Raw genomic sequence first — 56,157 nt, 5'->3', positions numbered from 1 at the left:
GAGGCCCTCGCCGCCGACCGCGCCGGCCAGCGCCGAGTAGCTGATCAGCGTGATCACGGTGGTGGTGAGCGCGGCGATCAGGGACGGCAGGGCCTGCGGGAGGAGCACCTTGCCCACGATCGTCGGGATGCCGCCGCCCATGGACTGCACGGCCTCGACGAGTCCGTGGTCCACCTCGCGGACCGCGGTCTCGACCAGGCGCGCGAAGAACGGGATGGCGCCGATCGAGAGCGGCACGATCATCGCCGTCGGCCCGATGAAGGTGCCGACCACGAAGGTGGTGACGGGGATCAGGGCGACCAGCAGGATGATGAAGGGCAGCGAGCGGCCGACGTTGACGATCGCGCCGATGACCTTGTTGACCGGCCGGTTCTGGAGGAGTCCGCCCTTGTCGGTGAGGACGAGGAGGACGCCCAGCGGCAGGCCGCCGACGACGGTGACGACGGTGGACCACAGCACCATGTAGAGCGTGTCGATGGTGCCCTGCTCCAGCAGGGGCCGCATCTCTTCCCAGGTCACTTCGCGACCTCCTTGACCGGGCCGCCCTGCGCGGGCCGCTGCGTTTCCTCGGGGGTGGCCGCGGCGCCGGTCGCCCCGGCGCCGACGACCTCGACCTGCAGGCCCTGCTCGCGCAGGAAGCCGACGGGGACGACGTTCTCCTCGTACCGGCCGGGCAGCTCGATGCGCATGCGGCCGATCTGCCGTCCGCCGACGGTGTCCATGGCGGCGCCGAGGATCGAGATGTCGATGTTGTACGTGCGGGAGAGCTGGGAGATCACCGGCTGGGTGGCGGCCTCGCCGTGGAAGGTGACGTCGACGACCGTGCGGTCGTCGGCGGAGGCGTCGCCGGTCACCGGGAACAGCTCGTGGGCGAGTTCGGAGCCCGGGGTGGCGAGCAGTTCGGCGACGGTGCCGGACTCGATGACGCGCCCCTTGCGCATCAGGGCGGCCGAGTCGCAGATCTGCTTGACGACGTCCATCTCGTGCGTAATGAGCAGGACGGTCAGGCCGAGCTGCCGGTTGAGGTCGCGCAGGAGCTGGAGGATGGAGCGGGTGGTCTCCGGGTCGAGCGCGCTGGTGGCCTCGTCGGAGAGCAGCACCTTCGGGTTGCCGGCGAGCGCCCGGGCGATGCCGACGCGCTGCTTCTGGCCGCCGGAGAGCTGGCCGGGGTACGCCTTGGCCTTGTCGGCGAGGCCGACCAGGTCGAGGAGTTCCAGGGCGCGGCGGGAGCGTTCGGCGCCGGAGACGCCGAGGATCTCCAGGGGCAGCTCGATGTTGTCCTGGACGGTCCGCGAGGACAGCAGGTTGAAGTGCTGGAAGACCATCCCGATGCGGCTGCGCGCCCGGCGGAGGTCCTTCCCGGCGCGGCGGCCCCGTCCGGCGAGCGCGGTGAGGTCGGTGCCGTCGACCGTCACGGTGCCGGAGGTGGGGCGTTCCAGGAGGTTGACGCAGCGGATGAGCGAGGACTTGCCGGCGCCGCTCTGTCCGATGACGCCGAAGACCTCGCCCTCGCGGACGTGCAGGTCGACGCCGTCCAGAGCGGTGACCTGGCGGCCTCGCGACTCGTAGACCTTGGTCAGGCCCGTAGTGGTGATCACAGGGTTTCCGTCACTGTCGAGTGCGCGGCGCGGTGTCCGCCGGGCACGGGGCATTGATCGTTCCGACGTGCGGCACGGCGTTCGGCGGGTGGCCGGGGGCGGCGCGTGCGCGGGGCGGCCCGTTCCGTCCGGTCTCGTCCGGAACAGGGCATGGCTGTCGGGTCTCGCTTCGGGGCGCGAGGCTCAGGCGGGGGCCCTCAGAAGGCGCACATTCGACACATACAACGAGCACCGGGCGTCATCATCGCCTCGGTCGCAAGGGTGCGGCTGCTCGTCGTGGTCATGCGGGCCAGTAAAGCAGACCTCCCGAGTGCGCCCGGACGGCTGTCCGAATAGCGGACGTCATACGTACGCCATCCGGACGGGCCCGGGTGGTGCGCCCAGGGCCGCCGACTGCGCGCGCACCCCTTGTGGCCTGCGCGGACGCGGACGGTGGGCGGTGGCCGGGACGGGTGGGGGGAGGGGCGGCCGGGGCGGCCGCCATGGCGGGTGCTGTGGTCAAGACCACCATCGTCGCCGCGGGTGCCCGGCGCCGCCGGGGGCGGTCGCGCCGGGCCTTTTGGCCCGTAATAGTCTCGGGCGCATGCTTGTCGCCCTGACGGTCGCGGTCTCCGTGGCCGCGCTCGCCCTCGCCGCCTGGTGCGGCTTCGCCGCGTACCGGGACCAGCCGACGAAGGACTGGCACTTCATCGGCATGGCCGTGGTGACGGTACTGGCCCTGGCACAGCTGGTGGTCGGCATCGTGCAGCTGACCCGGGGCCAGGAGGCGGACGAGGGCACGGCGATCTTCCTGGCGTATCTGATCGGTGCGCTGTGCGCGGTCCCGGCCGCGGGCTTCATGTCGCTGGTGGAGCGCAGCCGGTGGGGCTCGGCGACCGTCGCCGCCGGCGCGGTGGTGCTGGCGGTGCTGGAGGTGCGCCTTCATGACATCTGGACGGCCTGACATGGCGGCGGAACGGTCCGGCGCGGCGGCGGGACGGCAGGGCGGCCCCTCGCGGGGGCGCGGCCTGGCCAAGGGTCCCGGGATGCTGCTGGTGTGGCTGTACGGGGTGATGTCGGTGGGCGCGGTGTCGCGGTCGGTGCTGCAGATCGCCACCGAGTTCGACCGGGCGCCGCTGGCGTACAGCCTCTCGGCGGCGGCGGCCCTGGTGTACGTGTTCATCACCTACACGCTGGTCAGGGGCGGCGAGACGGCCCGCAGGGCGGCGCTGGTGTGCTGCGCCGCCGAGCTGGTGGGCGTGCTGACCGTGGGGACGTGGACGCTGGCCGATCCGGGGGCGTTCCCCGACGCCACGGTCTGGTCCGACTACGGGTACGGCTACGTCTTCATCCCGGTGCTGCTGCCGGTGACCGGGATCTGGTGGCTGCGCAAGGCCCGGCGGCCCGCCCCGCAGGACGCCGCCGGGCAGCCGGGTTAGGCGGCCTTCTCCAGCGTGACGACCGTGAGCCGGGGGCCGATCTCGCTGGTGGCGACGGCTTCGTACCCCTTCTTGCGGTAGAGGCGCAGGCCGCTCTCGCTGCGGTGCCCGCTCAGCAGCTGGAAGCGCTTGGCGGCGGGCGTGCCGCCGGTGGCGAAGTGCCCCTCGATGGCGTCGAGGAGCCGCCCGCCCAGGCCGTGGCGGCGCAGACGCGGGTGGACGATGAGCTTGCCGATGGTGACGGTGCCGGAGTCGTCCAGCTCGCCCCGTACGGACGCGATGACCTCGTCGCCGAGCCGGGCCACCAGGGCGTGGCCCCGGTCCAGTTCGGCCCTGAGGTCGTCGAGCGTCTGGGTGAGGGGCTCGATGGCGTAGTCGCCGTACAGCTCGGCCTCGCTCTGGTAGCACAGGTACTGGAGCTTGAGGATCTGCTCGGCGTCCTGTGCTCCTGCCGCTGAGATGGTCACGCTCATGCCCATGAATGCATGCCTCCGGCTCGCCTGGTCCGCCCTGTGGGGTCTACCGCTCCCTTCCCCGATGGGCCGGAACGGCAACCTCTGCCGGGAGCATTCTGCGCAGGCATCCCAGGCAACGGGAACGCATCGGCCCCAAACTGCCTTGTGAGATACCCAACTCTCCTGCGATTTCCCGGTAGGTGGGGTCGCTCGGCGACAACATCGCAGTCAGCAGCCGGCGGCAGTGGACGGGGGTGCGGGCGACGGCGTTACGCAGGGCCCGGCGCCGCTCGGCGGCCAGCGCGGCGTGCTCGGGGCCGGTGTCGGACGCCGGGTCGTGGGCGTAGGGCCGTTCCCGTACGACGGCCCGGCGGGCGCGGCGGGCCTCGGCCCGGACGGCGCGGCGCAGCCAGTCGGCGGGGTGGCGGGGGACGCCGGGCCCGCCGTCGAGGCGCTCCAGGAGGCGGAGCCACACGGCCTGTTCGAGGTCGCCGGGGTCCAGGCCGGCGGCCGCGGCCTCCGCCTGCGACTCGGCGGCGAGCAGCGGGGTGAGGTCACCGAGCAGCTCGGACAGCCCACGGGCGGCGGGCGGGTGACCGGTGCCGGCGCGACCGGCGGGGGCATGGCCTGCGGGCTCGTGCGGGGCGGGCGGCTCGTCGGGCGTCGGAGCATCGTGCCTCGGGGCGTCGGGGATCGGCGTCGCGGGAGTCGCTTCCGGGGGTGTCATGCCGGTCTCGACACGGCGCCACCGGAGGGCGGTTGCCCGGCCTCCCCCAAACCCCCCGTCCGGGTGATCGCCGCAGCACAGAGTTGACGGCAGCGACGGCGGCGACCACCCGGCGGAGGCACGGCACAGGTCAGCGGGCCCGGAACTCCGCGGCGGCGAGCAGCCCGGTGTCCGGCTGGTCGGTGAAGATGCCGTCGATGCCGGTGGCGAAGTAGGCGGCGTAGGCGCCGAAGACGTCCCCGTACGCCGCCGGGTCGGTGCCGCGCCGGAAGTCGGCGGGCAGGAAGCTGTTCTCGTTGCGCAGCGTGTACGGGTGGACGACCAGGCCCTTGGCGTGGGCGTCGCGCACCAGGGTGGTCGGCTTGCCGAGGGTGCCGTCCTTGTCCTTCGGGATGACGAGGTCGAGGAGGGGGCCGATGCCCTGGGCGTAGGAGGCGATCCACGCCAGGCCCTTCGGGGTGATCAGGTCGGCGACCGTGCGGGGGTCGCCGGACTCGCGGAAGTCCCAGGGGCGGTCGTCCGGCGTCCACAGGAGGACGACCCGGGGCGTCGCGACGAGCTTGGCCATGCGCCGCATGCTGGTCGGCTCGAAGGACTGGAGGAAGGTGGGCGAGTCGGCGCGGTGGCGCCCGTACCGCCGCAGCAGCGCGGCGAGCGGCTCCTCCAGCGGAAGGCCGAGCTTCCGGAAGTAGGTGGGGTGCTTGGTCTCGACGTACAGCCGGACGGGGCGGCCCCGGCGGCGGCCCTCCTTCTCGGCCCAGCGCAGCACCTCCTCGAAGGTGGGCACGGCCCAGCGGCCGTCGTAGAGCGTGTTCTCCTGGCGCAGCGCCGGGATGCGCTCCTTGGCGCGCAGGGTCTTCAGCTCGGCAAGAGTGAAGTCCTCGGTGAACCAGCCGGTCAGCGAGGTGCCGTCGACGACCTTGGTGGTCCTGCGGGAGGCGAACTCGGGGTGGTCGGCGACGTCCGTGGTGCCGGTGATGTCGTTCTCGTGACGGCAGACCAGGTGGCCGTCCTTCGTCGGCACCAGGTCCTGCTCGATGACGTCGGCGCCCATGTCGAGGGCGAGCTGGTACGAGCCCAGGGTGTGTTCGGGGCGGTAGCCGCTGGCGCCCCGGTGCGCGATGACCGCCGGGACGGGCAGCCGGGGGCGGCCGTGCGCCCGGGCCGGGGCGGCCGCGCCGGCGGAGAGGGCGGCGGCGGTGGAGAGGGCCGCGGCCGCTCCGAGTACGGTCCGGCGGCCGGGACTCCTGTGCGCACCCTGGGACATGGGGACTCCTTCGTGAACCGTGCACGCCGATGCGGACGGGTGTACGGGGCTGGCTCGGGCGAGGCCCGATGGTAGGCAGCGGGGGGTTCCGTACGACAGACCCCGGGCGAACGCGGGGAGAACACACGTCAACACCGTGTATCGACTCGGTCAACCCGGTGTGCGCGGGGGGTTGACCCACGAGTATCGTCCTCACCTGCACATACTGGTCACGCACCTACTGGTCACGTACGTGGTCGGCTGATTCGACGGAGGACTCGTTGTCCCGCTTCGCGCTCATCAAGGCAGTGCTGGGCCCGGTCATGCGCCTGATGTTCCGCCCCCGGGTGGAGGGCGCCGAGAACATCCCCGGTGACGGGCCGGTCATCCTGGCGGGCAACCATCTGACGTTCATCGACTCCATCGTGCTGCCGATCGTCTGCGACCGTCAGGTCTGCTTCATCGGCAAGGACGAGTACGTCACGGGCAAGGGCCTCAAGGGCCGCCTGATGGCGTGGTTCTTCACCGGGGTCGGCATGATCCCGGTCGACCGGGACGGCGCCAACGGCGGCGTCGCCGCGCTGATGACGGGCCGCCGCATCCTGGAGGAGGGCCGGGTCTTCGGCATCTACCCGGAGGGCACCCGCTCCCCCGACGGCCGCCTGTACCGGGGCCGCACCGGTATCGCGCGGCTGACGCTGATGACCGGCGCGCCGGTGGTGCCGTTCGCGATGATCGGCACGGACAAGCTCCAGCCGGGCGGCGCGGGCCTGCCCCGGCCGGGCCGGGTGACGGTGCGCTTCGGCGAGCCCATGGAGTTCTCGCGGTACGAGGGCATGGACCGCGACCGCTATGTGCTGCGGGCGGTGACGGACTCGGTGATGGCCGAGGTGATGCGCCTGTCGGGGCAGGAGTACGTGGACGTGTACGCCACGAAGGCGAAGGCGGCGTAAGCCCCCGGCCCCGGGGCCGACGCACCGGCGCCCCCGTACGGCATCACTGCCGTACGGGGGCGCCGGTGCGTCCGGGTGCGGAAGCCGGGCCAGGAGCGCCGGTGCGTCCGGGGCGCGCGTGACCTGCGTCCGGGCCGCGGATGGCCGTACCGCCTCGGGCTACGGGTGCTCCACGCCCTCCTCCAGCTTCTGGCCGCGCAGCAGGAACCAGGCCGCGACCGCCGTCGCCAGCAGGACCGCCGCGCCGACCCCGGCCGCGATCCGCAGGCCCTCGGTGAAGGCGTCCTGCGCGGCCGTCACCAGCGCCCCGGCCGTCGCGTCCGGCAGGCCGGCGGTCGCCTCCACCGCGCCGCCCAGCGACTCGTGCGCCGCGGCGGAGGTGGCGGCGGGCACGCCCGGCGGGGTGACGAAGTCGCGGTAGAAGCCGGTCACGATGGAGCCGAGGAGCGCGATGCCGAGCGCCGCGCCGAGTTCGTACGCCGTCTCGGAGACCGCGGAGGCGGAGCCCGCCTGCTCACGCGGGACGCTCGACAGGATCACGTCCGCGGTGACCGTGAACGCGAAGCCCGCGCCCACGCCCACGACGAGCAGCGAGGCACCGAGCAGCGGGTAGCCGCTGGACCGGTCGAGCAGCGTCAGCACCGCGAGCGCGAGGCCCACGGCGGCGAGGCCGCCCGCGACGACGGACCGCACCGAGAACCGCCGGGCGACCTTGCCGGCGACCAGACCCGCGGCGACCGCGCCGACCGCGGCGGGCAACTCGGCGAGACCCGCCTCCAGCGGCGCGCGCCCCTGGACGAGCTGGAGGAACTGGGACAGGAAGAAGACCAGCCCCGACAGCCCCAGAATGGTCAGCAGGTCGGCGAGGACCGCCCCGGAGAAGCCCCGGTGGTGGAACAGCCGCATGTCGAGCAGTGGTGCCTCCAGCCGCAGCTGGCGCCGGACGAACCAGGTCAGGGCGCCGATGCCGATGACGGTGGCGACCGCCATGTCGAGGTGCAGCCCGTGCGCGGCGACCTCCTTGATCCCGTACACCACGCCGATCATGCCGATGAGCGACAGGGCGACGCTGAGCAGGTCCCAGGGGCCGGGCGCCGGGTTCTTGGACTCGGGGATGTACTTGGCGCCGACGAGGACGAGGACCGCCATCACCGGCAGGTTGATCAGGAAGACCGAGCCCCACCAGAAGTGCTCCAGCAGGAAACCGCCGACGACAGGGCCCACGGCCGCGCCGGCCGAGGCCATGGCGCCCCAGATGCCGATGGCGAGGCTCCGCTCGCGCGGGTCGTGGAAGAGGTTGCGGATGAGCGCCAGCGTGGAGGGCATCAGGGTCGCGCCGGCGACGCCGAGCAGCGCACGGGCGACGATCATCATCTCGGGGCTGGTGGCGTACGCGTTGAGCACGGAGACGGCGCCGAACGCGGTGGCTCCGGTGAGCAGCAGCTTCTTGCGGCCGATGCGGTCGCCGAGGCTGCCCATCGAGACGAGCAGGCCGGCGATGACGAAGGAGTAGACGTCGCCGATCCACAGCAGCTGGGTGCCGGTGGGCTGGAGGTCCTCGCTGAGGAAGGGGGTGGCGAGGCCGAGCACGGTGGCGTCGACCGCCACCAGGAGCACGGCGAGGACCAGTACGGAGAGCGCCAGCCACCGGCCCGGGCGGTGCGTCACCTCGGTCCGGCCGGTGTGCTGATCTGTACGGGTCATCTTTCCACGCTCCTGCGCGCTCCACCGAGCAGCAACTCGGCGATCATGTACTGAAAGTCCTTGGCGGCCACCCGCCCGTCCTGCACGGCCCAGGCACAGGTGCCGATCAGGCCGTAGAACGCCTCGGTGAGCCAGGCGGGCGACAGGTCGATCCGGAACTCGCCCTGCTCCTGGCCGCGCCGGAAGAGCGCGGCGACGCGGGCGTCGAGGCGGGCCCAGCCCTCGTTCACCGTGTCGCCCTCGAAGAGCTGGTTCTCGGTGACGAGGAACGCGAGCAGTCCGGCGACGGGCTCCACGCCGGCGACGAGCCGGCGCAGCGCTTCCTCGGCGGTGCCGTCGTCGAGCCGGGCGGCCTCGATGGCCCCCTCGAACTCCTGGATCCCGAGCGCCTCCAGCGCCCTGACCAGCGCGTCCCGCCCGGCGAAGTGCCGGTGCAGGGTGGCGCGGCCGATGCCGGCGGCGCGGGCGACCTCGTCCATGGTGGCGGTCGCACGGCGGGAGAGGAGAGCCGCGGCGCTGCGCAGCACCTGCTCACGGTCGACTGTCATGAGACAACCATACCCCACGTGAGACACAGATGTCTCATTCGAAAAGCGCTCGACTCACCGGCGGAAGATCATTGATGCTGAGCGGCATGAGCATGAGACCGCTGCTGCTGATCGACGTCGACGGGCCGCTCAACCCCTACGCCGCCCAGCCCGAGCGCAGGCCGGAGGGCTACCTCACCCACCGGACGCGGCCCACGGGATGGCTGGAGGGCAAGCCGCTGCGGGTGTGGCTGAACCCGGGGCACGGCGCCGAGCTGCTGGCGCTCGCCCGCTGGTACGACCTGGTCTGGGCGACGACGTGGAAGGGCGAGGCGAACGCGTGGATAGGGCCCCGGCTCGGCCTGCCGGAGCTGCCGTACATCGACTGGCCCCAGATGCACGGAAGGGCCCCTGGCGGGACCTTCTGGAAGACGCAGTACATCCTGCGGTACGCGGAGGGGCGGCCGTTCGCCTGGGTGGACGACGACATCGCGGCGCCCGACCGGGAGATGGTGGAGCGGGAGCACCGCGCCGCCGCCCTGCTGGTGCACGTCGACGAGCGCGTCGGCCTGACCCGGCCGGACTTCGACGCGCTCGCGGACTGGGCGGCGGCGCTGTGAGCGGTGCCCCTACCGCTTGGCGGTGGCCCAGGCGTGCTGGATGACCAGGTCCGCCTTGACCTCGGCCAGCTGGGTGGCGACCGCCGAGGGGGCGGTGCCGCCCCGGCCGCTGCGGGAGGCGAGGGCGCCGGGGACGTCGAGGACGGTGCGGACCTCGGGGGTGAGGTGCTCGGAGATCTTGGCGAACTGCTCGTCGGTGAGCTGGTCCAGCTCGATCCCGTGCGCCTCGCACTCCTTGACGCACTCCCCCGCGACCTCGTGCGCCACCCGGAACGGCACGCCCTGCTTGACCAGCCACTCGGCGATGTCCGTGGCGAGCGAGAACCCGGCCGGGGCCAGCTCCTCCATCCGCTCCCGGTTCACCGTGAGCGTGGCCATCATCCCGGTGAACGCCGGGAGCAGCACCTCCAGCTGGTCGCAGGAGTCGAAGACCGGCTCCTTGTCCTCCTGGAGGTCGCGGTTGTAGGCGAGCGGCAGGGCCTTGAGCGTGGCCAGCAGGCCGGTCAGGTTGCCGATGAGCCGGCCCGACTTGCCGCGTGCCAGCTCGGCGATGTCCGGGTTCTTCTTCTGCGGCATGATCGACGAGCCGGTGGAGAAGGCGTCGTGCAGGGTCACGAAGGAGAACTCCTTCGTGTTCCAGATGATGACCTCCTCGGCGATCCGGGAGAGGTTCACCCCGATCATCGCGGTGATGAAGGCGAACTCGGCGGCGAAGTCCCGCGAGGCCGTGCCGTCGATCGAGTTGCCGGAGCTGCCGTTCTCGAAGCCCAGATCCTTGGCGACCGCCTGCGGGTCGAGGCCGAGCGACGAGCCGGCCAGGGCGCCCGAGCCGTACGGGGAGACCGCCGTCCGCTTGTCCCACTGGCGCAGCCGCTCGGCGTCCCGGGAGAGCGCCTGCACATGGGCGAGCACATGGTGGGCGAAGAGCACCGGCTGGGCGTGCTGGAGGTGGGTGCGCCCGGGCATGGCGACGTCCGGGTGGGCGTCGGCGAGCCCGACCAGGGCGTCCTGGAGGTCGGCGAGCAGGCCGCCGATGATCCGGGCGTGGTCGCGCAGGTACATCCGGAACAGCGTGGCGACCTGGTCGTTGCGCGACCGGCCGGCCCGCAGCTTGCCGCCGAGGTCGGGGCCGAGCCGCTCCAGCAGGCCCCGCTCCAGCGCGGTGTGCACGTCCTCGTCGGCGATGGTGCCGGTGAAGGAGCCGTCCGCGACGTCCGCCTCCAGCCGGTCGAGGCCCTCCAGCATGCGGGTCAGCTCGTCGGCGGTGAGCAGCCCCGCGGTGTGCAGCACGCGCGCGTGGGCGCGGGATCCGGCGATGTCGTACGGCGCGAGCCGCCAGTCGAAGTGCACGGACGCCGACAGCTTGGCCAGCGCCTCCGCGGGGCCGTCGGCGAAACGGCCGCCCCAGAGCCGGACGTCACCGTTGTTGCTGCTCACTGCGGTTGCTCCTCACGGGGGTGGATGTGCGGCCGCCTCCCCACCACTCGGGAAGGGGAGGCGGCTGGTGGAACGAGCCGGGGACGGTCCGGGTCACGCCGGTCCGGCCCGGAGCGCGGGGGTCAGGCCAGGTCGCGCTTGGCGGCGATCTTCGACGAGAGGGCGAAGATGTCGATGAAGCCCTGGGCCTTGGACTGGTCGAAGGTGTCGCCCGAGTCGTAGGTCGCCAGGTTGAAGTCGTAGAGCGACTCGTCGGACTTCCGGCCGGTGACGACGGCCCGGCCGCCGTGCAGCGTCATCCGGATGTCGCCGGAGACGTGCTGGTTGGCCTCGTTGATGAAGCCGTCCAGGGCGCGCTTGAGCGGGGAGAACCACAGGCCGTCGTAGACCAGCTCGCCCCAGCGCTGCTCGACCTGCCGCTTGTAGCGGGCCAGCTCGCGCTCGACGGTGACGTTCTCCAGCTCCTGGTGGGCGGTGATCAGGGCGATGGCGCCGGGGGCCTCGTAGACCTCGCGGGACTTGATGCCGACGAGCCGGTCCTCGACCATGTCGATCCGGCCGATGCCCTGGGCGCCCGCGCGCTCGTTGAGCTGCTGGATCGCCTGGAGGACGGTGACGGGCTTGCCGTCGAGGGCGACCGGGACGCCCTCCTTGAAGGTGATGACCACCTCGTCGGCCTCGCGCGGCACGGCCGGGTTGGAGGTGTACTCGTAGATGTCCTCGATCGGCGCGTTCCAGATGTCCTCGAGGAAGCCGGTCTCGACGGCGCGGCCGAAGACGTTCTGGTCGATGGAGTACGGGGACTTCTTGGTGGTCGCGATCGGCAGCTCCGCCTTCTCGGCGAAGGCGATGGCCTTGTCCCGGGTCATCGCGTAGTCCCGGACGGGGGCGATGCACTTCAGGCCGGGGCCGAGGGCCTGGATGCCGGCCTCGAAGCGGACCTGGTCGTTGCCCTTGCCGGTGCAGCCGTGGGCGACGATCGAGGCGTTGTGCTTCTGGGCGGCGGCGACCAGGTGCTTGACGATCGCGGGCCGGGAGAGCGCCGAGACCAGCGGGTAGCGGTCCATGTAGAGGGCGTTGGCCTTGATCGCCGGGAGGCAGTACTCGTCGGCGAACTCGTCCTTGGCGTCCGCGACCTCCGCCTCGACCGCACCGCAGGCGAGCGCGCGCTTGCGGATGACGTCCAGGTCCTCGCCGCCCTGGCCGACGTCCACGGCGACGGCGATGACCTCGGCACCCGTCTCCTCGGCGATCCAGCCGATGGCGACGGAGGTGTCCAGTCCGCCCGAGTAGGCGAGTACGACGCGCTCGGTCACGGGTTTCTCCTTACGGTGCATTCACTGACAGGTATAACTATGCAGTCCCCCGTATGCTTTGTCAACGCGCCCCCAGCGCGGCTGCCCGGGGGCCGTCCGGAGCCGACCAGGGGCCCCGTTCGGCGGCGCCCGGCGGGCGGCCCGGCCGTGGGCCGCGTACGGTCCGGGCATGCGTCTGCGTCTGGGTCTCGGTCTCGGTCTCGCTGCCGCTCTCACGTCCGTGCTCGCGTCCGCGCTCCCGCCGGGGGCGGTGGCCGCGCCGTCGGGGGGCGACGGTGGCGGTGGGCCGCTGCCGGCGCGGATGGCGGACACCGGCGGCGGTACGCAGCTGATCACGGCCCGCGCGCCGCACGCCGGGTCCACCACGGGGACGGTCACCTGGTGGGACAAGCGCGGCGGCCGGTGGGTGCGGGTGGGGTCGGCGGAGGCGCGGTTCGGGGCGAAGGGCCTGGTGGAGGGGGAGCGGCGGCGCCAGGGCACGTCGACCACCCCGACGGGGCTGTACGCGCTGCCGTACGCCTTCGGGAACGACCGCGCGCCGCGGGGCACGTCCGTGCGGTACCGGCGGGTGACGCGCGACTCCTGGTGGTGCCAGGACAACCGGTCGCGCGCGTACAACCGCTGGGTGGAGGGGCTGCCGGCCGACTGCCGGGCCGCGGAGGCCGAGCATCTCGTGACGTACGGGCGGCTCTACGCGCACGCGCTGGTGATCGGCTTCAACTACGACCGCCCGGTGCGCGGGCGCGGCGCCGGGATCTTCCTGCACGTCAGGGGCCGTGGCCCGACGGCCGGTTGCGTCGCGGTGCCCGAGCGGGCGATGGAACGGATCCTGGCGTGGGCGGACCCCGCGCGCCGGCCGCACATCGCGATCGGTACGGCGACGGGGCCGACCGCCCTCACCAGGTACTGAACCGGCTGCTCGCCGGGAGGGTCAGCGCTCCTTCTGCGCCAGCCGCAGCAGGTGGTCGGCGAGGGCCTGGCCGCCGGCCGGGTCGCGGGAGATGAGCAGCAGGGTGTCGTCGCCCGCGATGGTGCCGAGGATGGCGTGCAGTTCGGCCTGGTCGATGGCCGACGCCAGGAACTGGGCGGCGCCCGGCGGGGTGCGCAGGACCACCAGGTTGGCGGACGCCTCGGCGGAGATGAGCAGCTCCCCCGAGAGGCGCCGCATCCGCTCCTCCTTGGCGGACTCGCCGAGCGGCGCCTGCGGGGTGCGGAAGCCGCCCTCGCTGGGCACCGCGTAGATCAGCTCACCACCGGTGTTGCGGATCTTGACCGCGCCCAGCTCGTCGAGGTCCCGGGAGAGCGTCGCCTGGGTGACGCTCAGCCCGTCGTCGGCGAGGAGCTTCGCCAGCTGGCTCTGGGAGCGGACGGGCTGCCGGTTGAGGATGTCCACGATCCGGCGGTGGCGTGCGGTGCGGGTCTGCGGAACGGACGGCCCGCCGTACTCGAGGTCCTGCGCGTCGGTCATCGTCGTCTCATTCTCCGGATCGTCCTTCCCCGTGCACGCTGCCGAGGACGCCGGGCAGGGCCCGGAGGAAGGCGTCCGCCTCGTCGTCGCCGATGATCAGCGGCGGCATGAGCCGTACGACATCGGGAGCGGGCGCGTTCACCAGGAGGCCGGCGTCCTGAGCCGCCTGCTGCACCTGGGGCGCGAGGGGCTCGGTGAGCACGATACCCAGCAGCAGGCCCGCGCCACGGACGTGGGAAACCAGCGGGTGGTCCAGCGCCTCGATTCCCTCCCGCAGCCGCTCGCCCAGCCGCTTGACCTCGTCGAGGGCCGAGCCGGCCGCGAGGGTGTCGAGTACGGCGAGGCCGGCGGCGCACGCGACGGGGTTGCCCCCGAAGGTCGTGCCGTGGTGGCCCGGCTTCAGCAGCTCGGCCGCCTCGCCGAAGGCGACGGTCGCCCCGATGGGCAGGCCGCCGCCGAGGCCCTTGGCGAGGGTGACCAGGTCCGGTTCGATGCCGTGCGCCTGGTGCGCGAACCAGTGGCCGCACCGGCCGATGCCGGTCTGGACCTCGTCGAGGACGAGCAGGGTGCCGGTGGCGCGGGTGATCTCGCGGGCGGCCTTCAGGTACCCGGGCGGCGGGACGACGACGCCGTTCTCGCCCTGGATGGGCTCGATGACGACGAGCGCGGTGTCCTCGGTGACGGCCGCGCGGAGCGCGTCGGCGTCCCCGTACGGGACATGGGTGACGTCGCCGGGCAGCGGCAGGAACGGTTCCTGCTTGCCGGGCTGGCCGGTGAGCGCGAGGGCGCCCATGGTGCGGCCGTGGAAGCCGCCGGTGGTGGCGACCATGTGCGTCCGCCCGGTGAGCCGGCCGATCTTGAAGGCGGCCTCGTTGGCCTCGGCGCCCGAGTTGCAGAAGAACACCCGGCCGGGGCGGCCGAGCAGCTGGAGGAGCCGTTCGGCGAGGGCGACCGGGGGTTCGGCGACGAACAGGTTGGAGACATGGCCGAGGGAGGCGACCTGGCGGGACACCGCCTCGACGACGGCGGGGTGGGCGTGGCCGAGGGCGTTGACGGCGATGCCGCCGACGAAGTCGAGGTACGCGGTGCCCTCGGCGTCCCAGACCCTGGCGCCCTCGCCGCGGACGAGAGGGAGGCGGGGCGTGCCGTAGTTGTCCATCAGCGCGCCCTGCCACCGCCGGGTCAGCTGCCCGTTCCCGGTCTCGCTCCCGGTCTCGTTCCCGGTCATGCGTCCCCCTGTCCGTCCGGCACGACCATGGTGCCGATGCCTTCGTCGGTGAAGATCTCCAGCAGAATGGAGTGCTGGACGCGCCCGTCGATGACGCGGGCGGTGGTGACGCCGTTGCGTACGGCGTGCAGGCAGCCCTGCATCTTGGGCACCATGCCGCTGGACAGCTCGGGCAGCAGTTTCTCCAGCTCGGTGGCGGTGAGTCGGCTGATGACCTCGTCACTGTGGGGCCAGTCCTCGTAGAGGCCCTCGACGTCGGTGAGGACCATCAGCGTCTCGGCATCCAGCGCCGCAGCGAGTGCCGCAGCCGCCGTATCAGCATTGACGTTGTAGACATGTCCGTCGTCCTCGGAGCGGGCGATCGAGGAGACGACCGGGATGCGGCCGTCGGCGAGCAGGGCCTCGATGGCGCCGGTGTCGATGGCGGTGATCTCGCCGACCCGGCCGATGTCCACGAGCTCGCCCTCGATGCGCGGCTGGTGCTTGGTGGCGGTGATGGTGCGGGCGTCCTCGCCGGTGAGCCCGACGGCGAGCGGCCCGTGCTCGTTGAGCAGTCCGACGAGTTCGCGCTGGACCTGCCCGGCCAGGACCATCCGTACGACGTCCATCGCCTCTTCGGTGGTCACCCGCAGGCCGGCCTTGAACTCGCTGACGATGCCGTGCCGGTCGAGGGCGGCGCTGATCTGGGGGCCGCCGCCGTGCACGACGACCGGCTTGAGGCCGGCGTGGCGCAGGAAGACGACGTCCTGGGCGAAGGCGGCCTTCAGCTCCTCGTCGACCATGGCGTTGCCGCCGAACTTGATGACGACGGTCTTGCCGTGGTGGCGCGTCAGCCAGGGCAGGGCCTCGACGAGGATCTGGGCCTTGGGCAGGGCGGTGTGCTTGCGGGTGCTCATGAGGAATAGGCGCTGTTCTCGTGGACGTAGTCGGCGGTGAGGTCGTTGGTCCAGATGACGGCGGACTCGGTACCGGCCGCGAGGTCGGCGGTGACGGTCACTTCGCGGTAGCGCATGTCGACGAGGTCGCGGTCCTCGCCGACCGCGCCGTTCTTGCACACCCAGACGCCGTTGATGGCCACGTTGAGCCGGTCGGGCTCGAAGGCGGCTCCGGTGGTGCCGATGGCGGACAGGACCCGGCCCCAGTTGGGGTCCTCGCCGTGGATGGCGCACTTGAGGAGGTTGTTGCGGGCGATGGAGCGGCCCACCTCCACGGCGTCGGCCTCGCTCGCGGCGTTGACCACCTCGACCCGGATGTCCTTGGAGGCGCCCTCGGCGTCACCGATGAGCTGGCGCCCGAGGTCGTCGCAGACCCGGGTGACGGCCGCGGCGAAGTCCTCGTACGCGGGGGTGGTGCCGGAGGCGCCGGAGGCGAGCAGCAGCACGGTGTCGTTGGTGGACATGCAGCCGTCGGAGTCGACCCGGTCGAAGGTGACCCGGGTGGCGTCGCGCAGGGCCTTGTCGAGCGTCGCGGCGTCCACGTCGGCGTCGGTGGTGAGGACGACGAGCATGGTGGCGAGGCCGGGGGCGAGCATGCCCGCGCCCTTGGCCATGCCGCCGACGGTCCAGCCGTCCCGGGTGACCACGGAGGTCTTGTGGACGGTGTCGGTGGTCTTGATGGCGATGGCGGCCTTCTCGCCGCCGTGCTCGGACAGCTCCCCGGCGGCCTTCTCGACGCCCGGCAGGAGCTTGTCCATGGGCAGGAGTACGCCGATGAGGCCGGTCGACGCGACGGCGACCTCGCCGGCGCCGATGTCCAGCACCTCGGCGACCTTCTCGGCGGTGGCGTGGGTGTCCTGGAAACCCTTCGGCCCGGTGCAGGCGTTGGCGCCGCCGGAGTTGAGGACGACGGCCCGCAGCTCACCGGTCTTGAGGACCTGCTCGGACCACAGGACGGGCGCCGCCTTGACGCGGTTGGCGGTGAAGACGCCCGCGGCGGCGCGGCGGGGCCCGGTGTTGACCACGAGGGCCAGGTCCGGGTTGCCGTTGGCCTTGATGCCGGCGGCGATGCCCGCGGCGGTGAATCCCTGTGCTGCGGTGACGCTCACGGTGCGACTCCGATCGTGGAAAGTCCCATGGCCTCGGGGAGTCCGAGGGCGATGTTCATGCTCTGCACCGCGCCGCCGGCGGTGCCCTTGGTGAGGTTGTCGATGGCGCTGATCGCGATGATCCGGCCGGCCGCCGGGTCGAGGGCGACCTGCAGCTGGACGGCGTTGGAGCCGTACACCGAGGCCGTCGCGGGCCACTGCCCCTCGGGCAGGAGGTGGACGAAGGGCTCGTCGGCGTACGCCTTGGAGTACGCGGCCCGGACGTCCTCCGCCGTGGTGCCCGGCTTCGCCGCGGCGCTGCACGTGGCGAGGATGCCGCGGGCCATGGGCGCGAGGGTCGGGGTGAAGGAGACGGTGACCGGCTCGCCGGCGGCCGCGCCGAGGTTCTGCGCCATCTCGGGCGTGTGGCGGTGGCCGCCGCCGACGCCGTAGGGGCTCATGGAGCCCATGACCTCGGAGCCGAGCAGGTGCGGCTTGAGCGCCTTGCCCGCGCCGGAGGTGCCGGTGGCGGCGACGACAACCGCCTCCGGCTCGGCGAGCCCGGCGGCGTACGCGGGGAAGAGCGCGAGCGACACGGCGGTGGGGTAGCAGCCGGGCACCGCGACGCGCCTGGACCCCTCCAGCGCGGCGCGGGCGCCCGGCAGCTCGGGGAGGCCGTAGGGCCAGGTGCCGGCGTGCGGGGAGCCGTAGAAGGCCTCCCACGCGGCGGCGTCCCTCAGCCGGAAGTCGGCGCCCATGTCGATCACGAGGACCTCGTCGCCGAGCTGCTCGGCGACGGCGGCGGACTGGCCGTGCGGCAGGGCGAGGAACACCACGTCGTGCCCGGCGAGGGCCTCGGCGGTGGTAGGTTCCAGCACCCGCCCGGCGAGCGGCGTCAGATGCGGCTGGAGCGCGCCGAGGGTCTGGCCGGCGTTGGAGTGCCCGGTCAGGGTGCCGATCTCGACGTGCGGGTGGCCGAGGAGCAGACGGAGCACCTCTCCGCCCGCGTATCCGCTCGCGCCCGCCACTGCTGCTCGTACTGCCATCGAACCCTCCTCATCGATGGCATGACTATACGCAAGCATGCACTTTTATGCAATGCGCCTCGACCGTGCCGGCCCCGCTGCGACGGAGATTTTTAGTTGGCACATGGAGAACGCTGGTTGGCAAATCTTGGTCCCGTCACGCTGTGTTGCGGGCAGTACCAGCGAAACGCCCCCGTCGCCGGTCGAGTGGTCCTTCTCTGGATGAGTGGGCGAGGCAGTGAGAGCGAAGATCCCGTCGGATTCAAGTCAGCTGGACCACCTTGTCACGGCGTACGACGGGGACGCCGGACTGCGGGATCGGCTGCGGCTCGGGGACGACTGGCCGCGTCGGTGGAGTTCGACGTGGCAGGTGGGCACCGACGAGGTCTGCTGGCCGGTCCAGGACATGGCTCACATACCGGTGATGTCGTCCCGGCCGATGCGGGGGTTCACGTGGCGGGCGAAGCAGCGGCACCGCCCCGGCCTGGAGGCGATGGCGTCAGCGGGCGGGAAGCATGGCTTCGAGTCGCTGAAGGAAGTGAGCCTGCTGGTCGCGCTGGACTTCTTGAGGGCATCGGAAGTGCTGTCGCAGCCGTTCCGGCTTGATTTCGAGCATGCGGGCGGGCGCGCCTGGCACATCCCGGACTTCCTGGCCGTGATCGGCGGTGGGATGTGGTTGCTGGACGTCCGCCCGATGGAGCTGATCAAGGAAGAGGACGCGCTGAAGTTCGCGGCGGCCAGGGAAGTGGCGGCTGCCTGCGGCTGGCGCTACTCGGTGGTCGCGGGCTGGCGACCGCATGTCTGGAGCGTCTTTGACCACCTGTCCTCGCGCCGGCGGCCGGCGAGGGACCTTCTCGGCATGCGCGAGCAGCTGCTCACCGCTATCAGCGGGCAGAAGGGGCAGGCGATGACGTTCTCCGACCTGGCGGAGGCGACCAGCGTGCCTTCCGTTGGCCGGGCGAACATCGTCCGGCTGCTCTGGCACCGTGAGCTCGGCGTTGACCTGGGCAGATGATTCGCTAACGAAGAGTCTCGGTCACATAATTGAGACCGGCCAGAATTTCGCGCGGGTCCCGGGACCGAGTACCGCAGGGTCCAGATCCGTCAGCGAACATCCGCGTACCAATCTGTATTTCGTTGCAGGTAGCGATATCCCACCCATTCCTGAGCGAGTCGTTTGCCTTCCATGAGAAGTCCCACGGTGTCCGCGCGGTGGCGTGCGGGAAGCCAGCTCGCCAGTTGTGTGGCCTCCGCCGCATTGGCCGGAGCCTCCTTGGCGTTACGGGGCCGCCCCAGGTCCAATAGCACTTCGTACAGCTTTTCGGTTGGCTGCACGGCGGGCAGACCGAGCTGCGATGCCGTGTGGGAGGCCTTCAGCGGGATGCGTACACCGCTGAGGTCCAGGTCGCCGAAGTAGCGGATCTCCGAGATGCGGTGCTCCGCGGTGATGGCCCGGACTGAGGCTCGGAAGGTGCCGCCCAGTCCCCACGCGACATATCCAAGGCGGTGCTGTTCGGGAAGGCACTTGACGAGGGACCACCAAGTGGTCGAGTTCTCGACAACGAGCAGGACGTCACCGGTGCCGACCCGCCAGTACCGGCCATCCGTTTCCTCCAGGGGGAAGGTTTCCGTGAGCAGCGGTGGGGGCGGCCGGAAGGTTCGGATGACCTCGTCGAGCCGGTCCGGATCGGAGAAAAGGGGCCCGGACTTCAGCTCGTCGAAGGTCTTCTCGGGCATGGGGAAGTCTGCCTCGGAACCGAAGGTGCCGAAGATCTCCAGGGCGCGCTCGCGGATCGGTACGGCGAACAGGTCCGGGTCACTCTTGCGCCACAGGTTGAGGGCTGTGTAGGCGGTCCGCTGCTTGGGAGTGGCTCGCTGCCATTCTCGGGCGAGCCAGCTCAGTTCGTGATGCCAGCGTGGCATCGGTTCTTCGGTACGGACGGGACGGTCCTCGGGCAGGAGCCAAATACTGACCGGCAGGGATACCGTCTCGGGAGTCCTGTTCTGGAAAGCCTTGATCAGACCATTCTGTTCGAGGACTTTCAGACAGCCGTCGAGCACCGCCGGCTCGAACTCTCCTTCGGGATTGCGGTTGCGGATGGCCCGGAAGGCCTTCAGTACGGCGTCCAGCGGTATCTGCGTCTTGGTGTCGGCTCTGCGCTTGTTGTCCTTGGCCCACTGTCGCAGGAGCGCGAGGAGTTCACGTTCCCGTCGGCGCAGTGCGGTCGCGTTAGTCGGTGTCTCCCGCGTCATTCTCCGGCACCTTCCGCGTCGCGGGTGAAGACCCTGGCGGCGGACAGACGTCCGGTGCCGTCCGTGGGAGGGAGACGGTCGAGGTGGTTGCGGATTAGTTCGTCCACGACCAGATACTTGCGCGCGGCCCTCAGGTCGGCGTCGTTCCGCAGCCGGATGATCAGGGGGAACCGTCCCAGTGCGTTCTCGTCGAAGAGTCCTGTGGTGTAAACGAGTTGGACTCCGAGCGCCTCCGCCACCGATCGTTGCAGGTCGAGCAGGTAGTCGGCGTTGGCCCGTCCGATGGGGTTGTCGAGGAAGAGGACGCCTGCGTGGCGGTCGCGTCTGCGGCCCTTGGTGTTGGCTCGCAAGGCCGCCATCGTGCAGTACAGGAGGATGGCGGCAGTGAGTTCCTGGCCGCCGGAGAAGATCTCCTTGACCTTGGACACCCGTACGCGCTCCCTTCGCAGGACCTTGTCGGGCTTGAGTATGTACACCCGGAATCCCTTGGGGACGGCTGTGTGCACGCCACGCAGCAGCAGGGAGAGACCGTCGCGCCGCGTCTTGCGTCCGTCGCTGGTGACGCCGGCGGCAGCCTCGTCGACCACCTGTCCCAAGTGGGCCGTGAGTAGTTCGTCGCTGAGCCTGTCGAAGTTGAACTGGATGAATTCCTGCCCGGCCCATTCAGCGAGGGAGCGCGGTAGCGCGGACAGGCGCTGTGCCGACCGCAGGACGGCCAAGGCCTTGTCGACCTCGCCCTTGAGGTGATCGATGATCACTTGCCGGTGTCTGCTGATCTGGTTCAGGTCGTCGGTGAGGCTCCGCAGCCGCGAGGTGAGGGGGATGTTCCAGCCGCGTGCCTGGGCGGTCAGTTCCTCGGGCGGGAGGATCAGGATCTGGCGACGGACGGGGATGTTCAGGGAGTCGTACTTGTCGGCGCCCGCGTGCTTCTTCAGCCTCTCGATTGCCTTGCGCAGATTCCGCTCATGTCTGGCCAGATCGTCCCGGGCTGTGTTCCTGGCATGGTCGAATCGGCGGTGCTCGTGGCGTGCCGCAGCGGCGTCATCCGTGAACGGCTCGTCGGCGGCTTCCTCGGGAGTGAGAGCCGCGAGGGTTTCCGCCAGGATGGTGAACTCCTTGGCGGTGTCCTTCGCCGCCTCCCATGCCAGGACGGCCGCTGTGTGCACGGAGGCCACCGAAGCCTCCGCGTCCGCGGCGGCCGACTGCTTCGACCGGGCTTCCTCGACCGCTTCCTGACATGCGGTGATGTCGCGGGGCTGCCGCTCCAGGGGCATGGGGGCAACGCTCTCCGAAACGAACACCCGGAATTCGCTCCCGCGTTCTTTCAGGGCGTTCTCCTGCTGTCCTTGGGCGAGTTGGGCCTTCCCGACCGCCTCTTCGGCCGCCTTCTGCCTACGGCCCGCGCGCCGTAGGGCTTGTGCGCGGGTGGTCGCGTCGGAGGCCTCCGGAGTCAGCAGGAGTCGGTGGGCCTGCTCACGAGGAGCATCGTCCAGCGTGGAGTACTCGTCGCTGGCCTCCGTCTCCTCCGCCTCCGCCCGGATGAGACTTCGGCGCAACTCGTCCGGCACATTGGCTTTCTCGTAGTTGTCGGATGCGGTCTTGTAGGTGTTACGCAGCAGAGCAATGGGCTCGTGTGGAGCATCCGCCTCCTCAGGGACACCCTGCGCGCCGGGCAGTGCCGCCCGTTCCTTGAGCGCTTCTTCCTTGATTTGGAGTTGTTCACCGGCTGTGTTCCTGTGTTCTTTCGCCAGACGGCGGTGTTCGTCCGCGGCAATCAGGGCTTGGTCAGCCGCTTCGTTCTGCTGATCTCGTCGTACTTCGGCGGCACGGGCCAGGTCTGACCATCCCGGGATCTGGGCCAGTCGTTGGGCGATGTCGTCGAGTCTGCCGCTCACCGCCGTCAGACGGTCCCGCCCGCTCGCGGCCGTGCGTTGCGCTGTCCGGTTTTGTGTCTGCCGCTTGACCAGGTCGGTGACGCCGCGCCGTCGGTCGGCTGTGAGTTTCTCCGCCGTGGCGAGATCCTCGCCGGCCACAGCAGCCCTTTCGGATAGGGCTGCGACGGCACCAGGCGGGTAGCTCTCCCGCCATGTGGCGATCCGGTGCCTGAGTTCCTCGTCCCTGCGTTTGGAGGCCACGACCTCGGCGAGGCGCTGTATCCGTTGGGAGCACCGCTCCTCAACGGCCCGGTGTTCGGTTTCGGCTGCGTCGTGGTCGTACAGCGCGGGATGGAAGGGGAGCGTGAACGCAACGCCGTCCGGTTGCCCGGCCTGTAGGGATTCGAGTGCCTCGCTGGTGCCCACGGCCACGTAAGCGGTGGGCTGGGGTGTCAGCGCGGCGAGGATGTCACGGGCCTCACTCACATCACCACCGGAGTTCAGCAGGACGCCACTGACGAGATGGGGAGCCCTGGCTATGAACTCCTCGCGCTTGTGCTGGGGGGAGTCCGCAAGATGTTCCCAGCCCGGCCAGGCGTCGATCTGCCGGTCCCTCAGGATCCGGCAGGCTTCGGTCACGACGGCCGGCGGAGGCAGCAGCCGCCCATCGGCCAGGGCCAGCCGGTCTTGCTCGTCGCGGGCGTCCTCGATCCGCAGCGCAACGTGTTCCCGTTCGGCTTCGGCGATCGCTCCGGCAAGACGCTCGACCAGGAGGTGCGCGTCCTGGTCGAGGTCGACTCGTTCGCCGTCGAGGAGCTCGGTCAGCCGTGGCTCGGATTCCAGTGCCGTCTTGGGACCCGTGGCCTGTTCCAGCCTGTCCTGGAGGCGTTCGGCAGACTGACGTGCCTTCCCCTCGTTCTCCTTCGCGTCGTCCAGGAGCCGCTGGACCTCGAGGTGTTCTTCGGCGAGCGCTTCCGCCTCCTCTGCCAGCGCGTCGACCTTTTTGCGTGCGGCTTCGAGAGCGTGCTGTGCGTCCTGGGCGGCCTGCGGCAGCGCCTCCGTGTCGGCTGCCAGTCCGTCGGCCACGGCCTGCTGGGCGTCTGCACGGACCGCCTCCATACGCTGGACGAGGCTCTGCCGCTCGGCCTCCGCTGCGGTCGAAGCCTTGAGCGACTCCTCTCGCTCGCCGCGGACTTTCGCCTCGGCCTCGTCACGTTGACGCGCCGCCTCCTCTTCATCGCGTGCCCGGGTTCCGGCTTTGCGGACGAGGGCCGAGAGCCCGGCGGCAAATGCCCTGGCGGCCTGCTCACGCGCCTCGAAGGCAGGGCGGGCCTGTTCCTCGCCTGCGTTGACCAGCTCACGCAGCCGGGTCGCCTCGCCGGTCTTCTCCTGGTGGCGCAGTACGACGGCTGTCGCCTGCCATCCTGCTGTCAGGGCGTTGGCATCGTCCCGCTCAGTGGACGCCCGTGCGACAAGAGCCCTGGCCTCCTCCAGACGCATCGCGGCAAGGCTGAGTCGCTGCTCGGCCACGGTCGCGCTCCACCGCTTGGCCAAGCGCGCGGCGTCGTCCCGTTCCCGTGCGAGACGGGTCGCCTCCTGCTCCAGTTTCCCCAGGCGGGTGTCGTCGTCCTGGACGCGACGCTTGAGCTGCCCGGCGAACTTCACCAAGCCCTCCTCGGCCTGCTGGACGTGCTTCCGTGCTTCGGCCTCCGCGCGTGACGTCTCGATTAGCGGTCCGTGGAGTTCGACTGTGTGCTCCACGAACTCCTGCTCCAGCAACAGGCTCCGCCTCCGGGCGAGCTTGTCCAGGTGCTGGGACACCAGCTTGGCCAACTCGGTCAGGCTGTCCTGCTTGATCACGGCTTTGAGCAGGAAGTCGACGAAGCTCGCGTCCGAGTCGAGGTCGAACGCGCGTACCACCTCACCCTCGCCCTTGTTCATCACCCGCTGGTAGCGGAAGAGTTCGGAATCGATGCCGACCTTCGCCAGACGCTCCGTCCAGTCGGTTTGGGACTTCGGCCAGTCGAGCCCCAGACGGGGGTCCGCGTCACTGAGTTCGAGCAGTTCATTGCGGTAGGAGTCGAAGGACAAATAGCGGCGTCCGCCGTCGGTGATCGGCAGAGTGTCCAGGGCCAGCGTCTCGGTGGGGTAGAAGTAGTACCACCCCTCCTGGAGGTTGTCCGCGGCCTTGGAGACTGTCTGGTTCTTCCACGCCATCGCCTTGCCGGTGACAAGGGACCGGCCGTTCACCGCGTGCGTCCATTCGAGAGCGACGTGTGAGACGTCCTGGGCCAGCACGTAGTTGTCGAGGAGGCGGGGGTCGTCGGCCCCCTTCACGAGGCCCCGCCCCGGGAGCAGCACCGAGAACACCAGCTTGAGAAGCACGGACTTGCCGCCGCCGTTCTCGAGGAAGAGCACGCTGGCGGGCGACGGACGCAGTGTTTGCGTCACGGAATCGAACAGATCTGCCTGCTCCTGGGCGACCGGACGGCCGGCACCGCTGAGGTCCAGAGTCACATCCTGGAACCGTGCGCCCACGGGGCCGACCGAGCAGAGGCGGATCCGGGAGAGCTCGTAGTTCATCGTGTTTTCCATGCCCGAGCCCGTCAGTACAGCGTGCCGGAATCGGAGACCCGCACGATGCCTGCGGCAGCCGGTCCCACGGGGGCACCTAGGCGCAGCAACTCGTCGTACGCCTGGACGCCTGCCAGTTCGCGGACCTGAAGTTGGTAGCGGCTGGTCGTGCGGTAAACCTTGACCGAGCGCTCGTCGTCCTCGGTCTCGGTCAACATGCCCTGGTCGACCAGGTAGCGAAGGGCCTTGCCCACGATGGCCTCGGTGGACGGCGGGGCGACGCGGCCGTCGCTGGTCGAGCCGGCCTCGGGTCTGCGCAAGTACACGCGCCAGGCACGCTCCAGTTCGAGGGCGTCGGTCATGGGGTCGCTGTTCTCCTCCGATCCGGCCACACGCTCGGATAGTTCCTGGCATGCGTGACGTACCAGTTGGTCCACCGTCGGAACCGTGGCCTGGCCGACATAGCCGTCGTCGGCGAGGTCCTCGGGCCGCGGGAAACAGCAGGCGGCGATGGCCAGGTGGGCGATGCCGTGCAGCACCCGCTCTGCCTCTCGCTGATGGGCCTGGCGCGCCTGCCGTGCGTAGTGATCGAGTTTGGTCTCGAACACCGAGCCCGGCAGAGCCCCGAAGACGGCACCGGCACGCTGGGTGATTCCGATGACCCGCAGCCCGAGGCCTGCCGCGCTCCTTCTCACGAGTTGCTCGAACGCCGGTTCCTCGTCATAGCGGCGGACGAGAGCCGCGTAGTCGGCGTCCCGGTGCGGACGCAGCCTGGGGCGAAGGCCGTATCCGACGAGCCGTGCCGCCTCCTCCGCGTCGTGCTCGCTGTAGGTGCCGAGGACCCCGCTCATCGGTTGTCGCCTCCGGTGTTCTTCGTGGTCGGTTCCGGGCCGTCGGCCGTGGCCGGGTCCACGAGCCGTGCCGTGGTGAGGAGCAGGTCGTCTCCTTCGAAGCCCTGGCTGTCCAGGTCGGCGCCGGCGTGCACGGCCACCAAGACCCGGGGATCTCCGCGGCGCAGGGCTGTTCCGGTTTGCGGACCGTACGCGTGCAACGCCAGGAGTGCTACGAGTTCGGGAAGCTCGGGGTCGAGTGCTGCCGCTTCGTCTAGAAGACCGGACAGCGTGCGTACTTCGTCCGGCAGGTCGAGGAGCGCGTTGGCCTGTTCCCACTGGCGGTTAGTGAAGCGCTTCTGCTCTTCCAACGTCTCCAGGTCGGGTTCGAGGACTTCTCCCGCGAACCGCGTGCGCTCCGGTGCCGGGCGCAGCAGCAGGGGAACGAGGGTGGCCAGGTCCGGAAGATCGCGGACGACCGGGCCCGAGGAATCCGTGAAGTATCGGTCGGCTAATCCGGAGACATCAGTGACCGGCAGGTCGAGAGCAGGCGTGAGGATGTGGCCGTACAGGTCGAGGGTCTGGCGCTGGGGAGTGTCGGCGAACTGCTGGCGATCCTGCTGCTCCCGGAAGAGGTCCCGGGCTCCCATGAGGTGGGTGTGGAGCTTGATGTGGCGTCGTACGCAGTCCTCGACGATTTCGACGAGTTCCGCTGCCCGACTCTTGCGCACGGGCTCCTCCGCCTCGTCGCGTGCCTCGGCCATGTACTTCGCGATCGCCCGCTCGGCCTTGACCCGTTCCTCGACGTGGGCGAGCGCGTCGTCGAGTAGTTTCGGGACTTTCTCCTGCCAGTCCACCGCCTGCACGTTGCGCTTGGTGGCGTCCAACTGGACCCGGATCATCTCCCCGTACTGGATCGTACGGATACGCGCCTGCTCGGCGATCTGCTTGGCGTCTGCCAGCTGGCCCCGCCTGATCAGGTTGTCGAGTTTCACCTCGGCGGCGACCTGGGCGGACTCGACGTCGGTGTCCAGGGCGCCGACCAGGACGTTCAGAGCCTCGTGCGAGGCACGCAGGTACAGCTTGCCCGTGACGTCCCTGCGCTCCTCGATGAGCTTGAAGTCGAACGTGCGCACACGGTAGACGCCGTCGGCGTCCACTGCCCCGTACGGGCGGCGGAACGCGCGATCCACGTCCCCGACATTGATCAGACTCTCCAGTACCCAGGCCGTGACCCGTGCGTGCTCCTTGGCTGGGCGCTGCGACGCCTGCCGCGCGACGAACCGCTGGACTCGGTCCACGATGTGCTGGTGACTGGCGCCCGTGTCGAAGTCCATGGTGATCGCGACCTGGTCGATGGTGTACAGAGCGATCTCCGCCATCAGATAGGTCTTCGCCTCGGCCCACTCGATCATGCCCTTACGGGCGTCGAGCTCGTGCAACGGGGCGGTACATGCCAACGCCTTCGCTCTGCGGCTGAGTCCTTCGTCAACCGTGACAGCAGGCTCCCAGGTCTCGTCTCGCACAGTTGACACACTAGCCCTGTACGACTAGTCCGAACTCGGGTTTTCTCAGCCTATGTCGCCCCCGCCTCAGATTCGCCACACGACTGAGCCGTCTCGCTGTCCCGATGTGGGTCCGGTACCTCCTGGTCTCCGGCTGGACGGATGACCTAGAAGCTGTGGCAGGACTGGCGGACTTCGTGACACGGCTCGCCACGGGCGACCAACATCCTGCCGTTCCGCGAGCTCAGTGGCGCAATGCACGAGGCCCTCGGCATCCCGTTCCCGCTGCGCAACGCCCAAGTTCTACGCGGGAGTCGATACAGGCGAGACGGGAGATCGGCCTGAAGGCCTACTGAACCGGTGTGAAGCGGTCGATCAGGTAGCGGGCTACACCGGTCAGAGCCTGTAGGCGGAAGCGTGCCTCGCCGGCGTGCGAGGCGCCCGGATGCGGTCCGTTGGTGTGCGTGATCTGCCACAGGCCGCGTACGAAGGAGCCACCGTCGTTGTCGGGCAGCAGGCCCTGGTCGACGAGGTACCGAATGGCCGCACCCCCCGCGCCCTGCATCGTGGCGGTAAATCCGTGGGCAGTGGCCACGTATACGGCGACAGCCTCGAACATCGCTCTCAACTGGCCGTTCGCCGCCTCGAAACGCTGCTCCACCAGGTTGTCCACGGCCTGGCGGTAGCAGTTCCTGGCGACGGTCAACCCGAGCCGGTCGAATTCGTGCTCCAGCGCTGTGATCTCGTCACTAAGCGGCGCGCGCGGCTCGTCGAGAGGCAGGAGACGCGCACCAAGCAACCGCGACCTGGACCTGCCCCACATCTCCTCGGTGGTCTCGTACTCCGCGACGAGGTCCAAGCCATCCGACCTGAGTGCCTCCCGCAGCTGCCAGAACGGGGTACCGGCAGGAACATCCCCGTCCTCGGCGGGCGCCGTCCGCTCCGCGACCAGGCGGACGAACTCGTAGAGCGCCTTACGGGCCGCCAGATCGGCGTCGGCGGCCTGTTGCTGTGCGCCTCGAACCGTCCGGACCACCAGTTCGGCCTTACCGTACGAGTCGGACGGCATGAAGCCGTCCAGGCCGGCCTTCATGAAGAGGAGTTCCAGCTCGGCCTTGGAGAAGACATCCTTCGCGATGTCCGCCGCGCACCCGATCACGGGCGACGAAATCAGTTTCACCTTGGCATCGTCCCAGCCCGGCGGGAAGCGTGTCGTGCCGTTTTCATCTGGATCACCGGAATCGGTGCTCGCGACGCGGTCTGTTTGGGCAGCGCCCCCGTCCGCCGCCTCCAGCAACGAAAGGCACCACTTCGTCCGCTACGACGAGGACAGCGACACCTGGGTCCTCCGCTGTATCGACGACGTCATGAATGTCTCTGGGCACCGCAGCTCCACCGCCGAGGTGGAGTCCGCGCTCCTCTCGCACCCCGATGCCGCAGAAGCCGCCGTGGCGGGCGTCCCGGACGCCACCACGGGCCAGGCCATCATCGCCTTCGTCATCCTGCCGGCGCCACGGAGGAGACCGACGCGTCCACGGCCGGGCTGCGCGAGCACGTGACCCAGCAGATCGGCTTGATCCCCAAACCTCGCCGGGGCCTCCTCCGCCTCATTGATCCTCGACGTGCGGCATAGGTCCGCAAGTCGGCGCCCCACAGGTGAGGAATCAAAGAGAGCAAGTCTGGGGAACCCGTGAGCACCGGGTGGGGAAAATACAACGAGTCTCATCAACGACCGAGGCGAGCATCGCGCTGTTCGGGTAGATGGACGGCTCTTACAACTCCCGGCACAGCCAGAAACGGCTCGGCTACCTCAGCCAACCGAGTTTGAAGGGAAGCACCACACCGACCAGGCGACGGCCGAACGCACCTGAAAAACCGACAACCCGCTCTGACCATCCGATAGAAGTACCCACCGCACGCCGGAAGAACCTCAGACAGCACCGTCGGCCACATGCTGGTTCGCTTGGACGGCGCCCCCTCGATCCCACACATAAGGGCCCAGATCAAGAGCGGCGTCGCCCATTGCCTCGCTTACCCCGAACGAGCTCTGCGGCGACCCACTGCTCGAATTCGCCGATAGGGACTACTGGCACGCTGGAGGCAAGCACCCGGGGAGCCATGAGATCCCTGCTGGTGACGATGGCGGATGTAACAGTCCAGCTGGTGGTATCGCGATCCCCAAGGAAGTGAGTCAACGTTGCCGCAAGGTTTTGGCGTACCCACTCTGTGCGGCGACCAAGTTTGAAGAGAGCACTTTTGTCGCCGCGCAATAGAGCATCGGCTTCGTTGGCCATTTCGGTCGGATTACGTGACATCTCGAAGTCCTTGGCTTCGATAACGATGATCACGCGTCTAGCCGCGTTGATACCAAGCGCATCGATGTCGCCCAGATCGTGACCCTCGGCTGACGTGAGTCTACGTCCCGCGATTTTGGAGACACCCCTGACAGCGAGGGAACAGCCTCCAGCCCTGAGTGTGTCGACGACATGCGCTTCGAAGGCTTTGTTCTCGTCCTGCCGAATCACTCCCAGCAGTTTCTTCATCGCTGATGACGTGCTGCGCAACCGTCCGGAGTAGATGAGATTGACCCAATACGAGCCACTGCTCCAAGTATGCCTGGCTCCCCAGACGAGTTGAGAGCCGTCCCCTGTGCCCACACGGATAAGCGGGCGTCGAACGTACGACCATTCCCGGTTGTAGCGCCACGGCCACGCATCGGAGTTGACAGAAAGGAACTTGGCGCGGGGACGCAGTGTGAGCCGATCGAGGAAGGTCTGCGCTTTCTCATGTTCCCAGTGCAGCGTCCTGGACAAGTGATCGGCAACAACCGACTCTGCAAGGGTGTAGGGCTCTGACTGGCAGCGCTCACCCCCCAGAGCGATGACCTCGCCGACACCCTGGGACAAGTCGGTGAGAGAGAAGCGGAACTCGGCGACCATTGCTTCTTCTACCTGTGCAGTGGGCCCTTGGGGCTCGGATCCCCGGCGGGAATGACGAGTCGGTGCTGCAAGCAGGAGTGCCTCTGCTCGGGCTGTAGCAAGCGCGTTGGAGCCTGATTCGTATTGGTCGCCGCGGGAGACACCGAGTCGACCGGAGGCCAACAAGGCAAGTTGAGCCTCTGAGAAGTCGTGGTGAATGGCTTCCGAGAGAGTGGCACGAGAGATGAGTTCTGCAGACAACGCCATGAGGTGGTCGTACGTGTCCAGGGTGAGTGACGAGTCTCCACTGGGAGGTTGGGCAGCGACGTATTCGATGAGGAATCGGCTGGCCTGAGCAGCTTCCACTTGGCGCTTGGTGGTCCTGACAAGGTTCTCGGCCGGCTGGCTTGCCTCTCCGAAGCAGGCGATGCGCGATGGGAGGATCTGGTCATTGAAGGCCTCGTCGTACAGGAGCGCTTCGTGCCGCGAAATCAGCGACTCGACGAGCCCCTCGGCCGCCAGACCGGCCACCATATCCTCGATGAGTGTGAAGTAGTGCCCCACGACCTTCTGCAGAACCTGGGTACGCTTCTCCGAGGGGATGGTCCCCACTGGCGTACCGGCGCTATCGAGGTACCGGCCCAGTTCGTCAAGAACCATGGCGGAAGCGGCAGGTTGTACCAGTCGAGCCGTAGGGAGCGGACCGGGGCGCAGCGGAAGGCGTGGGTTCAGTTCGACATGCAACAACTGTTTGGGACCCTCGGGCGCCAGTTGATCGACGAGCGCGTCAAGATCCTCGTCCACCAATCCGGCGGTTTGCGTGATGCCTTCAAGCAGGGCTCGTAGCACGATGCGGTCGGCTCCATTTGCGTCTGCGAGAAGGCTGGCCAAGCCCTCCGCGTAGAGGCGCAGATCGACGAGCCCAGGTTCGGCGCCACGGACGCCGACCCAGGGACGTGCACTTTCTGTACCAGGATTGCCGTCCAACGCAGCCTGCCACGCTGAGGGATCGTCGAAGGAAAGGCTCACGTACAGCTCGCCCGTAGACGCGGCTAGCGGCAAGAGCTCGGGACGGGCGGTAGAAATCTGCCAGGTCCAGAAGGCTGCTGCTTCTACCGTCAGGTGATGGAAATCCTTCAGCCCGTCAGCAACTTCATGGTCGCCAGCACCCAACCACACATTTACGTCTGGGACTTCGACGAGTCTCCCCACCTCGGGTACGTCTGGAAGAGGTCGATAGATCGGCGCCGTAGACGTGCCGTATACGGAGACCACCGGCACGTAGACAGGCCTGTGGGGGCTGGGAACGTCATGACGGTCGTAGCGTTGCTGAACTTCAACGCGCAGCGCTCGAGAGTGGTCCTGTTCGACGAGAAGCATCGTAGGTCTCGTGTCGTCTGACACGTAGTAGCTGTACTCGCAGTTCCGGTAGAGCCCGTAGTTGTCCAGCGCGCTCCACGACTGCACATGGGTCGTCTCGTGCAGCTCCGTTTCCGCTTGCGCAAACCGCCATAGGAACAGGGGGTCTGAGCCGTCCAGCTCTGCCATGACCTGAAGGTCGCTGAGAGAGGTCACGACGACCGGGCCGGGGCGACGCTGGTCCGCGAGTCCCAAGAACGAGGATCGGCCCACACCTTCGTTGATGATGAGGCGAAGAGTGCACGCGTCCTCGGGAAGAGGCGGGCCGACAGGGTCAATGACGTTCTGCACCCGCAGACCAAGATCCCGGATGGGCCAGTGACCTGCCGGATTGGTCTCGTCGTAGTCGGACAGGTCATCCATGACCACGGCAAGGTCGAGGATCTTGTCCTCAGCGAACGTGAAGGTGCGGCGGGTGATCAGGTCGTCACCCACCTGTTGAGCCGGCCCTGTCGGGACCGCACCACACAACGTCAAAAGGCGGCTGGTGTCTCTCATCGTCTGATCGCGCAGTAGGCGCGCAAGCTGGGGTCGGCATTCGTGCAACCCGGCTTGAACGATGAGTTCATGGCGCAGCGCCGTAACCAGTTCGGCTGGATTTGCGACGATCAAGCCATCTTCCATGAGGAGAAGAGGTTTGACTACGAGTCCATCGTCCGGCCCTGGTCCCGTGGTGAGCGTGTGCTCGCCTGGCCGGATACCCCATCCAGCGAGGAGATCGGCGGAACTGGCCGGCAGCAGGTCAGACAGGTCCGTGAAGCGATAGCGGACGGCTTCCCGCAGGGCGGTGAGGGTCTTCTCTCCCGGAACGAACACCTCGTCACTGTGTCGCTCCGGCGGAGCGATACCCCGGTGAAGCCCGGCCCGACGCAGCATGGCGTCGCTCAACCTCAATGCCGTGTGCGCCCACAACTGTGTCTCCTTGACGAACTGCGCCGGCAATCCAGCCTGTCCATCAGGCCCGAGGATGCTCTGTAGCATGAGATCGAGGGTGTGAGCACACCGTGATGTCAGTCCTTGCGCGACGAGACATGGCCCGCCGTGGAAGGAAACCTCGGCGGTGTACAGGTCGTCGTACAAGTCTTCTTGGGCACGGATCTGAGAGCCGCTAACCAGGGGATCCTTGAGCAGCGCTCGGAGCTTGCTGGGTGACAGCCGGGGTGCATCCGGACGGCTGGGGAGGCACGCCCCGATGGCAGCAAGGCGCTGAAGCCTCACAAGGCGCGGAATGTTCTGAGGAATCAACTGCAGAGCGGCTGCCGACGCGACAAGCACGGGGCCATCTACATCGTGCCAAGGGCGACCGGTCAAGCGGGCAGCGGTCATGCGCGTCTCCTAGGGCTGGCGGACGATCCTTGATGCAGCCGAAGAAATCACTGCGACCAGCAACAAGCGCCTCCGTGCGTCACGGTAACGCCCAGGACTGACAACGGACGCCTCTTCCCAACCCCGAACGTCCGGCGCCTACGGGATCGAGTTCACCATGCGCCCGGCATCGCCGACGAGGAACCGGCTCACCCCGTCGCTCACTCACAGTGAGCATCCAAGCTCATGATTCGCCAACTATGCCTCTCATGATTTGCCAACAAGGATTCTCCACGCACTCCCGACCTGCGCGTCTCAGTCCATGATTCGCCAACTAAAGTTCTCGGTCACACCCGCCGCTGCTTTGGCTCCCGCCCCGGCCGGTCATCCGGCGGCCGTGATCCGGCCGACGGCGGTTGCGGCCAGTCCTGGGTCCGCTCGCAGCCAGGTGCTCACATGCTCCCGTACGGCCGACGAGACCGCTTCCCGCACCCCGGCATTGCCCAGCATGCCGCGGGTGGCACCCTCGAACTCGGGGTGATCGAGTTTCACCGAGACGACCGCTGTCAGGCCGTCGCGGAACCGGCCGGGCCCGATGGCGGTGCCGCTCGCCGTCGACAGCCGCCGCTCGCGCGCGAAGGTGTCGAGCGCTGCCGCCAGCCCGTGCCGGAAGCCCACCACGTGCGTCCCGCCCCCGGGGGTGGGCCTGCCGTTCGCGAAGCTGTGGATGCCACCCGGGGCGGTGAGGCTCCACGCCAGGGCAACCTCGATGGACCCGCCGATCCGCGGATCCTCCCGCTCGAAGCCGAGGACCCGAGGTGCGTCGGACGCCCCGGCCCGCGCCGCGAGGAAGGCGACGAAGTCCTTGGCACCGCCCGGGAAGAGGAACCGTTCCGCTCGTGGTCCGACCTCGGGGCGCTGGTCGGTCAATGTGATGTCGAGGCCCCGGTTGAGGAAGGCCAGTGTTCTGCAGTGCTCCGCCAGCGTGTCGAACGAACACTACGCCGCACCGAAGATGTCGGCGTCGGGCCGGAACGCGATGACGGTTCCGGTTTCCGTCGTGGCCCCCTCGGCAGAGGGCGGGCCGACCGCGACACCGCGGTCGTAGTGCTGTACCCAGCGCATCCCCTCGCGCCGGGTCTCTGCCGTCAGACGGCTCGACAGGGCATTGGTGACACAGGGCCCCAGGCCGAGCAGGCCCGCTCCCACGCGTCGGCGGCCCCCGCACCGCGGCGCGGGGTCCATCCGGGTCAGCAGTGTTTCCAGGCCGGGTGCGCCCGCGTGCCCGGCCGCCTCGACGGGAGTGCCCGGCCCGGCGATGGCGACCCGCACGCAGCGGTCGGGGCGCAGTGTGATGTCGACGCGGTCGGCGCGACCGGCGAGGACCTGGTTCGCCGCCCAGTCGGAGACCTCGAACACCATGTTGTGCAGCCCGCGTTCACCGGTCGAGCCCACATACATCCCCGGGCGTCTCCGGATGGCTTCCCGGCTCATGAGCGCCTCGACAGAGGCGGCGGCGTACTCCTCCGCGGTGCCACTCATGACGTTCCCCTCCCATGGACGGCCGGCGGAACCCTCAGCCTAGGCAGGGGCCACCTGGGTGCTCGGTTCGGCCGGGTGGGGTGGGGGTGAACGGTAGTATCCGCTGCTTCGGGGGACGCGTGGAACGGGAGGCGACGGGGTGGCTGCGAATCCGGGGGCCGGGGTGCTCGCGCGCCTGGGCGAGGTGACCCGTGGCGTGCCCGACGGGCGCGGGGGTGCGCTGTGGCGGCTCGCCGTGGACGGGCGGCAGCTCGACGCCAATGTGGTGCGGCTGGCTCCGGGCGCCGGGGTTGCCGGTCATGTCGAGCCCGACCTGGACGTCCTGCTGTACGTGGTGGAGGGCGACGGGCGGCTCGGTACCGGGGAGGGCGAGCGGCCCGTCGAGGCCGGGTGCCTGGTGTGGCTGCCCCGCGGGGCGCGGCGCGGGATGGTGGCCGGGCCCGAGGGGCTGGCCTACCTGACGGTGCACCGCCGCCGCCCGGGGCTGACCATCGGCGCCGCCCCGGCCGCCCGCGACGAGGGCGGCGAGGCGGCGTGCCTGCTCCCGCGGGTGTGCCCGGACTGCGGCAGGCCGGCGCCCGACGAGGCCGACGTCCGGTTCTGCGGGCGCTGCGGGAGCCGGCTGCCGGCCCGGGACTGACGTCCTACGTCCGCACCGCCCGCAGGACGACGAACTTCGGGTCGCTCGCCACGACCTCGCAGTTGCCGAACAGCCGGCGCAGCGTCACATGGTGGCCGAGGTGCCGGTTGCCGACGACGCGCAGCTCGCCGCCGGGGCGCAGGGCGCGGCGGGCGCCGGAGAACATCCGGCGGGCGGTGAGGTCGGTGGTGGCCTGGTGGCTGTGGAAGGGCGGGTTGTTCAGGACGACGTCCACGCTCCCGTCGGGTACGTCCGCGAGCCCGTCGCCCACCAGGAACTCCGCCTCGGCGGCGGGCGGCCCGCTCGCCCGGAACGTCTCCTCGGCCGACGCCACGGCCTGGTACGACTCGTCGGTGAACAGCAGCCGCGCGCCGGGCTCGGCCAGCGCGACCGCGAGGCCCACCACGCCGTTGCCGCAGCCGAGGTCGACGACCCGGGCGCCGGCCAGGCCGCGCGGCAGGTGCGGCAGGAAGAACCGGGTGCCGATGTCGAGGCGGTCGGCGCAGAAGATGCCCGCGTGGTTGACCACCGTCCGGCCCGCGACGCCGGCCGGGGCGTCGGCGGGCAGGGCGTACCGGTGCGGCCAGGGGCTGGGGTCGCGCGGCAGCGAGGGGTCCGGCGTGCAGTGGATCAGCCGGGCCTTCCGGACGGCCAGGGAGGTGCGGGTGGGACCAATGATCCGCTCGAAGAGGCGGAGGGTCGAGGTGTGGATCTCCTTGACCATGCCGGTGCCCACGACCACCGTCCCGGCGTGCACCGCCGGGGCGAGGCGGTGGAGCTGGTCCTCCAGCAGCGCCAGGCTCTTGGGCACCCGCACCAGCAGGACGTCGATCCGCTCGGGCGGGGCGTCCCGGGTGGTCAGCAGCCGTACGGCGGCGGGGCCGGCGCCGGTGCGCGCGGCGTTGCGGGCGAGGTTCGCCCGGGTGGCCTCGCGGCCGAGGTACGAGTCGGTGATCTGGACGACCTCCGCCCCGGGCCGCCCGGCCAGGGTCGTGGTCAGGGCGCCCCACCGGTCCCCCACCGCGACCACGGTTCCGGTGACGGGGACCGCGGCCTCCGCGAGGTGGTCCAGCAGATAGGTGTCGGCGGCGTCCCAGGCGCGGAGCCGGTCGCGCGGGTCCTCGGGGAAGCGGGTGAGGTCGCGCTCGCCCCATGACGTGGTCAGACGGTTCATCGTGCGCCCAGGCTAGCCGGTGGCACGGGTGCCACCGGAACGGGGCGGGCGAGCGCCCGGGGGGGGCGGGTGCCCCGGGGCCGCTGGAGACCTGGGGGCCGGAGACCTGGGGGGCCCGGGGGCCGGTGACCTGCGGGCCCGGAGGCCGGGGGGCCCGGGGCTAGCCGAAGCGGAGCGCCATCCAGTGCTCCGGGACGTCGAGGGGCGCGAAGCCGATCCTCTCGTAGACCCCGTGGGCGTCGTGGGTGGCCAGCATGACGCGCGTGACGCCCAGGGTGGCGAGGTGGTCGCGGACCGCCTCGACCAGCGCGGTGCCCAGGCCCTTGCCGCGGGCGGCGCGGTCGACGTACACGTCGCAGAGCCAGGCGAAGGTCGCGTGGTCGGTCACGACCCGCGCGTAGGCGGCCAGTTCGCCGGTGGCCGTCTCGTACGCGCCGAAGTTGAGCGATCCGTCGATGGCGCGGTCCTGCTTGTCGCGGCTGCGGCCGATCGCCCAGTACGCGTCGGTCGACAGCCAGTGGTGGACGCGGGCCCGGTCGAGGCGGGCGGCGTCGGTGGAGATCTCGTACGCGTCGAGGGCCGTACCGGCGGCCGTGGTGGTGTCGTCCATGATCGGACTCTGGCAGGACGGGCGCGCCCGGTGAAGCCACCCGACCGGCTTCGCCGGGGTGACGCGGGCCACACCTCGGGACGTAGACTGCCCCACGGGGGCGACATTCAAGGCGAAAAGCCGCAAGGAGGACATCGATGCACGCCAGTGTGGGCGACAGATTGCTGGTGCACGGCCGGGTCGTCGGCCAGCACGACAGAACCGCCGAGGTCATCGAGGTGCTCGGGCCGGACGGCACACCGCCCTATCGCGTCCGCTTCGACGACGGCCACGAGACGGTGATGTCCCCGGGCCCCGACAGCGTGGTGCGCCACAAGGAGCCCGGGTAGTACGGCCCGGCGGTACGGTCCCGGTCAGGCGGGGTAGTGGTCGGCGACGACCCGCGCCATCGCCCCGATCCGGTCCGTCACGACCTCCTTGGCCGAGAAGAACACATGCCCGCCGACCCTCGGGTACTCACCGGCCAGGGTGAGGTGGCGGGACAGCTCGGCCGGGTCCTGCCAGGCGGCCGGCTGCGCGGGGTCGCCGGCCTTGTAGAGCGCCTCCCCCGCGTAGAGGTCGACGCCCGTGCCGCGCACCGTCTCGTCCCACCAGGGGACGAGCTTGGCGTAGTCGGCGGCGCTGTTGCCGATGTGCCAGTAGAGCTGCGGCACCACGTAGTCGATCCAGCCCTCCCGGATCCACTTGCGGGTGTCGGCGTGCAGGTCGTCGTAGGTCTGCACGCCCGCCCGGGTGTCCGAGCCCAGCGGGTCGGTGGCCTTGTTGCGCCAGACCCCGAACGGGCTGATGCCGAACCGTACGTCCTTGTCGACGCCGTGCACCTGCTCGGACATCTCCCTGACCAGCCGGTCGATGTTGTCGCGCCGCCAGGCGGCCTTGTCGGGGAAGCCCGCGCCGTGGGCGGCGAAGGTGTCGTCGTCGGCGAAGGACTGCCCGGCGACCGGGTAGGGGTAGAAGTAGTCGTCGAAGTGGACGCCGTCGATGTCGTACCGGCGTACGGCGTCGAGCATGGCGTCCTGGACGAAGCGCCGCACCTCCGGCAGCCCCGGGTCGTAGTAGAGCTTGCCCCCGTACGGCAGGACCCAGTCGGGGTGGACCCGGGCCGGGTGGTCCGCGACCAGCCGGGACGGGTCGGTGTGGTTGGCCACCCGGTAGGGGTTGAACCAGGCGTGCAGCTCCAGGTCGCGGGCGTGCGCCTCGGCCACCGCCGTGCCCAGCGGGTCCCAGCCCGGGTCGCGGCCCTGGACGCCGGTGAGGCACTGGGCCCAGGGCTCGTACGGTGAGGGCCACAGCGCGTCGGCGGTGGGCCGCACCTGGAAGACCACCGCGTTCAGCCGCCGCTCGACCGCCGTGTCGAGGAAGGCGACCAGCTCGGCGCGCTGGCGGTCGGCCGTCAGGCCCGGCTTGGACGGCCAGTCGCGGTTGGCGACCGTCGCCAGCCACATCCCGCGGAACTCGGTGCCCGGCGCACCGCGCCCGTCCTGCTCGTGCTCGGGCTCGTCACTCTCATGATCGCCGGGCCGCCGGGACCGCCCCGGACCCTCGGCCGCCCGCGCGCCCGCCGCCCGCGTGCCGGCCGCTCCCGCGTCTGTCGCGGCCCAGAGGGACGCCGCCGCCCCCAGCGCCGCCGCCGCCAGACCCCGCCTGCCGATATGCCGCATTCATATGCCCCTTACCAGCTGGTTGCTCCGGATGTCTCCCCGTTCCCCGGGGAGCATGCCCGCCCCGGACCGCCGCCCACCCGCGCGTACGGAGTAACGTCGTGGGGTCGAGGCGGGCGCCGGAAACACACGGGGATCCTGCCGCAGGAAGATCAGCGAAAGGCACGATGTGACCGACATCGAACGCGTCGGAGTGGTGGGCTGCGGCCAGATGGGCGCGGGCATCGCGGAGGTGTGTGCCCGGAGCGGCCTGGAGGTCAAGGTCGCCGAGACCACCGGCGAGGCCCTGGAGATCGGCCGCACCCGGCTGTACAACTCGCTCTCCAAGGCCGCCCAGCGCGGCAAGATCACCGAGGAGGAGCGGGACGCGGCGCTCGCCCGGCTCAGCTTCACCACCGACCTCGGCGAGTTCGCCGACCGTGACCTGGTCATCGAGGCGGTCGTCGAGAACGAGCAGGTGAAGACCGAGATCTTCCAGGTCCTCGACCAGGTCGTGACCCGCCAGGACGCCATCCTGGCCTCCAACACCTCCTCCATCCCGCTGGTGAAGCTGGCCGTCGCGACCTCCCGCCCCGACCAGGTCATCGGCATCCACTTCTTCAACCCGGCCCCGGTGCAGCAGCTCGTCGAGCTGATCCCGGCGCTGACCACCTCCGAGGGCACCATCAGCCGCGCCCAGGCCGTGGTCGAGAAGGTGCTGGGCAAGCACGCGATCCGCGCCCAGGACCGTTCGGGCTTCGTGGTGAACGCGCTGCTGATCCCGTACCTCCTCTCCGCGATCCGGATGTTCGAGTCGGGCAGCGCCAGCCGCGAGGACATCGACAACGGCATGGAGCTGGGCTGCGCCCACCCGATGGGCCCGCTCAAGCTGGCGGACCTCATCGGCCTGGACACGGTCGCCTCGGTCGCGGACTCCATGTACACCGAGTTCAAGGAGCCGCTGTACGCCGCTCCCCCGCTGCTCCAGCGGATGGTCGACGCCGGCCGGCTGGGCCGGAAGACCGGCTCCGGCTTCTACGCGTACGAGGCGTGACGCCTTCCCCCGTGAGCACTCGTCACTCTGCGTGGCGAGAGTTCGCACGGGGTGTGCGGAGCGTGTTCGCATATGCCCTGCGCACACGCTCCCCCGGCCGCCCGGTGAGGGGTTGACTCGGTTCCGCCCAGTCGACCAGGAGGAGCGGAGAACCGTGACCACCGAACCGGAACACTTAACGGCCGTCGAGGAGTTCGCCGAGCTGCGCCGGTGCCTCGACGTGGGGCTGGCCCGCATTGACGGGCAGCTCGCCCTGCTGGCGCAGCGCCACGGCCAGATCGACCGGGATCTGAGCGATCTGGCCGCGCGGGTGACGGCACTGGAGCAGGCCAGGTGGCCGCTGCCCACCGTGTCGGCCTTCACCGCCGTGGGCGCCCTGGCGGTGGCGGTCTGGCAGGCCCTCGGCCGCTGACACCCGCCGGGGCCCGCCGCGGCCGGGCGTCAGCCCAGCCGGAGATGGTGCAGCATCAGCAGCCCGGCCGCCATGTTGGCGGCCGGGACCTCGCCCCGGGCGATCATGTCCGGGACGAGCTTGAGGGGTATCCACTCCCGGCGCGAGGACTCGAAGTCGTCCTGGGGGTGGCCGGTGTACGTGGCGTCCTCCGCCCAGTAGAGGTGGTGGCGCGCGTCGGTCAGGCCGTTGGACGGCTCGACGGTCAGCAGGTGGTGGAGCGGCCCCGGGCGCCACCCGGTCTCCTCCTCCATCTCCCGGGCCGCCGCGGCGGCGATGTCCTCGCCGTCCTCGACCACCCCGGCGGCCAGCTCCCAGCCCCAGCTGTCGGTGATGAAGCGGTGCCGCCACAGCAGCAGCACCTCGTTGGCCTCGTTGACGGCGGTCGCGACGGCCACCGGGCGGAGCCGGATGAGGAAGTGGTCCAGGTGCCGCCCGTCCGGCAGGGCCACGTCCGACAGGTTGACCTTGAACCAGGGGTTCTCATAGACGGTGTGTTCGCTCAGGTTCGTCCACTGCACGTTTCTGCCACCTTCCGACAAGTAGATGGCAATATCGCAGCAGGGTTACGGAGCCGGCGGAACGTCGCACCGGTAGGTCACAGCGGCACGCGCAGCGCCCCGTCGATGAGCCCGGCCGCCTCCTCGGCCTCGCCGCACCCGCTGGCGACCAGGCGTTCCCGCACGTCGCGCAGCCGGTCGCGGAGCCGCTGCGACTCCATGCCCCGGGCCCGCTCGGCCATTTCCACCGCCGTACGCGCCGCCCGGTCGGCCTCCCCCTGCCGCAGCTCGATCTGGCTCAGCATGGCCAGGCGGTGCACCCGCCCCCGGTCGTGCGCCGGGGTGCGCACCGCCGCGGTGGCGTGCTCCCGTGCGCCGGTCAGGTCCCCCAGGCTCAACAGGGCCTCGGCGACCTGCACATTGACCAGTCCGGGCTGGACGTAGCCGGTCTCGTCCGGCTCGTGCCCCGGCCGGATGCGCTCCGCCTCCGCCTCGGCGCGGCGGATGCATCTCAGCGCCCCGGCCCCGTCGCCGAGGTGCGCGTACGCCTTGGCCTGCATGGCGTGCAGATCGGTGGCGAGGGCCGGGGTGATCTGCGCCCCGGCGGTGCGCAGCGCCGCCTCCGCGAAGGCGACCGCCTGCCGGTGCTCCCCCATGAACAGCGACTGGTTGACCAGCAGGGCGATCACATAGGCGCCGAGCCCCCGGTCCCCGCTGGCCTTCGCCAGCCGCAGCGCCTGGTGGAAGTAGCGCTGGGCCAGGCCATGGGCGTCCGAGTCGTACGCGCAGATGCCGGCGACCGCGACCAGGCCGCCGGTCGCCCGGTGCAACTGGCGTCCCAGGGCGTCGTTGTAGCCGCCGCGCAGCAGCGGGGCGGTCTCGGCGTTGAGGAAGCCGACGATCCGGGCGCGGGTGGCGATGCCGCCCGCCCTCCGGTACATCAGCTCGTAGTGGGCGCGGGCGGCACGCAGCATCGTGATGTCGGCCATGCTGACCCGGGTCGGCCCGGCGCGTGACACGTCGGCGTCCTCCGGAGGGTTCTCCCACTCCCAGACCGGCATCACGGCGGGGGTGCCGGTGACCGCCGGAGCGCCCAGTATGTGCGGCCGTTGCTGCTCGTCGGAGCGCCACAGTGCGGTGGCGCGCTCCACGAAGCCGGAGAGCGGCGAGCCATGGGTGACGGCCGCCTCACCGGGGACACCGAGCCCGATGTCGTCGAGGGTCACGGGGCGGTGCAGCCGGGCACCCAGCACCTCGCAGATCAGGTCCGGCACCTGACCCCGCGGCCGCTGGCCCTTCAACCAGCGGGCCACCGCGGTGTGTTCGTACCGCAGGGCCAGCCCCCTGGCCCGGCCGGCCTGGTTGACGTGGGCGGCCAGGCCCGCGTGCGAGATCCCCGCCTCGTCGAGCAGGGCGTCGAGCAGGGTGTTGGGCTGCATGGGGCCCCTCCGGTGACTCGGTGTGCCCAGGCTAGTGGAGACCGGTTCGCACGGGGTGTGAACGGAATGCCCGCAGCCCGCTTCTTGGAGGCCTCGGTTCGCCTCCGGGGCGCCGAAGACGGCGCCGACGGTCGATCGTGCTCGCCCCCCTCGTTCCTCGGGGGCCTCCGCGCGTTCTCCCTTTCGGCACCGCCGCGCCCCTTCGGCTCACTCGGCCCGGCCCCGGCACGCCCTATGGGCCCCCACCGGCGCGCCCCGTGGGCCCCGCGCCCGCCGCGGCCCCGCAGCCTTCGTCTGCCCATGCGAAAGGGCCACGGCCGGGAGTGACCCGGCCGTGGCCCCTGTTCGTTCGCCGTCAGGCGCCGCGCAGCACCGCGCCGGTGCGCTCGGCGGCCAGGGCGACCGCGGTGTCGCGGGCGGCCGTGGCCTCCTCGACGGTCAGCGTCCGGTCGGCGGCGCGGAAGCGCAGCGCGTACGCGAGCGACTTCCGGTCCGCGCCGATCTGCTCGCCCGTGAAGACGTCGAACAGCCGGATGGACTCCAGCAGTTCGCCCGCGCCCTCGCGCAGGGCCGTCTCGACCTCGTGGGCCGGGACGCCCCGGTCCACGACCAGGGCGACGTCCTGCGTGGCCACCGGGAAGGACGAGATGCGCGGCGCGCGCAGCGCACCGGACGAGGCCCGCTCGACGGCGTCGAGGTCCAGCTCCATGGCGCAGGTGCGGGCGGGAAGCCCGAGCGCCTTGACGACGCGCGGGTGCAGCTCGCCGGCGTACCCGACGATCCGCTCCTCGCCGTCCACCACGACCGCGAGCTCGGCGCACCGGCCCGGGTGCCACGGCCCGTACTGGCCCTGGCGCACCACGAGTTCGGTACCGGCCTCGCGGGCGACCGTGCGGGCGGCCTCGACCGCGTCGGCCCAGTCGGCCGGGCGGCCCTTGCCCCACCAGCCGGCCTGCTCGCGCGCCCCGGCGAGGACCACGGCGACGTGCCGCGGCTGCTCGGGCAGCGGCGCGTTGAGCCGGGCGATCTCCTCGTCGGTCGGGCGCCGGTCGACGGGGAGGACGACGGCGGTACCGGCCTCGGCGGCCGGGTGGAAGACCAGCCCGGTCTCGAAGAGCGCCAGGTCGTGGCTGCCGCGGCCGTCGTTGCGGCGCAGCGCGCCCAGGAGGCCGGGCAGCAGGGTGGTGCGCATCGCCGGCTCTTCGTCGGAGAGCGGGTTGACCAGCTTCACCACGCGGCGGTCGGGGTCGTCGGCCGCGAGGGCCAGCTGGTCGAAGACCTGCTCGGCGACGAACGGGTAGTTCGGCGCCTCGACGTACCCGGCGCCCGCGAGCGCCCGGCCGACGCGGCGGTGCAGCCGCTGGCGGGCGGTCAGGCCGCGGCCGGACGGCGGCTGGGGCAGCGTGGAGGGGAGGTTCTCGTACCCCTCCAGCCGGATGACCTCTTCGGCGAGGTCGTTGGGGTGAGCGAGGTCGGGACGCCATGACGGGACGGTGACGGTGAGTTCGTCCTGCCCGTAGACGTCGCAGCCGACCTCCTGGAGTCGGCGTACGACGGTCTCGCGGCCGTAGGCGACACCGGCGACGCGGTCGGGGTGGTCGGCCCGCATCAGGACGGTGCGCGGCGCGGACGGCGCGAGGATCTCGGTGACCCCGGCCTCGGCGGTGCCGCCCGCGAGGAGCACCAGCAGGTCGACGGTGCGCTGCGCGGCCGCGGCGGCGGCCAGCGGGTCGACGCCCCGCTCGAAGCGCCGGGACGCCTCGGAGGACAGCTTGTGGCGGCGGGCCGTGCGCGCGATGGCGACCGCGTCGAAGTGGGCCGCCTCGATGACCACCTCGGTGGTGCCGCGCACCTCACCCGTCTCCGGGTCGGTGACGGAGTCGGCGATCTCGGTGTGGGCGCCGCCCATGACGCCGGCGAGGCCGATGGGGCCGCTCTCGTCGGTGATGACGAGGTCCCCGGCGTCGAGGACCCGCCTGACGCCGTCGAGGGTGGTGATCTTCTCGCCCTGCTCGGCGCGGCGCACGCCGATCGCGCCCTGGATCCGGGTGCGGTCGTAGGCGTGCAGCGGCTGGCCCAGCTCCAGCATCACGTAGTTGGTGATGTCGACAGCGAGGGAGATCGGGCGCATGCCCGCCTTCTGGAGGCGGCGGCGCAGCCAGATCGGCGAGCGGGCCTCGGGGTCGAGGCCGACGACGGTGCGCGCGGTGAAGCGGTCGCAGCCCATGGGGTCGGCGACCTTCACCGGGTAGCCGTACGAGTTGGGCGCGGGCACGTCGAGGAGCGCCGGGTCGCGCAGGGGCAGCCCGTAGGCGGTGGCGGCCTCGCGGGCCACGCCCCGCATCGACAGGCAGTAGCCCCGGTCGGGGGTGACGGCGATGTCGAGGACCTCGTCGTACAGCTCCAGCAGCTCGGCGGCGTCCGTGCCGATCTCGACCTCGGGCGGCAGCACGATGATGCCCCCGCTGCCGTCGTCGCCCATGCCCAGCTCGTCGCCGGAGCAGATCATGCCGCGGGACATCCGGCCGTACGTCTTGCGCTCGGCGATCCGGAAGTCGCCGGGGAGCACGGCGCCGGGCAGGGCCACGACGACCTTGTCGCCCTCGGCGAAGTTGCGGGCGCCGCAGATGATCTCCTGCGGCTCGCCGGTGCCGTTCGCCCGGCCGACGTCGACGGTGCAGAAGCGGATGGGCTTCTTGAACTCGGTGAGTTCCTCGACGGTGCGGACCTGGCCGACCACCAGCGGGCCGGTGAGGCCGGCGCCGAGCCGCTCGACGGTCTCGACCTCCAGCCCGGCCGACACCAGCTTGGCCTGTACGTCACGGCCGGTCGCCGTCGCCGGCAGGTCGACGTACTCCCGCAGCCACGAAAGCGGGACCCGCATCAGATCTCCATCCCGAACGGCCGGGTGAACCGGACGTCACCCTCGACCATGTCTCGCATGTCTTCGACGTTGTGGCGGAACATCAGCATCCGCTCGATGCCGAACCCGAAGGCGAATCCGCTGTACTTCTCGGGGTCCACGCCGCAGGCGGTCAGCACCTTGGGGTTGACCATGCCGCAGCCGCCCAGCTCGATCCAGCCCTCGCTGGAGCAGGTGCGGCAGGGGCGCTCCGGGTTGCCGACGGACTCGCCGCGGCACACGTAGCAGACCATGTCCATCTCGGCGGACGGCTCGGTGAAGGGGAAGAAGTTCGGCCGGAGCCGGGTCTTCATGCCCTCGCCGCCGAACAGCGCCTGCACCATGTGGTCCAGGGTGCCCTTGAGGTCGGCCATGGTCAGGCCCTCGTCCACGGCGAGCAGCTCGACCTGGTGGAAGACCGGGGTGTGCGTGGCGTCCAGCTCGTCCGTGCGGTAGACCCGGCCCGGGCAGATCACGTACACCGGGGGCTCGCGGTCCAGCAGGGAGCGGACCTGGACGGGCGAGGTGTGGGTGCGCAGCACGACACCGGAGCCGGAGCCGCCGTCGGCGCCGGCCACGAAGAAGGTGTCCTGCTCACCGCGGGCGGGGTGGTCGACGGCGATGTTGAGCGCGTCGAAGTTGAGCCACTCGGACTCGACCTCGGGGCCCTCGGCGACCTCGTAGCCCATCCCGACGAAGATGTCCTCGATGCGCTCCATGAGCGTGGTCAGCGGGTGGCGGGCACCGGCCGGCACACGGTCGTGGGGCAGGGTGACGTCCACCGCCTCCTCGACGAGCACGCGCGCGTCGCGCTCCGCCTCCAGCTCCGCCTGGCGGGCGGCCAGGGCCTTGTTCACGGCACCGCGGGCCTGGCCCACACGCTTGCCGGCCTCGGCCTTGGCGTGCGGCGGCAGCGCGCCGATCTCCCGGTTGGCGAGCGCCAGCGGCGAGGTGGGGCCGGTCTGGGCGACCTTGGCCTCGTGCAGTGCGTCGAGGTCGCCGGCGGCGGCGAAGGCGGCGAGCGCCTCGTCCCGCATGCGCTCGATCTCTTCCGGTTTCAGTGCCTCGACCTCGACTGGGTCGTACGACTTGTTCGGTGCCGACATCTCTTCCCGTACTTCCGATGGGGTGGCTGGGGCCCCCGCTCGACGACCGAGGACGCAAAGGTGCCAAAGGACGAGTCTAACGGGGTGGGGGCGGGCGGCCGCGCCGCGGACCGGCCCGTGGACGCGGGCGCGGCCCTACTGCGTGAGAAAGGCCGGGGCGCCCACGGGCAGGACGAAGCGGAACTCGGCGCCGCCGCCGGGCCCGCGGCCGACGGTGATCGTCCCGCCGTGCGCCTCGACGATGCCCTTGACGATGTAGAGGCCGAGGCCGGTGCCGCCGCGCTTGCTCCCCCGCCAGAACCGGGTGAAGACACGGCCCATCGACTCCTCGGGGATGCCGGGGCCTTCGTCGCTCACGGTCACGGCCGTTCCCTTCTCGTCGTCGTCGGGGCCGGTGGGGGCCACCTCGATGGTGACGGTTCCCTCGCCGTGGCGCACCGCGTTTTCGAGGAGGTTGCCGAGGACCTGGTCGACCTTGTCGGGGTCGGCCCACAGATCGGGCAGGGGACGGCGTACGCGGACGAAGAAGCGGTCCGGGGACTGGCCGCGCGCGGTGTGGCCCTGGATGTGGCGGCCGACGGCGGCGGCGATGTCCACCGGCTGGCGGCGCACCTCCAGGCGGCCGGAGTCTATTCGGGAGATGTCGAGCAGCTCGGCGATCAGCCGGGTGACGCGGCCCGCGTCGGCGTCGACGGTCTCCAGCATCAGCCGCTTCTGGTCGTCGGTGAACCGCTCCCACTTGGCGAGCAGGGTGGCGGTGAAGCCCTTGACGGAGGTCAGCGGGGAGCGCAGCTCGTGGGCGACGGTGGCGATCAGCTCGGCGTGGCTGCGCTCGGTGCGGCGGCGCGCCTCGGTGCCGCGCAGGGTGACGACGACCCGGCGCACGGGCCCGAGGGGCTCGTCGCGCACATAGCGGGCGGCGACGAGGACCTCGCGGTTGCCGGGCAGCAGCAGGTTGCGCTCGGGCTGTCCGGCGCGGATGGCGAGGCCGCCGTACGGGTCGGTCAGCGGCCACCAGCGCCGGCCCTTGAGGTCCTCCAGCGGCAGCGCCCGTTCCAGCGGGCGGCCGAGGGCCTCGGCGGACGGCAGCGCGGTGAGGCGTGCGGCGGCGGCGTTGAAGCACACCACGCGGCCGTTCTCGTCGGCGACGACCAGCCCGTCGGGCAGGTCGTCCGGGTCGACGCCGGCCGCGCCGGATCCGGTGGAAGCCCCCGCGCCCGCTAAGGCGCTCCGGTGCGCCGCGGGCCTGCTGGTGCCGGCCGTCATCCCCGTCTCCCCCACCCCTCCGTGTGACGCAGTGGGCCCCGAGCCCGTCACCCTACTAGCTGGAGGTCACGGAGCGGCACCCTCCGGCAGCACGCTGCGCACGGGCGGAGCCGTACAGGCATACGGCGGCGGCGGTCGCCAGGTTCAGGCTCTCGGCCTTGCCGTGGATCGGGACGCGCACCACCGCGTCGGCGAGGGCGCGGGTCTCCTCGGGCAGGCCCCACGCCTCGTTGCCGAAGATCCAGGCGGTGGGGCCGCCCATGGTGCCCGCGTCCAGCTCGGCGTCCAGGTCGTCCTCGCCGGCGCCGTCGGCGGCCAGCACCCGTACGCCGGCGTCCTTCAGCCCGGCGACGGCCTGCTCCACGGGGACGCCGACGGCGACCGGGAGGTGGAAGACGGAGCCCACGGAGGCGCGCACCGCCTTGGGGTTGTAGAGGTCGACGGAGGCGTCGGTGAGGACGACGGCGTCGGCGCCGGCCGCGTCGGCGCAGCGCAGCACGGTCCCGGCGTTCCCGGGGTCGCGTACGTGGGCGAGGACGGCGACGAGCCGGGGGCGGGCGCGGAGGATCTCGTCGAACGGCGAGTCGAGGAACCGGCACACCCCGAGCAGCCCCTGCGGCGTGACGGTCTGCGAGACGTCGGCGAGCACGGCGTCGGAGGCGTGGTGGACGCGGGCGCCGGTGGCGCGGGCGGCGGCCACGATGCCGGCGTACCGCTCGGCGGCCTCGACGGTGGTGAACAGCTCCACCAGGGTGGGCTCCCCGCCGCCGCGGTGGGCGACGGCCTCGCGCACGGCCTGCGGGCCCTCCGCGATGAAAAGGCGCTCCTTGCCCCTGAAGTTGCGCTTGGCGAGCCGCCGCGCCGCGATGACGCGCGGGGATCGGGGGGAGATCAGCTCAGGGGTGCCCATGAAGTCGGCGGCTCTCTTCTCGTACGCGCTGCTCGGGGGAGGCTGGGGACGCGGGGGTGGAACAGACCGGACCCGCAGGCTCGGGGCCTGCGGGTCCGGAGGAAGAACTGCGGCCTGGACGGATCAGGCGGCGGCCTTCGGGGCGTTGACGTCGCTCGGGAGGGCCTTCTGGGCGACCTCGACGAGCGCGGCGAACGCGCCCGCGTCGTTGACCGCGAGCTCGGCCAGGATCTTGCGGTCCACCTCGATGTTGGCGGCCTTCAGACCCTGGATGAGGCGGTTGTACGTCATGCCGTTGGCGCGGGCAGCGGCGTTGATGCGCTGGATCCACAGCTGACGGAAGTCGCCCTTGCGCTTCTTGCGGTCGTTGTAGTTGTAGACCAGGGAGTGGGTGACCTGCTCCTTGGCCTTGCGGTACAGGCGCGAACGCTGACCGCGGTAACCGCTGGCCTGCTCGAGGATCGCCCGGCGCTTCTTGTGGGCGTTGACTGCCCGCTTGACGCGTGCCACTTGTTAACTCCTTGTAGCGGGGCCGTGGTTGGACTCACACGGCCCGGAAACGATTGGGACCCGGTGTCGGGCTGCCCTCGTCACCGAGGGCGAGGTCAGTCAGATGCCCAGCATCTTCTTGATCTTGGCGCTGTCACCCGGGGCCATCTCGGCGTTGCCGGTGAGGCGACGCGTCAGCTTGGACGACTTGTGCTCGAGCAGGTGGCGCTTGCCGGCGCGCTCACGCAGGATCTTGCCGGAGCCGGTGACCTTGAAGCGCTTCTTGGCACCGGAGTGCGTCTTGTTCTTCGGCATGGCGCCGTTCTCTCCTCGTCAGTGGCGCTCCCGGCCGGTCCGGGGACCGGGGGTCCGGGAGCGTCATGTGTGTCGGTTGATTCCCGTGCGGATGCCCGGGAGTCAGGCCTCGGCAGCCTCGTCGGCGGGGACGTCCGCCTGGGCGGGCTGGCCCTGGCGCTCCGCCTTGCGGGCGGCCTGCGCCTCACGGGCCTCGGCCATTGCCTCGGTCTTCTTCTTGTGCGGGCCGAGAACCATGATCATGTTCCGGCCGTCCTGCTTGGGGTTGGACTCCACGAAGCCCAGCTCCTGGACGTCCTCCGCGAGCCGCTGCAGCAGCCGGTAGCCGAGCTCCGGCCGGGACTGCTCGCGACCACGGAACATGATCGTGATCTTGACCTTGTCGCCCTGCTTGAGGAACCGGACGACGTGACCCTTTTTGGTGTCGTAGTCGTGCGGGTCGATCTTCGGCCGGAGCTTCATCTCCTTGATGACCGTGTGCGCCTGGTTCTTGCGCGCCTCACGGGCCTTCATGGCCGACTCGTACTTGAACTTGCCGTAGTCCATGAGCTTGCAGACCGGCGGGCGTGCGTTCGCCGCCACCTCGACGAGGTCGAGGTCGTACTCCTGCGCAAGCTCCAGGGCCTTGGCAAGCGGAACAATCCCGACCTGCTCGCCGCTGGGACCGACAAGTCGCACCTCGGGAACGCGAATCCGGTCGTTGATGCGGGGCTCGGCGCTGATGGATCCTCCTCGGTAGCACCACGCGAACGTCTGGCGGACGGACGCGTAACGTCTGTTTAGTGAGACCAACCGCGCCGGTGCATGAAAAATGCCCCGGACGGGACACAGGCGGGGCTCCACGTGCTACCGGAGCACCGCCACGGTGAACCGCGGGGCGCACATCGGGCGGGCCCATCGTCCGTACGGAACGATGGTCGCCGCCTGACCGGTGACCCGCCGTCCCGGAGGACGGCCAGGTGGGAGATCGGAGCCTCCACTTGTGGGCCGGAGCACGAGACGTGTCCGGCCGGTCGTCACACCAGGTTACCAGCTCCCCGGGGGTGCGACCAACGGGACGCGGGGCGCATATCGTGGGCGCATGAGTGACGCCACGCCGAGCAACGCCTCCGCCGCCCCGACCCCCGACTTCGAGACCATGACCCGCGACATCGCGGAGGTCCCCGCGGTCGAGGTGATCGTGACGGTCGCCGTCAACCTGATGAGCGCCGCCGCGGTCAAGCTGGGCCTCACCGAGGAGGGCGACCAGTACAAGGACCTCGACGAGGCGCGCAAGCTGATCCACGCCCTGGCCGGTCTGCTGGACGCGGGCGCCACGGAGATCAGCTCCTTCCACGCGGCCCCGCTGCGGGACGGCCTGAAGTCGCTCCAGCTCGCCTTCCGCGAGGCGTCCCTGGTGCCGGACGACCCGGGCCAGGGCCCGGGCGAGAAGTACACCGGAGCGGTGTACGGCTGAGCCGGCGGTGTACGGCTGAGCCGGCGCCGGACAGGAACGGCCGGGTCAGGGCCGTACGGGACGGCCGGGTCAGGGCCGTACGGGGTCGGCTGGGTCAGGGTCGTACGGGGTCGGCTGGGTCAGGGTCGTACGGGGTCGGCCGGGTCAGGGTCGTACGTAGAAGGGCTCGCCGGGTGGCGTGGCCGAGGCCGGCAGCAGTGCCAGGTCCAGGCCCCGCACCAGGCGGGCCCTCAGTGTTTCGTCGGCGGCCAGGGCGCGGGCCACGCGCTGGGCGGGCCCGGCGGGGGCCTCGTCCGGGGCGAGCACCAGCGCGAGGGTGCCGTCCGCGGTGCCGGGGCCCAGGTGGGCGCGGAGCACCGCCGGCTCGGCGGCGACCACCGCCCGGACGGCCGCCGTGACGGCGGGGTCGGCCAGCGGGTCGGCGGTGGTGCGGCCCTCGGCGAGGGCGAGCAGCGCGGGGCCGGTCAGCTGGTAGGGCACCGGTCCGGCGAGGTCGAGCACCAGGGTGTCCGCCTTCTCGTGGGCGGCGGCCTGGAGCGCCTGGTGCAGCGGTACGGCGACGGGGCGGGCGGCCGGGTCCCACAGGGCCAGCGAGGCCAGGGACGTGAAGGCGGGCAGGGCGCGGCGGTCACCGGCGGTGAGCGTGGGCACGGCCATGTCGCTGGTCTTCTCGCGGCGCAGCCCGGTCTCCGGGTCCTCCTCCACCTCGCCGAGGACGGCCACCACGGGGACGAGCAGCCGGGCGTCCTTCAGGGCCGCGAGGACGGCCGGCTCGGCGGTCCGGTCGGCGGCCCAGGCCGCGAGGGCCTCGGCGAGCCTGGGGTCGGCGGTGCCGTCGTCGTCGGAGAAACCGGGGTCCGGGATGTTCTTGAGCGCCACGCGACGAGCCTAACGGCGCGGGCCGGGGCCGGTGGCGCGGCCCCCGCGCCAGAGCACGACCGCGGCGGCCACCAGCAGCACCCCGGCGCCGCCCGCGGCCCCGGCGAGCAGCCCGGCGCGGCCGTCCTCGGCGGTCTCGGCGGCGGGGCCCGTACCGAAGTAGCGCCTGCCGTAGCCGGTCGTGGCGGCCGTGAGGTCGGCGGGGCGCAGTTTCGCGCCCGCCTCGATCGCGGCGGCCGGGTCGACGGTGCCGTAGCCCTTGTCGATGTCGTGCCCGCCCTCGGGGCGGTCCCGGGCGGTGTCCGCGAGCAGCTTCTTGACCTGGGCGGGGGTCAGGCCCGGGTGGGCCGACCTGACCAGGGCGACGGCGCCCGAGACGAACGCGGACGCGGCGCTGGTGCCCCAGCCCTCGTAGTACTTGCGGTCGGGGTCGGGGATGACGATGTCGACGCCGGGCGCGCTGACCGTGGCGTACCAGCGGCTGGTGGAGAACGCGGCGTGGGTGCCGTAGCGGTCGACGGCGGTGACCGCGATGACGCCGGGGTAGGCGGCGGGGTACGAGATGTGGTCGCCCTTGTCGCCGCCGTTGCCGGCCGAGGCGACCACCACGGCGCCCTTGGACAGGGCGTACTGGACGGCGGCGTCCTCGCCCGGGTCGGGGTGGGCGGACTCGCTGTCGTCGCCGAGCGAGAGGTTGATCACGTCGGCGCCCTGGTCGACGGCCCAGCGGATGCCCTCGGCGAGGGCGGTGCCGCGGGTGTTGCGGGCCTTGGTGCGGGCCGGGTCGCCGCTTTCGAGGATCACCCGCACGGGCAGGATCTTCGCCTCGGGCGCGATGCCCAGGACGCCGTCCTCGCCGCCGGGGCCGTGCCCGTGGCCCGCGACGATGCCCGCCATGGCGGTGCCGTGCCGGGCCCAGGGGCGGTCGCCCCGGCGGGCGCCGAAGCCGATGAGGTCCTTGCCCGGCAGGACGTTCCCGGCGAGGTCGGGGTGGGCGTCGTCGACGCCGGTGTCGAGGACGGCGACGGTGACGCCGGCGCCCTTGGTGGTGCGCCAGGCGTCCTCGGTGCGCAGGGCCTCCAGGCCCCACTGCTGGGTGCGGATGCCGTCGGCGTGCGCGGGGCCGGCGGGCAGCACGGCGAGCGCGGTGGCGGCGAGGGCGGTGGCCAGGGCGGTACGGCGGCGGGTCATCGGTCCTCCCCGGCGGCCGTGCCGGTGGCGGCCGCCTTGCGCAGGACGCGCTCGACGCGGTCGGCGACCCCGTCCGCGTCGTGGCCGAGCCCGGCCTGCGCGGGGGTGCTGGTCTGGCCCTCGGCCATCGCCTCGGCGGCGGGCTGGGGGTCCTCGACGGTACGGCCGTCGGCGAAGCCCGACACGGCGTAGACGATGACCGGCGCGTCGGTGAGGACGCTCACCCGCCAGCTCGCCCGCTGCGCGTCGCCGAAGCCGGCCGCGACGGTGCCGGGGGCGGCGAGCGTCCGGGGCAGCAGGTCGGTGCGCTCGTCGAGGCCCTCGCCGGTGAAGCGGGCGCGCAGCTCGGCCATGGCGGGGCGGTCGGCGCCGGTGAACACCATGCCGACGGTGGTGACGCTGGTGGCGGTGGCGTCGGTGTACGTGGCGCGCAGGACGCGCTCGCAACCCACCGGCCGCACGGTCTTCAACAGCAGCGGGTCGAGGGCCCCGGCGCACGGCCCGTCGGGGGCGACGGCGACGCGGGTCCAGCTGCGGTCGGCGCGGCCGGGCCCGGCGCCCTCGCCGTCGAGGGTGCGCGGGAAGAGGGTGTCGACGGGGACGCTGTGCCACAGGCCGCGCGCCTCGGTGAAGCGGTCGGGCGTCCCGGCGGCCGACTCCCCGACGAGCCAGGCCCCGGCGGCGGCTCCGCCGGTGAGCCCGAGCCCGAGGACCAGGCAGGCGGCGGCCGCCGCGGTACGCCCGGGGTGGCGGGCGGGCACGGGCCGCAGGCGGGTGGTGGTCTCGGCGGGCGTCTCGGGCGGCTCGGTCGCCCCGGGGTACGACCGGGGGGCGGCGTGGCCGGGGGGCGGGGCGGCGCCGGGCCGGGGCGTCATGTCGACGGCGCCGACGGGGCGGCGGCGTGTCGACGGGACGGTCGAGACGGCGGGGGCGGGTGGGGCGGTGGGCGCGGCCGGGGGCCGGCCGGCGGGTGCGGGCGCGGCCGGGGTGGGGCGCAGCCGGGTGGTGGTCTCGGTGGCCGGGGCGGTCCCGGTCGCGGAGGTGGTCCGGGCGACCGGGGCGGCGGCGGTGGTCCGGGGCGCGGGAGCGGGAGCCGGAGCGGGGCCGGGTGCTTGGCGCGCGGGTGCGGTCGCGGGGCCGGGGCCGGGGGCCCGGGGCGCGGGAGCGGGGGCCGGAGCGGGGCCGGGTGCTTGGCGCGCGGGAGCGGGTGCGGTCGCGGGGCCGGGGGTTCGGGGCGCGGGGGCCGGAGCGGGGCCGGGTGCTTGGCGCGCGGAGCCGGGGGTCCGGGGTGCGGAAGCGGGTGCGGTCGCGGGGCCGGGGCCGGGGGTCCGGGGTGCGGGAGCGGGGGCCGGAGCGGGGCCGGGGGTCCGGGGTGCGGTGGGCGCGGCGCGGGGCGGGAGGGGCGGGAGCGGCGGTGTGCGGACGGGCGGCGGCACGCGGGAGGACGGGTGTCGTGCCTCGGTGCTCATCCGCCCCCCTCGGTGTCGTCCGGATCGCCTTGCGGGGCAGGCCCGTTCGTCAGCGCGGGAGCAACTCTACGGGTTGCGCGCCCCTGGACGGGAACGAGAGCGCAGGTCGGGACGGATCTGACCGGAACGTCCCCCTACCCCCGGGTAGGCGGTTCTGGCAGGCTCGGGCCATGACTCCGCGTGCCGACGACCGGGCCCGGTACGACCGGGCCACCGCCCCTCTCGACGCGCCGCTGGCCGTCGTCGACCTGGAGGCGTTCGACGCCAACGCCGCCGATCTGGTCCGCCGGGCCGGAGGCAAGCCGGTCCGGGTGGCGAGCAAGTCGGTGCGCTGCCGTGCGCTGCTGGAGCGGGTGATCGCCCGGGACGGGTTCGCGGGTGTGATGTCCTTCACGCTCGCCGAGTCGCTGTGGCTGGCACGCGCCGGGTTCGGCGACGTGCTCCTGGCGTACCCCTCGGCGGACCGCGCCGGGTTCGCCGAGCTGGCGGGGGACGCCAAGCTCGCGGGCGCGGTGACCGTGATGGTGGACGACCCGGCGCAGCTCGACCTGATCGACGGGGCACGGGCCGGGGGCGCCGAGGAGGTGCGGGTCTGCCTGGAGCTGGACACGTCGCTGAGCCTGCTGGGCGGGCGGGTGCGGATCGGTGCGCGCCGCTCGCCGCTGCGGACGCCCGCGGCGGTGGCGGAGGTGGCGCGGTCGGTGGCGCGGCGCCCCGGTTTCCGGCTGGTGGGGCTGATGGCGTACGAGGGCCATGTCGCCGGGGTCGGGGACGCGGTGCCGGGGCGGCCGGTGCGGTCGGTGGCGGTGCGGCTGATGCAGGCGGCGGCGCGCCGGGAGCTGGCGGTGCGGCGGGCGGCGGTGGTGGCCGCGGTGCGGGAGGTGGCGCCGGACCTGGAGTTCGTCAACGGGGGCGGGACGGGGAGCGTGCAGTTCACGGCCGCCGAGGACGGGGTGACCGAGATCGCGGCCGGGTCGGGGCTGTACCAGCCGCGGCTGTTCGACCACTACCGGTCGTTCAGCGGCCGTCCGGCGGCGCTGTTCGCCCTGCCCGTGGTGCGGCGGCCGGGGCTGGGCGCGGTGACCGTGCTGGGGGGCGGCTACCCCGCGTCGGGGGTGGCGGGCCCGGACCGGTCGCCGGTCCCGTACCTCCCCGAGGGTCTCCGCCTCGACCCGGACGAGGGCGCGGGCGAGGTGCAGACGCCGTTGCTGGGCTCGGCGGCCGACGATCTGCTGATCGGCGACAAGGTGTGGTTCCGGCACGCGAAGGCGGGTGAGCTGTGCGAGCGGTTCGACGCGCTGCACCTGGTCGAGGGCGACCGGGTCACGGCGACCGTACCGACGTACCGGGGCGAGGGGCTGACCTTCCTGTGAGCCGTGGCCGGCAGGGGCCATAAGGGCCGTCAGGGGCCGTCAGGGGCCGAGGGTGCTGCCGACACCGCCGCCGGTCGCGCTGCCGAGGGGGCGGATGCCCCGGGTGATCTCGTCCATGGTGGCGGGCGGCGGGGAGCCGGGGGCGGCGGAGAACACGAACCGGACGATGACCGGTGACTCGCTGCCCAGCGACGAGGGGAAGACCAGGGACTGGACGTAACCGCCGGGGCCCTGCTGGGTGGTGACGCGCCAGCGGACGAGGAAGCCGGTGCGTCCGGCGACGACGGCGGGGCGTTCGGCGACCACCGTGTGGGAGCGGATGCCGCCGTGGGGCCGTACACCGAGGGAGTCCTCCTCGAAGGCGCGGTCGGCGGCCTTGGCGATGTCCTCGCGGGCGATCGCCTCGGGGTCGCCGGTGCCGGTGGCCGTGGCGGTGAGGGAGGACACCGAACCGCGCCGGCAGGTGCGGCTCGGCGCGGCGGGGCAGGGGTCGTCGGCGACGGTGGAGACGGTGGGGACGTTCTCGGTGGTGAACTCGGGCTTCTCCCAGCCGTCGAGGACGGGCAGGGTGATGCCGTTGAGCTGGTCGGTGACGACCGCCGGGTCCTCGGTGGCGGAGTCCTGGCCGGGCCCCTGGGCGGGGCTCTCCGTCGCGGACGGGGCGCCGGGCGTGCCGGACGACGGCGCGGGGCCGGGCCGGGCGCCGGCGGGCGGTTCGTCGCCCCCGGTGAGCGCGACGGCCGCGGCGACGGCCACGGCCAGGGCGGCCACCCCGGCGGCGACGGCGACGGCGCGGGTACGGCCGGGCCGCACGCGCGCGTGCGGGGTGGTGGTCGCCGGGCCGGCGGGGCGGGTGTGTCCGGTCCAGGCGGCGCCGTCCCACCAGCGCTCGGCGGAGGGCCGGCCGGGGTCCGGGTACCAGCCGGGAGGGGACATCATGCTCATGCGGTCACCTTAACCACGTCCCCTTCCCGGCCGGCCGGGACCGCCGCCCGGGCTACAGGGGCGTGACGTACGCGCCGGCGATGCCGCCGTCGACGAGGAAGTCGGTGGCGTTGACGAACGAGGAGTCGTCGCTCGCCAGGAAGGCGACGGCGGCGGCGATCTCCTCGGCGTCGGCGAACCGCCCGGCCGGGATGTGCACCAGGCGGCGGGCCGCCCGCTCGGGGTCCTTGGCGAACAGCTCCTGGAGCAGCGGGGTGTTCACCGGCCCGGGGCACAGGGCGTTGACCCGGATGCCCTCGCGGGCGAACTGGACGCCCAGCTCGCGGGACATGGCGAGCACGCCGCCCTTGGAGGCGGTGTACGAGATCTGGGAGGTGGCCGCG

51 protein-coding genes and 1 pseudogene (2 of these 52 only partly in view) are annotated in these 56,157 nt (G+C 71.5%); 13 read left to right on the top strand and 39 right to left on the bottom strand.

The window, feature by feature from the left end; all coding sequences use genetic code 11:
• Both ACF08D_RS26930 and ACF08D_RS26925 read right to left on the bottom strand, forming a co-directional pair.
• Window positions 1-519, bottom strand: partial view of a methionine ABC transporter permease gene (locus ACF08D_RS26930; RefSeq protein WP_392226054.1) — the 5' portion only. Its footprint begins 153 nt before the window's first position; only the first 519 of its 672 coding nucleotides appear in the window; its start codon is at window positions 517-519; its stop codon lies off the left edge, out of view.
• The gene (locus ACF08D_RS26925) at window positions 516-1,598 is read right to left on the bottom strand and encodes a methionine ABC transporter ATP-binding protein (protein ID WP_392226052.1); all 1,083 of its coding nucleotides are present in this window, start codon (window positions 1,596-1,598) and stop codon (window positions 516-518) included. The genes ACF08D_RS26930 and ACF08D_RS26925 overlap by 4 nt, the downstream gene beginning before the upstream one ends.
• A gap of 583 nt (window positions 1,599-2,181) precedes the next feature.
• Between ACF08D_RS26925 and ACF08D_RS26920 the strand changes: the two genes are divergently transcribed.
• Window positions 2,182-2,541 (top strand): hypothetical protein, encoded by a 360-nt coding sequence (locus ACF08D_RS26920; protein ID WP_392226050.1) that lies wholly within the window; start codon window positions 2,182-2,184, stop codon window positions 2,539-2,541.
• Entirely contained in the window at window positions 2,522-3,016 is a 495-nt protein-coding gene (locus tag ACF08D_RS26915; protein ID WP_392226048.1) for a hypothetical protein, read from the top strand. Before ACF08D_RS26920 ends, ACF08D_RS26915 begins: the two co-directional genes overlap by 20 nt.
• On the opposite strand, the gene ACF08D_RS26910 is transcribed toward ACF08D_RS26915, so the two are convergent.
• From ACF08D_RS26910 to ACF08D_RS26900, 3 genes are all read right to left on the bottom strand, one after another.
• Window positions 3,013-3,495: a GNAT family N-acetyltransferase gene (locus ACF08D_RS26910; RefSeq protein ID WP_392226046.1), complete on the bottom strand. Its 483-nt coding sequence runs from the start codon at window positions 3,493-3,495 to the stop codon at window positions 3,013-3,015. The two genes, ACF08D_RS26915 and ACF08D_RS26910, sit on opposite strands and share 4 nt — an antisense overlap.
• A 40-nt stretch (window positions 3,496-3,535) precedes the next feature.
• Window positions 3,536-4,045, bottom strand: coding sequence for a sigma-70 family RNA polymerase sigma factor (locus ACF08D_RS26905; RefSeq protein ID WP_392226368.1), 510 nt, complete (start codon window positions 4,043-4,045; stop codon window positions 3,536-3,538).
• 283 nt (window positions 4,046-4,328) lie between these two features.
• Window positions 4,329-5,465, bottom strand: a complete 1,137-nt coding sequence (locus ACF08D_RS26900; RefSeq protein WP_392226044.1) for a glycerophosphodiester phosphodiesterase — start codon at window positions 5,463-5,465, stop codon at window positions 4,329-4,331.
• Between the two features lie 302 nt (window positions 5,466-5,767).
• Between ACF08D_RS26900 and ACF08D_RS26895 the strand changes: the two genes are divergently transcribed.
• Window positions 5,768-6,397 (top strand): lysophospholipid acyltransferase family protein, encoded by a 630-nt coding sequence (locus ACF08D_RS26895; protein ID WP_392226367.1) that lies wholly within the window; start codon window positions 5,768-5,770, stop codon window positions 6,395-6,397.
• 159 nt (window positions 6,398-6,556) lie between these two features.
• On the opposite strand, the gene ACF08D_RS26890 is transcribed toward ACF08D_RS26895, so the two are convergent.
• Together ACF08D_RS26890 and ACF08D_RS26885 are read right to left on the bottom strand one after the other, a co-directional pair.
• On the bottom strand, window positions 6,557-8,101 hold the full coding sequence (locus ACF08D_RS26890; protein WP_392226042.1) for an MFS transporter: 1,545 nt from the start codon (window positions 8,099-8,101) through the stop codon (window positions 6,557-6,559).
• Window positions 8,098-8,649, bottom strand: a complete 552-nt coding sequence (locus tag ACF08D_RS26885; RefSeq protein ID WP_392226040.1) for a TetR/AcrR family transcriptional regulator — start codon at window positions 8,647-8,649, stop codon at window positions 8,098-8,100. Before ACF08D_RS26885 ends, ACF08D_RS26890 begins: the two co-directional genes overlap by 4 nt.
• Window positions 8,650-8,741: 92 nt before the next feature.
• On the opposite strand from ACF08D_RS26885, the gene ACF08D_RS26880 reads away from it, so the two are divergent.
• Window positions 8,742-9,248: an HAD domain-containing protein gene (locus ACF08D_RS26880; protein WP_392226365.1), complete on the top strand. Its 507-nt coding sequence runs from the start codon at window positions 8,742-8,744 to the stop codon at window positions 9,246-9,248.
• A 9-nt stretch (window positions 9,249-9,257) separates the two neighbouring features.
• Here ACF08D_RS26880 and argH read toward each other — a convergent pair whose 3' ends face one another.
• Window positions 9,258-10,685 carry an argininosuccinate lyase gene (gene argH / locus ACF08D_RS26875; RefSeq protein WP_392226038.1) on the bottom strand — a complete coding sequence of 476 codons (1,428 nt, stop codon included), beginning with the start codon at window positions 10,683-10,685 and terminating at the stop codon, window positions 9,258-9,260.
• Between the two features lie 122 nt (window positions 10,686-10,807).
• Window positions 10,808-12,001: an argininosuccinate synthase gene (locus tag ACF08D_RS26870; RefSeq protein WP_392226036.1), complete on the bottom strand. Its 1,194-nt coding sequence runs from the start codon at window positions 11,999-12,001 to the stop codon at window positions 10,808-10,810.
• Between the two features lie 169 nt (window positions 12,002-12,170).
• On the opposite strand from ACF08D_RS26870, the gene ACF08D_RS26865 reads away from it, so the two are divergent.
• Window positions 12,171-12,911, top strand: coding sequence for a L,D-transpeptidase (locus ACF08D_RS26865; RefSeq protein WP_392226035.1), 741 nt, complete (start codon window positions 12,171-12,173; stop codon window positions 12,909-12,911).
• 21 nt (window positions 12,912-12,932) lie between these two features.
• Here the strand turns inward: ACF08D_RS26865 and ACF08D_RS26860 are convergent, their stop codons facing one another.
• From ACF08D_RS26860 to argC, 5 genes are read right to left on the bottom strand one after another with little or no spacing between them, the layout of a single operon-like run.
• Window positions 12,933-13,469, bottom strand: a complete 537-nt coding sequence (locus ACF08D_RS26860; RefSeq protein WP_392226033.1) for an arginine repressor — start codon at window positions 13,467-13,469, stop codon at window positions 12,933-12,935.
• A 7-nt stretch (window positions 13,470-13,476) separates the two neighbouring features.
• Entirely contained in the window at window positions 13,477-14,697 is a 1,221-nt protein-coding gene (locus ACF08D_RS26855) for an acetylornithine transaminase (protein ID WP_392226031.1), read from the bottom strand.
• Window positions 14,694-15,593 carry an acetylglutamate kinase gene (argB, locus tag ACF08D_RS26850; RefSeq protein ID WP_392226029.1) on the bottom strand — a complete coding sequence of 300 codons (900 nt, stop codon included), beginning with the start codon at window positions 15,591-15,593 and terminating at the stop codon, window positions 14,694-14,696. The genes ACF08D_RS26855 and argB overlap by 4 nt, the downstream gene beginning before the upstream one ends.
• Window positions 15,590-16,741 carry a bifunctional glutamate N-acetyltransferase/amino-acid acetyltransferase ArgJ gene (gene argJ / locus ACF08D_RS26845; protein ID WP_392226027.1) on the bottom strand — a complete coding sequence of 384 codons (1,152 nt, stop codon included), beginning with the start codon at window positions 16,739-16,741 and terminating at the stop codon, window positions 15,590-15,592. Before argJ ends, argB begins: the two co-directional genes overlap by 4 nt.
• On the bottom strand, window positions 16,738-17,766 hold the full coding sequence (gene argC, locus ACF08D_RS26840; protein ID WP_392226025.1) for an N-acetyl-gamma-glutamyl-phosphate reductase: 1,029 nt from the start codon (window positions 17,764-17,766) through the stop codon (window positions 16,738-16,740). The genes argJ and argC overlap by 4 nt, the downstream gene beginning before the upstream one ends.
• A 349-nt stretch (window positions 17,767-18,115) precedes the next feature.
• Here argC and ACF08D_RS26835 point away from each other — a divergent pair, with 349 nt between their 5' ends.
• Window positions 18,116-18,760 carry a TnsA-like heteromeric transposase endonuclease subunit gene (locus ACF08D_RS26835; protein ID WP_392226023.1) on the top strand — a complete coding sequence of 215 codons (645 nt, stop codon included), beginning with the start codon at window positions 18,116-18,118 and terminating at the stop codon, window positions 18,758-18,760.
• An 89-nt stretch (window positions 18,761-18,849) separates the two neighbouring features.
• On the opposite strand, the gene ACF08D_RS26830 is transcribed toward ACF08D_RS26835, so the two are convergent.
• The 5 genes from ACF08D_RS26830 to ACF08D_RS26810 form a co-directional block, all read right to left on the bottom strand.
• Entirely contained in the window at window positions 18,850-19,998 is a 1,149-nt protein-coding gene (locus ACF08D_RS26830; RefSeq protein ID WP_392226022.1) for a Wadjet anti-phage system protein JetD domain-containing protein, read from the bottom strand.
• Window positions 19,995-24,455, bottom strand: a complete 4,461-nt coding sequence (locus tag ACF08D_RS26825) for a hypothetical protein (RefSeq protein ID WP_392226020.1) — start codon at window positions 24,453-24,455, stop codon at window positions 19,995-19,997. The genes ACF08D_RS26830 and ACF08D_RS26825 overlap by 4 nt, the downstream gene beginning before the upstream one ends.
• 23 nt (window positions 24,456-24,478) lie before the next feature.
• Window positions 24,479-25,297 carry a hypothetical protein gene (locus ACF08D_RS26820; protein WP_392226018.1) on the bottom strand — a complete coding sequence of 273 codons (819 nt, stop codon included), beginning with the start codon at window positions 25,295-25,297 and terminating at the stop codon, window positions 24,479-24,481.
• Window positions 25,294-26,802 (bottom strand): hypothetical protein, encoded by a 1,509-nt coding sequence (locus ACF08D_RS26815; protein WP_392226017.1) that lies wholly within the window; start codon window positions 26,800-26,802, stop codon window positions 25,294-25,296. Before ACF08D_RS26815 ends, ACF08D_RS26820 begins: the two co-directional genes overlap by 4 nt.
• Window positions 26,803-27,130: 328 nt before the next feature.
• Entirely contained in the window at window positions 27,131-28,078 is a 948-nt protein-coding gene (locus tag ACF08D_RS26810) for a hypothetical protein (protein WP_392226380.1), read from the bottom strand.
• Window positions 28,079-28,103: 25 nt separating this feature from the next.
• Between ACF08D_RS26810 and ACF08D_RS26805 the strand changes: the two are divergent.
• Window positions 28,104-28,375, top strand: a pseudogene (locus ACF08D_RS26805) (acetyl-coenzyme A synthetase); the annotation flags it as partial.
• Between the two features lie 409 nt (window positions 28,376-28,784).
• Here the strand turns inward: ACF08D_RS26805 and ACF08D_RS26800 are convergent.
• From ACF08D_RS26800 to ACF08D_RS26790, 3 genes are all read right to left on the bottom strand, one after another.
• On the bottom strand, window positions 28,785-32,198 hold the full coding sequence (locus ACF08D_RS26800) for a hypothetical protein (RefSeq protein WP_392226015.1): 3,414 nt from the start codon (window positions 32,196-32,198) through the stop codon (window positions 28,785-28,787).
• Between the two features lie 609 nt (window positions 32,199-32,807).
• Entirely contained in the window at window positions 32,808-33,353 is a 546-nt protein-coding gene (locus ACF08D_RS26795; RefSeq protein ID WP_392226014.1) for a hypothetical protein, read from the bottom strand.
• A 69-nt stretch (window positions 33,354-33,422) separates the two neighbouring features.
• Window positions 33,423-33,965: a hypothetical protein gene (locus ACF08D_RS26790; RefSeq protein ID WP_392226012.1), complete on the bottom strand. Its 543-nt coding sequence runs from the start codon at window positions 33,963-33,965 to the stop codon at window positions 33,423-33,425.
• Between the two features lie 139 nt (window positions 33,966-34,104).
• On the opposite strand from ACF08D_RS26790, the gene ACF08D_RS26785 reads away from it, so the two are divergent.
• The gene (locus tag ACF08D_RS26785; RefSeq protein WP_392226011.1) at window positions 34,105-34,605 is read left to right on the top strand and encodes a cupin domain-containing protein; all 501 of its coding nucleotides are present in this window, start codon (window positions 34,105-34,107) and stop codon (window positions 34,603-34,605) included.
• A 4-nt stretch (window positions 34,606-34,609) separates the two neighbouring features.
• On the opposite strand, the gene ACF08D_RS26780 is transcribed toward ACF08D_RS26785, so the two are convergent.
• Window positions 34,610-35,779 carry a methyltransferase gene (locus tag ACF08D_RS26780; protein ID WP_392226009.1) on the bottom strand — a complete coding sequence of 390 codons (1,170 nt, stop codon included), beginning with the start codon at window positions 35,777-35,779 and terminating at the stop codon, window positions 34,610-34,612.
• A gap of 160 nt (window positions 35,780-35,939) precedes the next feature.
• A complete protein-coding gene (locus ACF08D_RS26775; RefSeq protein ID WP_392226007.1) occupies window positions 35,940-36,389 on the bottom strand; it encodes a GNAT family N-acetyltransferase in 450 nt (149 codons plus the stop codon).
• Window positions 36,390-36,526: 137 nt separating this feature from the next.
• On the opposite strand from ACF08D_RS26775, the gene ACF08D_RS26770 reads away from it, so the two are divergent.
• On the top strand, window positions 36,527-36,718 hold the full coding sequence (locus ACF08D_RS26770) for a DUF1918 domain-containing protein (RefSeq protein ID WP_392226005.1): 192 nt from the start codon (window positions 36,527-36,529) through the stop codon (window positions 36,716-36,718).
• A 24-nt stretch (window positions 36,719-36,742) separates the two neighbouring features.
• On the opposite strand, the gene ACF08D_RS26765 is transcribed toward ACF08D_RS26770, so the two are convergent.
• Window positions 36,743-38,050: a glycoside hydrolase family 10 protein gene (locus tag ACF08D_RS26765; RefSeq protein WP_392226003.1), complete on the bottom strand. Its 1,308-nt coding sequence runs from the start codon at window positions 38,048-38,050 to the stop codon at window positions 36,743-36,745.
• A 169-nt stretch (window positions 38,051-38,219) separates the two neighbouring features.
• On the opposite strand from ACF08D_RS26765, the gene ACF08D_RS26760 reads away from it, so the two are divergent.
• Both ACF08D_RS26760 and ACF08D_RS26755 read left to right on the top strand, forming a co-directional pair.
• Entirely contained in the window at window positions 38,220-39,083 is an 864-nt protein-coding gene (locus ACF08D_RS26760; protein WP_392226001.1) for a 3-hydroxybutyryl-CoA dehydrogenase, read from the top strand.
• Between the two features lie 154 nt (window positions 39,084-39,237).
• A complete protein-coding gene (locus ACF08D_RS26755; protein WP_392226000.1) occupies window positions 39,238-39,495 on the top strand; it encodes a hypothetical protein in 258 nt (85 codons plus the stop codon).
• A gap of 29 nt (window positions 39,496-39,524) precedes the next feature.
• Here the strand turns inward: ACF08D_RS26755 and ACF08D_RS26750 are convergent, their stop codons facing one another.
• From ACF08D_RS26750 to infC, 9 genes are all read right to left on the bottom strand, one after another.
• On the bottom strand, window positions 39,525-40,055 hold the full coding sequence (locus ACF08D_RS26750) for an NUDIX hydrolase (protein WP_392225998.1): 531 nt from the start codon (window positions 40,053-40,055) through the stop codon (window positions 39,525-39,527).
• A gap of 77 nt (window positions 40,056-40,132) precedes the next feature.
• Entirely contained in the window at window positions 40,133-41,473 is a 1,341-nt protein-coding gene (locus ACF08D_RS26745; protein WP_392225996.1) for a transcriptional regulator, read from the bottom strand.
• 355 nt (window positions 41,474-41,828) lie between these two features.
• The gene (pheT, locus tag ACF08D_RS26740) at window positions 41,829-44,357 is read right to left on the bottom strand and encodes a phenylalanine--tRNA ligase subunit beta (protein WP_392225994.1); all 2,529 of its coding nucleotides are present in this window, start codon (window positions 44,355-44,357) and stop codon (window positions 41,829-41,831) included.
• On the bottom strand, window positions 44,357-45,481 hold the full coding sequence (pheS, locus tag ACF08D_RS26735) for a phenylalanine--tRNA ligase subunit alpha (RefSeq protein ID WP_392225992.1): 1,125 nt from the start codon (window positions 45,479-45,481) through the stop codon (window positions 44,357-44,359). Before pheS ends, pheT begins: the two co-directional genes overlap by 1 nt.
• 135 nt (window positions 45,482-45,616) lie before the next feature.
• Window positions 45,617-46,747 carry an ATP-binding protein gene (locus ACF08D_RS26730; protein ID WP_392225990.1) on the bottom strand — a complete coding sequence of 377 codons (1,131 nt, stop codon included), beginning with the start codon at window positions 46,745-46,747 and terminating at the stop codon, window positions 45,617-45,619.
• 55 nt (window positions 46,748-46,802) lie between these two features.
• The gene (locus ACF08D_RS26725; protein ID WP_392225988.1) at window positions 46,803-47,657 is read right to left on the bottom strand and encodes a TrmH family RNA methyltransferase; all 855 of its coding nucleotides are present in this window, start codon (window positions 47,655-47,657) and stop codon (window positions 46,803-46,805) included.
• 123 nt (window positions 47,658-47,780) lie between these two features.
• Complete coding sequence (rplT, locus tag ACF08D_RS26720) at window positions 47,781-48,167, bottom strand: 50S ribosomal protein L20 (protein ID WP_073758255.1); 387 nt, start codon at window positions 48,165-48,167, stop codon at window positions 47,781-47,783.
• 99 nt (window positions 48,168-48,266) lie between these two features.
• The gene (gene rpmI, locus ACF08D_RS26715) at window positions 48,267-48,461 is read right to left on the bottom strand and encodes a 50S ribosomal protein L35 (RefSeq protein ID WP_041128339.1); all 195 of its coding nucleotides are present in this window, start codon (window positions 48,459-48,461) and stop codon (window positions 48,267-48,269) included.
• Between the two features lie 102 nt (window positions 48,462-48,563).
• Entirely contained in the window at window positions 48,564-49,253 is a 690-nt protein-coding gene (infC, locus tag ACF08D_RS26710; protein ID WP_392225987.1) for a translation initiation factor IF-3, read from the bottom strand.
• 289 nt (window positions 49,254-49,542) lie between these two features.
• On the opposite strand from infC, the gene ACF08D_RS26705 reads away from it, so the two are divergent.
• On the top strand, window positions 49,543-49,917 hold the full coding sequence (locus tag ACF08D_RS26705; protein ID WP_392225985.1) for a DUF1844 domain-containing protein: 375 nt from the start codon (window positions 49,543-49,545) through the stop codon (window positions 49,915-49,917).
• A gap of 144 nt (window positions 49,918-50,061) precedes the next feature.
• Here the strand turns inward: ACF08D_RS26705 and ACF08D_RS26700 are convergent, their stop codons facing one another.
• The 3 genes from ACF08D_RS26700 to ACF08D_RS26690 are packed head-to-tail and all read right to left on the bottom strand — an operon-like array spanning window position 50,062 to window position 52,862.
• Window positions 50,062-50,796, bottom strand: a complete 735-nt coding sequence (locus ACF08D_RS26700) for an SseB family protein (RefSeq protein ID WP_392225983.1) — start codon at window positions 50,794-50,796, stop codon at window positions 50,062-50,064.
• Window positions 50,797-50,805: 9 nt separating this feature from the next.
• Complete coding sequence (gene mycP, locus ACF08D_RS26695; protein WP_392225981.1) at window positions 50,806-51,987, bottom strand: type VII secretion-associated serine protease mycosin; 1,182 nt, start codon at window positions 51,985-51,987, stop codon at window positions 50,806-50,808.
• Window positions 51,984-52,862, bottom strand: a complete 879-nt coding sequence (locus tag ACF08D_RS26690) for a hypothetical protein (protein WP_392225979.1) — start codon at window positions 52,860-52,862, stop codon at window positions 51,984-51,986. Before ACF08D_RS26690 ends, mycP begins: the two co-directional genes overlap by 4 nt.
• A 764-nt stretch (window positions 52,863-53,626) precedes the next feature.
• Here ACF08D_RS26690 and ACF08D_RS26685 point away from each other — a divergent pair.
• Entirely contained in the window at window positions 53,627-54,829 is a 1,203-nt protein-coding gene (locus tag ACF08D_RS26685; RefSeq protein WP_392225977.1) for an amino acid deaminase/aldolase, read from the top strand.
• 39 nt (window positions 54,830-54,868) lie between these two features.
• Here the strand turns inward: ACF08D_RS26685 and ACF08D_RS26680 are convergent, their stop codons facing one another.
• Entirely contained in the window at window positions 54,869-55,774 is a 906-nt protein-coding gene (locus ACF08D_RS26680) for a DUF2510 domain-containing protein (protein WP_392225975.1), read from the bottom strand.
• 52 nt (window positions 55,775-55,826) lie between these two features.
• Window positions 55,827-56,157, bottom strand: the 3' portion of a protein-coding gene (locus tag ACF08D_RS26675) for a 3-oxoacyl-ACP reductase (protein WP_392225973.1). It continues 452 nt past the right edge of the window; only the last 331 of its 783 coding nucleotides appear in the window; its start codon lies off the right edge, out of view — the gene reads right to left on this strand; the stop codon is at window positions 55,827-55,829.

The organism is Streptomyces sp. NPDC015131 (assembly GCF_043079975.1).
GTDB lineage: Bacteria > Actinomycetota > Actinomycetes > Streptomycetales > Streptomycetaceae > Streptomyces.
This window is presented reverse-complemented; position numbering and strand designations above follow the sequence as displayed.

Bases quoted from the DNA above. Each gene is read 5' to 3' on its own strand.
- ACF08D_RS26690 (WP_392225979.1), bottom strand. From the start codon at position 52,862: ATGACGCCCCGGCCCGGCGCCGCCCCGCCCCCCGGCCACGCCGCCCCC.
- ACF08D_RS26770 (WP_392226005.1), top strand. From the start codon at position 36,527: ATGCACGCCAGTGTGGGCGACAGATTGCTGGTGCACGGCCGGGTCGTC.
- ACF08D_RS26765 (WP_392226003.1), bottom strand. From the start codon at position 38,050: ATGCGGCATATCGGCAGGCGGGGTCTGGCGGCGGCGGCGCTGGGGGCG.
- ACF08D_RS26680 (WP_392225975.1), bottom strand. From the start codon at position 55,774: ATGAGCATGATGTCCCCTCCCGGCTGGTACCCGGACCCCGGCCGGCCC.
- ACF08D_RS26880 (WP_392226365.1), top strand. From the start codon at position 8,742: ATGAGACCGCTGCTGCTGATCGACGTCGACGGGCCGCTCAACCCCTAC.
- ACF08D_RS26830 (WP_392226022.1), bottom strand. From the start codon at position 19,998: ATGACGCGGGAGACACCGACTAACGCGACCGCACTGCGCCGACGGGAA.
- ACF08D_RS26705 (WP_392225985.1), top strand. From the start codon at position 49,543: ATGAGTGACGCCACGCCGAGCAACGCCTCCGCCGCCCCGACCCCCGAC.
- ACF08D_RS26920 (WP_392226050.1), top strand. From the start codon at position 2,182: ATGCTTGTCGCCCTGACGGTCGCGGTCTCCGTGGCCGCGCTCGCCCTC.
- ACF08D_RS26730 (WP_392225990.1), bottom strand. From the start codon at position 46,747: ATGACGGCCGGCACCAGCAGGCCCGCGGCGCACCGGAGCGCCTTAGCG.
- ACF08D_RS26825 (WP_392226020.1), bottom strand. From the start codon at position 24,455: ATGAACTACGAGCTCTCCCGGATCCGCCTCTGCTCGGTCGGCCCCGTG.
- ACF08D_RS26745 (WP_392225996.1), bottom strand. From the start codon at position 41,473: ATGCAGCCCAACACCCTGCTCGACGCCCTGCTCGACGAGGCGGGGATC.
- ACF08D_RS26790 (WP_392226012.1), bottom strand. From the start codon at position 33,965: ATGAGTGGCACCGCGGAGGAGTACGCCGCCGCCTCTGTCGAGGCGCTC.
- ACF08D_RS26780 (WP_392226009.1), bottom strand. From the start codon at position 35,779: ATGAACCGTCTGACCACGTCATGGGGCGAGCGCGACCTCACCCGCTTC.
- ACF08D_RS26865 (WP_392226035.1), top strand. From the start codon at position 12,171: ATGCGTCTGCGTCTGGGTCTCGGTCTCGGTCTCGCTGCCGCTCTCACG.
- argB (WP_392226029.1), bottom strand. From the start codon at position 15,593: ATGAGCACCCGCAAGCACACCGCCCTGCCCAAGGCCCAGATCCTCGTC.
- rpmI (WP_041128339.1), bottom strand. From the start codon at position 48,461: ATGCCGAAGAACAAGACGCACTCCGGTGCCAAGAAGCGCTTCAAGGTC.
- ACF08D_RS26855 (WP_392226031.1), bottom strand. From the start codon at position 14,697: ATGACCGGGAACGAGACCGGGAGCGAGACCGGGAACGGGCAGCTGACC.
- ACF08D_RS26890 (WP_392226042.1), bottom strand. From the start codon at position 8,101: ATGACCCGTACAGATCAGCACACCGGCCGGACCGAGGTGACGCACCGC.
- mycP (WP_392225981.1), bottom strand. From the start codon at position 51,987: ATGACCCGCCGCCGTACCGCCCTGGCCACCGCCCTCGCCGCCACCGCG.
- ACF08D_RS26895 (WP_392226367.1), top strand. From the start codon at position 5,768: ATGCGCCTGATGTTCCGCCCCCGGGTGGAGGGCGCCGAGAACATCCCC.
- ACF08D_RS26900 (WP_392226044.1), bottom strand. From the start codon at position 5,465: ATGTCCCAGGGTGCGCACAGGAGTCCCGGCCGCCGGACCGTACTCGGA.
- ACF08D_RS26885 (WP_392226040.1), bottom strand. From the start codon at position 8,649: ATGACAGTCGACCGTGAGCAGGTGCTGCGCAGCGCCGCGGCTCTCCTC.
- ACF08D_RS26915 (WP_392226048.1), top strand. From the start codon at position 2,522: ATGACATCTGGACGGCCTGACATGGCGGCGGAACGGTCCGGCGCGGCG.
- pheS (WP_392225992.1), bottom strand. From the start codon at position 45,481: ATGTCGGCACCGAACAAGTCGTACGACCCAGTCGAGGTCGAGGCACTG.
- ACF08D_RS26820 (WP_392226018.1), bottom strand. From the start codon at position 25,297: ATGAGCGGGGTCCTCGGCACCTACAGCGAGCACGACGCGGAGGAGGCG.
- ACF08D_RS26910 (WP_392226046.1), bottom strand. From the start codon at position 3,495: ATGGGCATGAGCGTGACCATCTCAGCGGCAGGAGCACAGGACGCCGAG.
- pheT (WP_392225994.1), bottom strand. From the start codon at position 44,357: ATGCGGGTCCCGCTTTCGTGGCTGCGGGAGTACGTCGACCTGCCGGCG.
- ACF08D_RS26860 (WP_392226033.1), bottom strand. From the start codon at position 13,469: ATGACCGACGCGCAGGACCTCGAGTACGGCGGGCCGTCCGTTCCGCAG.
- argC (WP_392226025.1), bottom strand. From the start codon at position 17,766: ATGGCAGTACGAGCAGCAGTGGCGGGCGCGAGCGGATACGCGGGCGGA.
- ACF08D_RS26685 (WP_392225977.1), top strand. From the start codon at position 53,627: ATGACTCCGCGTGCCGACGACCGGGCCCGGTACGACCGGGCCACCGCC.
- ACF08D_RS26775 (WP_392226007.1), bottom strand. From the start codon at position 36,389: ATGGACGACACCACCACGGCCGCCGGTACGGCCCTCGACGCGTACGAG.
- ACF08D_RS26725 (WP_392225988.1), bottom strand. From the start codon at position 47,657: ATGGGCACCCCTGAGCTGATCTCCCCCCGATCCCCGCGCGTCATCGCG.